Annotated in this window: 50 protein-coding genes and 5 pseudogenes (1 of these 55 running past the window's edge); 23 read left to right on the forward strand and 32 right to left on the reverse strand. The window is 63.0% G+C overall.

Translation table 11 applies throughout. The features are described 5' to 3' along the window. Positions 1-94, forward strand: partial view of a phosphoribosyltransferase gene (locus AWB83_RS04555; RefSeq protein WP_087043044.1) — the 3' end only. The gene continues 557 nt to the left of window position 1, outside the view; only the last 94 of its 651 coding nucleotides appear in the window; the start codon falls outside the window, past its left edge; it ends in the stop codon at positions 92-94. On the opposite strand, the gene mdeB is transcribed toward AWB83_RS04555, so the two are convergent. After that, positions 91-2,805: an alpha-ketoglutarate dehydrogenase gene (mdeB, locus tag AWB83_RS04560; RefSeq protein WP_087043045.1), complete on the reverse strand. Its 2,715-nt coding sequence runs from the start codon at positions 2,803-2,805 to the stop codon at positions 91-93. The genes AWB83_RS04555 and mdeB overlap by 4 nt on opposite strands. 140 nt (positions 2,806-2,945) lie before the next feature. On the opposite strand from mdeB, the gene AWB83_RS04565 reads away from it, so the two are divergent. The 3 genes from AWB83_RS04565 to AWB83_RS04575 all read left to right on the forward strand — a co-directional run bounded on the left by AWB83_RS04565 (position 2,946) and on the right by AWB83_RS04575 (position 4,695). Beyond that, positions 2,946-3,476, forward strand: coding sequence for an Lrp/AsnC family transcriptional regulator (locus AWB83_RS04565; RefSeq protein WP_087043046.1), 531 nt, complete (start codon positions 2,946-2,948; stop codon positions 3,474-3,476). A 159-nt stretch (positions 3,477-3,635) separates the two neighbouring features. Beyond that, complete coding sequence (locus AWB83_RS04570) at positions 3,636-4,448, forward strand: mechanosensitive ion channel family protein (protein WP_087043047.1); 813 nt, start codon at positions 3,636-3,638, stop codon at positions 4,446-4,448. An 82-nt stretch (positions 4,449-4,530) separates the two neighbouring features. Further along, entirely contained in the window at positions 4,531-4,695 is a 165-nt protein-coding gene (locus AWB83_RS04575) for an FmdB family zinc ribbon protein (RefSeq protein ID WP_087043048.1), read from the forward strand. A 15-nt stretch (positions 4,696-4,710) separates the two neighbouring features. Here the strand turns inward: AWB83_RS04575 and AWB83_RS04580 are convergent, their stop codons facing one another. The 5 genes from AWB83_RS04580 to AWB83_RS35970 form a co-directional block, all read right to left on the reverse strand. Then, positions 4,711-5,613, reverse strand: a complete 903-nt coding sequence (locus tag AWB83_RS04580) for a LysR family transcriptional regulator (protein ID WP_087043049.1) — start codon at positions 5,611-5,613, stop codon at positions 4,711-4,713. 170 nt (positions 5,614-5,783) lie between these two features. Further along, positions 5,784-6,467, reverse strand: a complete 684-nt coding sequence (locus AWB83_RS04585; protein WP_087043050.1) for a methyltransferase family protein — start codon at positions 6,465-6,467, stop codon at positions 5,784-5,786. 16 nt (positions 6,468-6,483) lie between these two features. Then, positions 6,484-7,248 (reverse strand): ParA family protein, encoded by a 765-nt coding sequence (locus tag AWB83_RS04590; RefSeq protein WP_087043160.1) that lies wholly within the window; start codon positions 7,246-7,248, stop codon positions 6,484-6,486. Between the two features lie 246 nt (positions 7,249-7,494). Further along, entirely contained in the window at positions 7,495-8,004 is a 510-nt protein-coding gene (locus tag AWB83_RS04595) for a DUF1269 domain-containing protein (protein WP_087043051.1), read from the reverse strand. Between the two features lie 59 nt (positions 8,005-8,063). Then, positions 8,064-8,297, reverse strand: a complete 234-nt coding sequence (locus tag AWB83_RS35970; protein ID WP_143750011.1) for a hypothetical protein — start codon at positions 8,295-8,297, stop codon at positions 8,064-8,066. Positions 8,298-8,455: 158 nt separating this feature from the next. On the opposite strand from AWB83_RS35970, the gene AWB83_RS04605 reads away from it, so the two are divergent. From AWB83_RS04605 to AWB83_RS04615, 3 genes are read left to right on the forward strand one after another with little or no spacing between them, the layout of a single operon-like run. After that, positions 8,456-9,754, forward strand: a complete 1,299-nt coding sequence (locus AWB83_RS04605) for an L-fuconate dehydratase (protein WP_087043161.1) — start codon at positions 8,456-8,458, stop codon at positions 9,752-9,754. Continuing rightward, positions 9,742-10,617 carry an ATP adenylyltransferase family protein gene (locus AWB83_RS04610; RefSeq protein ID WP_087043053.1) on the forward strand — a complete coding sequence of 292 codons (876 nt, stop codon included), beginning with the start codon at positions 9,742-9,744 and terminating at the stop codon, positions 10,615-10,617. Before AWB83_RS04605 ends, AWB83_RS04610 begins: the two co-directional genes overlap by 13 nt. Before the next feature lie 54 nt (positions 10,618-10,671). After that, positions 10,672-11,700, forward strand: a complete 1,029-nt coding sequence (locus AWB83_RS04615) for a S1C family serine protease (protein WP_087043054.1) — start codon at positions 10,672-10,674, stop codon at positions 11,698-11,700. A 50-nt stretch (positions 11,701-11,750) separates the two neighbouring features. Here the strand turns inward: AWB83_RS04615 and AWB83_RS04620 are convergent, their stop codons facing one another. Further along, positions 11,751-12,041, reverse strand: a complete 291-nt coding sequence (locus tag AWB83_RS04620) for a hypothetical protein (RefSeq protein ID WP_087043055.1) — start codon at positions 12,039-12,041, stop codon at positions 11,751-11,753. A 273-nt stretch (positions 12,042-12,314) separates the two neighbouring features. Here AWB83_RS04620 and AWB83_RS36415 point away from each other — a divergent pair, with 273 nt between their 5' ends. Continuing rightward, entirely contained in the window at positions 12,315-12,488 is a 174-nt protein-coding gene (locus AWB83_RS36415) for a hypothetical protein (protein ID WP_159463011.1), read from the forward strand. Between the two features lie 58 nt (positions 12,489-12,546). On the opposite strand, the gene AWB83_RS04625 is transcribed toward AWB83_RS36415, so the two are convergent. Beyond that, on the reverse strand, positions 12,547-12,921 hold the full coding sequence (locus AWB83_RS04625) for a hypothetical protein (RefSeq protein ID WP_244197569.1): 375 nt from the start codon (positions 12,919-12,921) through the stop codon (positions 12,547-12,549). Between the two features lie 265 nt (positions 12,922-13,186). On the opposite strand from AWB83_RS04625, the gene AWB83_RS04630 reads away from it, so the two are divergent. Further along, positions 13,187-13,621 carry a hypothetical protein gene (locus AWB83_RS04630; protein ID WP_087043056.1) on the forward strand — a complete coding sequence of 145 codons (435 nt, stop codon included), beginning with the start codon at positions 13,187-13,189 and terminating at the stop codon, positions 13,619-13,621. Positions 13,622-13,630: 9 nt separating this feature from the next. On the opposite strand, the gene AWB83_RS04635 is transcribed toward AWB83_RS04630, so the two are convergent. Next, the gene (locus AWB83_RS04635; protein WP_087043057.1) at positions 13,631-13,846 is read right to left on the reverse strand and encodes a hypothetical protein; all 216 of its coding nucleotides are present in this window, start codon (positions 13,844-13,846) and stop codon (positions 13,631-13,633) included. Positions 13,847-14,249: 403 nt separating this feature from the next. Here AWB83_RS04635 and AWB83_RS04640 point away from each other — a divergent pair, with 403 nt between their 5' ends. Next, the gene (locus AWB83_RS04640) at positions 14,250-15,176 is read left to right on the forward strand and encodes a DMT family transporter (RefSeq protein WP_087043058.1); all 927 of its coding nucleotides are present in this window, start codon (positions 14,250-14,252) and stop codon (positions 15,174-15,176) included. Positions 15,177-15,205: 29 nt separating this feature from the next. Here AWB83_RS04640 and AWB83_RS04645 read toward each other — a convergent pair whose 3' ends face one another. After that, positions 15,206-15,421, reverse strand: a complete 216-nt coding sequence (locus AWB83_RS04645) for a helix-turn-helix domain-containing protein (RefSeq protein WP_087043059.1) — start codon at positions 15,419-15,421, stop codon at positions 15,206-15,208. 627 nt (positions 15,422-16,048) lie between these two features. On the opposite strand from AWB83_RS04645, the gene phaP reads away from it, so the two are divergent. Continuing rightward, a complete protein-coding gene (gene phaP / locus AWB83_RS04650) occupies positions 16,049-16,615 on the forward strand; it encodes a TIGR01841 family phasin (protein ID WP_244197570.1) in 567 nt (188 codons plus the stop codon). Positions 16,616-16,683: 68 nt separating this feature from the next. Here the strand turns inward: phaP and AWB83_RS04655 are convergent, their stop codons facing one another. The 4 genes from AWB83_RS04655 to AWB83_RS37510 are packed head-to-tail and all read right to left on the reverse strand — an operon-like array spanning position 16,684 to position 19,166. Further along, positions 16,684-17,052 carry a DOPA 4,5-dioxygenase family protein gene (locus AWB83_RS04655; RefSeq protein ID WP_087043061.1) on the reverse strand — a complete coding sequence of 123 codons (369 nt, stop codon included), beginning with the start codon at positions 17,050-17,052 and terminating at the stop codon, positions 16,684-16,686. A 40-nt stretch (positions 17,053-17,092) separates the two neighbouring features. Continuing rightward, on the reverse strand, positions 17,093-17,452 hold the full coding sequence (locus tag AWB83_RS04660; protein WP_087043062.1) for a hypothetical protein: 360 nt from the start codon (positions 17,450-17,452) through the stop codon (positions 17,093-17,095). Continuing rightward, entirely contained in the window at positions 17,452-19,041 is a 1,590-nt protein-coding gene (locus AWB83_RS04665; protein WP_208636699.1) for an FAD-binding oxidoreductase, read from the reverse strand. The genes AWB83_RS04660 and AWB83_RS04665 overlap by 1 nt, the downstream gene beginning before the upstream one ends. Beyond that, a complete protein-coding gene (locus AWB83_RS37510; RefSeq protein WP_279629073.1) occupies positions 19,038-19,166 on the reverse strand; it encodes a hypothetical protein in 129 nt (42 codons plus the stop codon). The genes AWB83_RS04665 and AWB83_RS37510 overlap by 4 nt, the downstream gene beginning before the upstream one ends. A 172-nt stretch (positions 19,167-19,338) precedes the next feature. On the opposite strand from AWB83_RS37510, the gene AWB83_RS04675 reads away from it, so the two are divergent. From AWB83_RS04675 to AWB83_RS04690, 4 genes are all read left to right on the forward strand, one after another. Then, positions 19,339-20,748, forward strand: a complete 1,410-nt coding sequence (locus AWB83_RS04675; RefSeq protein WP_087043064.1) for an aminotransferase-like domain-containing protein — start codon at positions 19,339-19,341, stop codon at positions 20,746-20,748. 42 nt (positions 20,749-20,790) lie between these two features. Then, the gene (locus AWB83_RS04680; RefSeq protein WP_087043065.1) at positions 20,791-23,103 is read left to right on the forward strand and encodes an ATP-dependent DNA helicase; all 2,313 of its coding nucleotides are present in this window, start codon (positions 20,791-20,793) and stop codon (positions 23,101-23,103) included. A 107-nt stretch (positions 23,104-23,210) separates the two neighbouring features. Then, on the forward strand, positions 23,211-23,705 hold the full coding sequence (locus AWB83_RS04685; RefSeq protein ID WP_087043066.1) for a hemerythrin domain-containing protein: 495 nt from the start codon (positions 23,211-23,213) through the stop codon (positions 23,703-23,705). 98 nt (positions 23,706-23,803) lie between these two features. After that, positions 23,804-24,550, forward strand: a complete 747-nt coding sequence (locus tag AWB83_RS04690; protein WP_087043067.1) for a 2OG-Fe(II) oxygenase — start codon at positions 23,804-23,806, stop codon at positions 24,548-24,550. A gap of 59 nt (positions 24,551-24,609) precedes the next feature. Here AWB83_RS04690 and ribA read toward each other — a convergent pair whose 3' ends face one another. From ribA to AWB83_RS04720, 5 genes and pseudogenes are all read right to left on the reverse strand, one after another. Continuing rightward, positions 24,610-25,278 (reverse strand): GTP cyclohydrolase II, encoded by a 669-nt coding sequence (gene ribA / locus AWB83_RS04695; protein WP_087043068.1) that lies wholly within the window; start codon positions 25,276-25,278, stop codon positions 24,610-24,612. Between the two features lie 200 nt (positions 25,279-25,478). Next, a complete protein-coding gene (locus AWB83_RS04700; RefSeq protein WP_244197571.1) occupies positions 25,479-25,691 on the reverse strand; it encodes an NAD(P)-binding domain-containing protein in 213 nt (70 codons plus the stop codon). Between the two features lie 775 nt (positions 25,692-26,466). Continuing rightward, positions 26,467-27,225 (reverse strand): annotated as a pseudogene (locus AWB83_RS04710) (recombinase family protein); the annotation flags it as partial. A gap of 302 nt (positions 27,226-27,527) precedes the next feature. Continuing rightward, entirely contained in the window at positions 27,528-27,812 is a 285-nt protein-coding gene (locus AWB83_RS04715; RefSeq protein WP_143750012.1) for a hypothetical protein, read from the reverse strand. Between the two features lie 267 nt (positions 27,813-28,079). Further along, positions 28,080-28,568, reverse strand: a pseudogene (locus tag AWB83_RS04720) (tyrosine-type recombinase/integrase); the annotation flags it as partial. A gap of 673 nt (positions 28,569-29,241) precedes the next feature. Between AWB83_RS04720 and AWB83_RS04725 the strand changes: the two are divergent. Continuing rightward, the gene (locus AWB83_RS04725) at positions 29,242-29,553 is read left to right on the forward strand and encodes a DUF4148 domain-containing protein (RefSeq protein WP_087043071.1); all 312 of its coding nucleotides are present in this window, start codon (positions 29,242-29,244) and stop codon (positions 29,551-29,553) included. A gap of 127 nt (positions 29,554-29,680) precedes the next feature. Here AWB83_RS04725 and AWB83_RS04730 read toward each other — a convergent pair whose 3' ends face one another. The 4 genes from AWB83_RS04730 to AWB83_RS04745 all read right to left on the reverse strand — a co-directional run bounded on the left by AWB83_RS04730 (position 29,681) and on the right by AWB83_RS04745 (position 36,978). Continuing rightward, positions 29,681-30,676: a 2-hydroxyacid dehydrogenase gene (locus AWB83_RS04730; protein ID WP_087043072.1), complete on the reverse strand. Its 996-nt coding sequence runs from the start codon at positions 30,674-30,676 to the stop codon at positions 29,681-29,683. 41 nt (positions 30,677-30,717) lie between these two features. Then, a complete protein-coding gene (locus AWB83_RS04735; protein ID WP_087043073.1) occupies positions 30,718-32,307 on the reverse strand; it encodes an aspartate:alanine exchanger family transporter in 1,590 nt (529 codons plus the stop codon). A 92-nt stretch (positions 32,308-32,399) separates the two neighbouring features. After that, positions 32,400-34,496 carry a glycogen debranching protein gene (locus AWB83_RS04740; RefSeq protein WP_374729086.1) on the reverse strand — a complete coding sequence of 699 codons (2,097 nt, stop codon included), beginning with the start codon at positions 34,494-34,496 and terminating at the stop codon, positions 32,400-32,402. Beyond that, positions 34,480-36,978: a glycogen/starch/alpha-glucan phosphorylase gene (locus AWB83_RS04745; protein WP_087043075.1), complete on the reverse strand. Its 2,499-nt coding sequence runs from the start codon at positions 36,976-36,978 to the stop codon at positions 34,480-34,482. Before AWB83_RS04745 ends, AWB83_RS04740 begins: the two co-directional genes overlap by 17 nt. 1,205 nt (positions 36,979-38,183) lie before the next feature. Here AWB83_RS04745 and AWB83_RS04750 point away from each other — a divergent pair. The 3 genes from AWB83_RS04750 to AWB83_RS04760 all read left to right on the forward strand — a co-directional run bounded on the left by AWB83_RS04750 (position 38,184) and on the right by AWB83_RS04760 (position 43,382). Then, positions 38,184-40,580, forward strand: coding sequence for a phosphoketolase family protein (locus tag AWB83_RS04750; protein WP_087043076.1), 2,397 nt, complete (start codon positions 38,184-38,186; stop codon positions 40,578-40,580). Between the two features lie 160 nt (positions 40,581-40,740). Then, entirely contained in the window at positions 40,741-42,444 is a 1,704-nt protein-coding gene (locus tag AWB83_RS04755; RefSeq protein WP_087043077.1) for a DUF3300 domain-containing protein, read from the forward strand. A gap of 11 nt (positions 42,445-42,455) precedes the next feature. Further along, positions 42,456-43,382 carry a DUF2950 domain-containing protein gene (locus AWB83_RS04760; RefSeq protein ID WP_087043078.1) on the forward strand — a complete coding sequence of 309 codons (927 nt, stop codon included), beginning with the start codon at positions 42,456-42,458 and terminating at the stop codon, positions 43,380-43,382. A gap of 171 nt (positions 43,383-43,553) precedes the next feature. On the opposite strand, the pseudogene AWB83_RS37060 reads toward AWB83_RS04760, so the two are convergent. Continuing rightward, positions 43,554-44,065, reverse strand: a pseudogene (locus AWB83_RS37060) (porin); the annotation flags it as partial. A gap of 250 nt (positions 44,066-44,315) precedes the next feature. Next, positions 44,316-44,720: a helix-turn-helix domain-containing protein gene (locus tag AWB83_RS04770; RefSeq protein ID WP_087043079.1), complete on the reverse strand. Its 405-nt coding sequence runs from the start codon at positions 44,718-44,720 to the stop codon at positions 44,316-44,318. A gap of 720 nt (positions 44,721-45,440) precedes the next feature. Here AWB83_RS04770 and AWB83_RS04775 point away from each other — a divergent pair. Both AWB83_RS04775 and AWB83_RS04780 read left to right on the forward strand, forming a co-directional pair. After that, positions 45,441-45,908 carry a hypothetical protein gene (locus AWB83_RS04775; protein ID WP_087043080.1) on the forward strand — a complete coding sequence of 156 codons (468 nt, stop codon included), beginning with the start codon at positions 45,441-45,443 and terminating at the stop codon, positions 45,906-45,908. Positions 45,909-46,021: 113 nt separating this feature from the next. Then, positions 46,022-46,976, forward strand: a pseudogene (locus tag AWB83_RS04780) (SulP family inorganic anion transporter); the annotation flags it as partial. Here the strand turns inward: AWB83_RS04780 and AWB83_RS04785 are convergent. From AWB83_RS04785 to AWB83_RS04810, 6 genes are all read right to left on the reverse strand, one after another. After that, a complete protein-coding gene (locus tag AWB83_RS04785; protein ID WP_087043081.1) occupies positions 46,920-48,014 on the reverse strand; it encodes a DUF2955 domain-containing protein in 1,095 nt (364 codons plus the stop codon). The pseudogene AWB83_RS04780 and the gene AWB83_RS04785 sit on opposite strands and share 57 nt — an antisense overlap. 8 nt (positions 48,015-48,022) lie before the next feature. Next, entirely contained in the window at positions 48,023-49,150 is a 1,128-nt protein-coding gene (locus AWB83_RS04790; protein ID WP_087043082.1) for an HlyD family secretion protein, read from the reverse strand. Continuing rightward, positions 49,147-50,655, reverse strand: a complete 1,509-nt coding sequence (locus AWB83_RS04795; RefSeq protein ID WP_244197572.1) for an efflux transporter outer membrane subunit — start codon at positions 50,653-50,655, stop codon at positions 49,147-49,149. The genes AWB83_RS04790 and AWB83_RS04795 overlap by 4 nt, the downstream gene beginning before the upstream one ends. Before the next feature lie 88 nt (positions 50,656-50,743). Beyond that, the gene (locus AWB83_RS04800; protein WP_087043083.1) at positions 50,744-51,844 is read right to left on the reverse strand and encodes an AI-2E family transporter; all 1,101 of its coding nucleotides are present in this window, start codon (positions 51,842-51,844) and stop codon (positions 50,744-50,746) included. Positions 51,845-51,913: 69 nt separating this feature from the next. Next, positions 51,914-53,086, reverse strand: coding sequence for a monovalent cation:proton antiporter-2 (CPA2) family protein (locus tag AWB83_RS04805; RefSeq protein WP_087043084.1), 1,173 nt, complete (start codon positions 53,084-53,086; stop codon positions 51,914-51,916). Between the two features lie 34 nt (positions 53,087-53,120). Next, the gene (locus tag AWB83_RS04810) at positions 53,121-53,504 is read right to left on the reverse strand and encodes a hypothetical protein (protein WP_087043085.1); all 384 of its coding nucleotides are present in this window, start codon (positions 53,502-53,504) and stop codon (positions 53,121-53,123) included. A gap of 380 nt (positions 53,505-53,884) precedes the next feature. Between AWB83_RS04810 and AWB83_RS04815 the strand changes: the two genes are divergently transcribed. Then, the gene (locus tag AWB83_RS04815) at positions 53,885-54,475 is read left to right on the forward strand and encodes a BPSL1445 family SYLF domain-containing lipoprotein (protein WP_087043165.1); all 591 of its coding nucleotides are present in this window, start codon (positions 53,885-53,887) and stop codon (positions 54,473-54,475) included. Positions 54,476-54,714: 239 nt separating this feature from the next. Here the strand turns inward: AWB83_RS04815 and AWB83_RS04825 are convergent. Beyond that, a pseudogene (locus AWB83_RS04825) lies at positions 54,715-55,301 on the reverse strand (IS5 family transposase); the annotation flags it as partial. Between the two features lie 446 nt (positions 55,302-55,747). Here AWB83_RS04825 and AWB83_RS04830 point away from each other — a divergent pair. Continuing rightward, the gene (locus tag AWB83_RS04830; protein ID WP_087043087.1) at positions 55,748-56,656 is read left to right on the forward strand and encodes a hypothetical protein; all 909 of its coding nucleotides are present in this window, start codon (positions 55,748-55,750) and stop codon (positions 56,654-56,656) included. Positions 56,657-56,863 lie beyond the last annotated feature (207 nt).

A 56,863-nucleotide genomic window follows, 5' to 3' on the forward strand; every position in this document is an offset into this window, starting at 1 on the left:
CTACTTCGGCGTCGGCCAGTTCTATCTCGACTTCGATCAGACCAGCGACGACGAAGTGCGCGAGCTGCTCGACACAGCGCGCAGGAATGCCTAGCGCGACCAGGGCGCGTCGCCCGGCTCCTGCGTCCTGCCGTATTTCCCGCGCGCCGCCTTGAGCACCGTCTTGTCGATGACGCCTTCATCAACGAGCGATTTCAGCGCCGCGATGACGATCGACACGCGATCCACTTCGAAGAACTCGCGCAACGACTGACGCGTATCGCTGCGCCCGAACCCATCGGTGCCGAGCGTGACATAGCGACGCGGCACGTATGCGCGAATCAGTTCCGGCACCGCGCGCACGTAATCCGTCGCGGCGATCACGGGACCGCGTGATTCCTCCAGCGCGCGCGTGACGAACGGCGTCGGCGCATCGTCGTCGCTCAGACGTGCGAGCCGCTCGGATGCCGCGCCATCGCGATGCAACTCCGTATAGCTCGTCACGCTCCATACGGCGGCATCGATGTTCCAGTCGTTCTTCAGCATCGCGCGCGCGGCGATCGCTTCGTTGAGGATCGCGCCCGAGCCGAGCAGTTGCACTTGCGCATCGTCACCGGATGCATCGCCGATGCGATAGATGCCGCGCAGAATGCCCTCGCGCGTTTGCGCATCCAGTGAGCCATTCGGCGCAGACGGCTGCGCGTAGTTCTCGTTGGTCACGGTGACGTAGTAGAACACGTCGTTCTGGCGCTCGAGCATCTCCTGCATGCCTTCATCGACGATCGCCGCGACCTCGTATGCGAACGCGGGATCGTAAGCGCGGCAGTTCGGAATCGTCGATGCGACGAGATGGCTCGTGCCGTCCTGGTGCTGCAAGCCCTCGCCGCCGAGCGTCGTGCGCCCCGACGTCGCGCCGATGAGAAAACCGCGCGAGCGTTGATCGGCCGCCGCGAAAATCAGATCGCCGATGCGCTGGAAGCCGAACATCGAATAGTAGATATAGAACGGCAGCATCGGCAGGTCGTGCACGCTGTAGGACGTCGCCGCCGCGATCCACGAAGACACCGCGCCCGCCTCCGAAATGCCTTCTTCCAGAATCTGTCCGCGCGTGTCCTCCCGGTAATAGAGCATCGAGCCCATGTCCTCCGGCTCGTATAACTGGCCGAGCGGCGAGTAGATGCCCACTTGCCTGAAGAGATTGGCCATGCCGAAGGTGCGCGCCTCGTCCGCGACCACGGGCACGACCCGGGATCCGAGCGTCGCGTCCTTCAGCAGGCTGCCGAGCATGCGCACGAAGGCCATAGTCGTGGACATCTCCTTGCCGGATGCATCCAGCGCGAACTGGCCCCACGTGGTCAGCGCGGGCGGCGTGATGCCTTGCGATGCCTTCGCGCGACGGCGCGGCAGATAGCCGCCCAGCGCCGCACGGCGTTCGTGGAGATAGCGCATCTCGGGCGCGTCGTCGGCGGGTTTGCAGAACTTCAGCTGCTCGACGTCTTCATCCGACAGCGGTAGGCGGAAGCGATCGCGGAACGCCTTGAGATCGTCGAGATCGAGCTTTTTCTGCTGATGCGTCGTCATGCGGCCCTGACCCGCCGTGCCCATGCCGAAGCCCTTCATCGTCTTGGCGAGGATCACGGTCGGCTGGCCCTTGTGCGCGAGCGCCTTCGCATAGGCCGCATGCAGCTTGCGCACGTCGTGGCCGCCACGGCGCAGGCGGTCGATGTCTTCATCCGACATGTGCGCCACGAGCGCGGCCAGCTCAGGATTCTGGCCGAAGAAGCGTTCGCGGTTGTAGCGGCCGTCGTTGGCCGAGAAGGTCTGGAACTGCCCGTCGACGGTATGCGCGAACGCGCGCAGCAAGGCATTGGCGTGGTCGCGCGCAAACAGTGCGTCCCAGTCCGAGCCCCACAGCACCTTGATGACGTTCCAGCCCGCCCCCGTAAATTGCGCTTCCAGTTCGTCGACGATGCGCCCGTTGCTGCGCACGGGGCCATCCAGCCGCTGCAGATTGCAGTTGATGACGAACACCAGGTTGTCGAGCTGCTCGCGCGCCGCGAGCGACAACGCGCCGATCGACTCGGGCTCGTCCATCTCGCCGTCGCCGAAGAAGCCCCACACCTTGCGGCCTTCCGTGCGCAGCAGATTGCGGTTCTGCAGATAGCGCATGAAGCGCGCCTGATAAATCGAGTTGATCGGGCCGATGCCCATCGAACCCGTCGGGAATTGCCAGAAGTCGGGCATCAGCCACGGATGCGGATACGAGCACAAGCCCGGCCCCGCGATCTCGCGACGATAGTGGCGCAGATGCTCCTCATCGAGAAAACCTTCGAGAAACGCGCGCGCGTACACGCCCGGCGACGAATGCGGCTGAAAGTAGACGATATCACCGCCGTTATTCGCATCGGCCGCGCGAAAGAAATGATTGAAGCCGACCTCGAACAGATCCGCCGCCGACGCATAGCTCGCGATATGGCCGCCCAGTTCGCCGTAGGCGCGGTTCGCGCGCACGACCATCGCGAGCGCGTTCCAGCGCAACACGGCAGCGAGCCTTTCCTCGATGTCGAGATTGCCCGGATAAGGCGGCTGCTGCGCGAGGGGAATCGTGTTCGCGTAAGGCGTCGCGCGCGCCCGCGCCGATTCGACGCCCACCGAGAGCGCGTGCTCGGCGAGCCGGTCGAAGAGATACTGTGCCCGCTCGCGGCCGACGTGCGCGACGACTCCATCGAGCGCCTCCAGCCATTCGGCGGTTTCGCCGGGGTCGACGTCCTCCCGTCCCTTGGCAATGGAAAGAAGCTGGCTGGTTCCGCTCGATAAATCCGTCATGGCGCGACTCCGTTCTGGCTTATGGGATGTGTTCAAGCATATCCACGGATGCGCAGAATGTGCGTCTCATTTGGCTCTTTTCGCGCTTTGCGATAGTGTATTTATTCTTTGAAAATGCCCCAATCCGGAATCTTTCGACTATGACGGCAAACGCCAAGCAGCGCCTCGACCGCACCGACATCGGCATCCTCAACCAGTTGCAGCAAAACGCGCGCATTACCAACTCGGAGCTCGCGCGCGCCGTGAATCTCTCTCCGACGCCCTGCTTCAATCGCGTGCGGGCCCTGGAAAAAGCCGGACTTTTCAAGCAGCACGTCACCTTGCTCAATCCGGAAGCGCTCGGCTTGAGCATCAACGTCTTCATTCAGGTCAGTCTGGAAAAGCAGATCAAGGATGCGCTCGCGCGTTTCGAGCAGGCGATCAGCGAGCGCCCCGAAGTGATGGAGTGTTATCTGATGACGGGAGACGCCGACTATCTGTTGCGCGTCGTGCTGCCCGATGTGGCCGCGCTCGAGCGCTTCATCCTGGAACGGCTCACGACCCTGCCCGGCGTCTCCAACATCCGCTCGAGCTTCGCGTTGAAGCAGGTGCGCTACAAGACCGCGCTGCCCTTGCCCGCATCCGGCCTCACCCTGCCCGACCCGAACGCCGACGGGGCCGAATGGACATGATCGTTTCGCCAATGCGGTCGACCCTTCCGGTCAAGTCAAACATGGGTGTAAATCTTGCGATGATGCGCCGCGTCGCCTATAACTCGTGTGGCCCCATGCGGCATGTTTTCCCGGCTTAACGTGTTCCTTTGAGCGAAGTGCCACGCGAGCGAGAAAGACATGAACCTCGATACCGTACGTGTTTTCATCATGACCCGCGGCGTCGACTTCGCGATCATGGTGATCGGCGCGATCGCGTTATGGATCATCGGGCGCTGGCTCATCAATCTCGTCACCGGCGCGATGCGCAGGCTCCTTGCGCGCAACGGCCGCGTCGATCCGACGCTTGCGCACTATCTCGGCTCGATCGTCGGCGTCATTCTCAATCTGCTGCTCGTCCTCGCGATTCTGCAGATCTTTGGCGTTCAGACCACATCCTTCGCCGCGCTGCTCGCCGGTCTCGGTCTCGCCATCGGCACCGCGTGGGGCGGGCTGCTCGCGCATTTCGCGGCCGGCGTGTTCATGCAGGTGCTGCGCCCCTTCAAGGTGGGCGACTTCGTGACGGCGGGCGGGGTAACCGGCACGGTCACCGAAGTGGGCCTCTTCGGCACGACCATCACGACGCCCGACAACGTCGCGGCCATCATCGGCAACAACAAGATCTTCTCCGACACCATCTGGAACTTCAGCATGCTGCCGCATCGGCGCGTCGAGCTGACGGCGAAGATCGCGAACGGCGTCGATCCGCTCGACGCCATCGCGCGGCTGAAGGATGCCGTCGCGAAGATACCGAACGTCGCGACGAGCCCGCCGCCGGATGTCGAAGTGCTGTCATTCACGCCCGAAGGGCCGCTTCTGTGCGTGCGGCCTTACACCAATACCAACGATTACTGGCAGGTCTACTTCGACACCAACCGCGCGATCATCGAAACCTTCAAGGAAGCCGGCTATCCGACGCCGGAAACGCCGGTCGTGCGCCGCGTGGCAGCCTGACGTCCCTGCACGATCGCTGAACTAGAATGGGTGAAGCCGGCGCGTCTCGCGCCGGATCAACGGTCGCGCTCGGGAGGATGCCATGCCGACTTATCAGTACCGTTGCCAGGATTGCGGCGAGACTTTCGAGCATGCGGAGCACATCGCCGAGCATGCGACGGCGCAGCTCAAATGCCCCAAATGCGGCAGCGAAAAGGTTGCGCACGCACCGGCGCCGTTCGTCGCGAAGACATCGAAGAAGAGCTGATCGCCCGCGCGCGGCTCAGGCCGCGCGAAACCTGACCTCGTGCGGTGGCAGGCCGCCCAGGCGCGACGCGATGTGGTCGATGAACGCGCGCAGGCGCGGTGCTTCGTGACGGCTCGGCGGCCACAGGATCTGGAACGTTCCTTCCGTTCTCGTATGCGCGCCGAGCACCGCGCGCAGCAGGCCGCCTTCCATCGCGCTCTTCGCGACGAAATCCGGCACGCACGCGAGGCCCAGGCCGGAGATGCACGCAGCGAGCACCGCTTCCATGTCGTTGAACGTGAGCGCCGCGTGCGGATCGATGGCGAAGGTGTGATCGTCGCGCGCAAAGCGCCAGGGCTCGGGACGGCCGCTCACCGGGGAACGGAAGCGGATGCACGCGTGACCTTCGAGATCCTCGGGCGTCGCGGGTTCGCCATGTCCTGCGAAGTACGCGGGCGAACCCACCACGACCGGCCCGTATTGCGCGAGCGGGCGGGCGAGCAATTGCGAATCGGCGAGGCGTCCCGTGCGGATCACGGCGTCGTAGCCTTCCTGCGTGACGTCGACGAGGCGGTCGCTGAAATCGATATCCAGTTCGATGTCGGGATAGCGCCGCCTGAACTCCGGAACGAGCGGCAACAGCAGACGGCTGCCGAGCGACGGCGCGCTGATGCGCAATCGGCCGCGCGGCGACGATGTCGAATGGAACAAGTCGTTTTCCGCGTCTTCCAGATCAGCGAGCATGCGCTTGCAACGGGCAAAGAAGCGCGCGCCTTCGTGCGTGAGGCCGATTCTGCGCGTCGTGCGGTTGAGCAGCTGCACGCCGAGCTTCGCTTCGAGCCGCATCACGCTCTTGCCCACCGCCGACGCCGACAGCCCGAGCGAGCGCCCCGCCGCCACGAAACTGCCCGTCTCCGCCGCGCGCACGAACGCGACCATGCCGGAGAGGCTTTCGGTAGTTGGGGATCCATGCGCTACATGCGGCGGCTGGGAGGGAGCGGTCGTCATAGGCGTCATCCGGCGAGAACGGGAGGCGCGAGGGAATGCGCCCGTCTTCTGCATGAACGTCCGGGCAGCGGTTTTATTCCCGATCGTCATGCAGCAAGCGGTTACCAGACGAACGGCACGAGGCGGTAACGCACGCGTTGCGCGTATTCGGCATAGCCTTCCAGGTGCGCGATGAGCTCGCGCTCTTCCATCTCCGTGCGCCAGACGAGCCCTGCGAGCAGCAGCGCCGAAGCGGCGAGCCCCCACCACGAGCCGAGCACGAGCGCGCTCGCGGGGATCATGATGCCGGCGGCGGCATAGAGCGGATGACGCACGACCGCATACGGCCCGCTCGATACGACGTGATGCCCGCGCTCCTTCTGTATCTTCACGACGGGCGCGAGAAACGTGTTCTCGAGAAACACGCGCGCGACCAGCCAGAACGACACGGCGACGAGCGCGGAGCCGACCGATGCGAGCCAGAGCGGCATGACGGACCAGCGGAAGCGTACGGCGTCGAGGCCCATCAGCGCGAGCCACGCGCACCAGAGCACGCCCATCACGACGAGGAAGACCTTGTCCCAGAACGGCTGATCCGGCTGCATCGGCGAGCGCATGCGTTCGGCGAGCAGCGCGGGATCGCGTCGGGCGATGAGCACGGTGACCGCGCCGCCGCCGCCGAACATCAGGATCATCCACGCCCAGCCCGCGCCCCATTCCAGCGTGCCGGCCGAGCCGAACAGCAGCGCGACGAACACGACGGCTTCGACGATGATTGCGATTGCAACTTTCGACGTGACCGACATGGCGGGACGTGGCGCGTCAGCCGTTCAGTTCCTCGTGCAGCGCCAGATACTCCTGCGCGAGCTTGTGACGCGGTTCGAGGTAGATGATCGGGCGGGCGTGCTGATGGCTCTCGCGGATTTTGACGGAGAGTGACAGATGCGAGTTGAGCACGGGCAGATCCTCGCCGCGCAGTTCATCGACGAGTTGCTGCGGCAGGCTCGCGCGCGGCTGAAACTGGTTGATGACGATGCCCTCGACGCTCAGATCGGGATTGTGATCGTGGCGGATTTCCTGGACGTTATCGAGCACGGAATAGAGGGCGCGGCGCGAGAAGTCGTCGCAATCGAAGGGGATGAGGCAGCGCTCGACTGCGATCAGCGCGGAGCGCGTGAAGAAGTTGAGCGCGGGTGGCGTGTCGATATAGACGGCGTCGTAGTTGTCCAGGTTTTTCAGCGCGTCGCGCAGCTTGTAGATCTTGTAGCGCGATTCGAGCTTGCTTTGCAGCGCCTCCAGATTCGGATGCGACGGCACGATGTCGAGATTTTCGAACGGCGTCGAATGAATGAAGGTCTCGAACGCGGGCTCGCGAAAGCTGTAGCTCAGTGCGGATTCGAAGAAACTCGCGAGATTCGGCTGCGCATCGCGGGCTTTGGCGCCGAGCAGATACTGGCTCGCGTTGCCTTGCGGATCGAGGTCGATGACGAGCGTGCGCAGGCCGCGGGAGGCGCTGATCGCGGCAAGATTGCAGACGATGGTGGACTTGCCCACGCCACCTTTTTGATTGAAGACCACTCGGCGCATCGGCTTATTCATTCCTCGGTTTTTGAACGGTCGTTTTTTTAAGCTTTCCGCTTGGTTGATCGGGGCTTGGGGTGTGATCTTAGCGCATCAAAATGATGTGGATTTTTTGTGGGGTTTTTTGTGGGGTGGGGAGCTTGTTTTCGTGTCGGTCTATTAGCGTTGCCCCTGTGCGGGGCAGTGCTAATAGACCACAAAGAAATCAGGATTCCACGAAAGAACAAGCAAGCAAACGACCCAAAACCACAATCAAGGAAAAGCAGGAATAGTAGGATCGACCCCTTCGACATCCGCCTCAGGATGATGCCCCTTGACCAGCACTTCGATCTCCTCGACCCGATCCTTCGGCACATCGACCATCATCAGCAACTCGCCCTCTTCGATGGCATGCTCGAAGCGCCGCAGGCGCGTGTTCGGAATCCCCACGCCGATCATCGTCGCGGCCCAGGCGCCGAATCCCATGCTCGCGAGCGTCATGCAGACCACCGCCCCGCCGGCAATCGTCAACCCCGCCGGCGGAAACGCCATCGCCACCAGCCCGGCGAGCGCACCCGTCACGCCACCGGCAGCCGTACCGCGCGCGAGCGCCGGCAACAGATCCGTGCGTTGAACCAGCGTGGCTTGCGGCAAATCCTCAAGCGGCTCATGAGGCCGCGCGAGCACATGAATATGCCGCCATTCGATCCGCTTCAAAAGCAGTTCGTCGATGATCCCTCTTGCGCTCGCCACGTCGGGCAGCAGGAAATAGATGCGCCTCATGTCGCACCTCCACATCGGATCTTCATAAATCCAATATAGACGACCCGGACAGGAACGCTTCAGCGCGCCCGCAAAGGCTTACGTTTGTCAGACAGCCCACCGCTCCCATCGAAGAAATAGATGCGCTCGCATACGGCAATCTTGTCGATCATCATGCCGGATTCCATCGCCCGATTGACGATCGCCACGCGCGACGCCTGCGCGACCGCGTCGATGGGACTGCCGCGCGCCGAACCCTGCGAGGCAATACGCGATAAGGATCGGCGGCAGGCCGCTTTCGTCGATGTCTCCACGCCGCCCTTGATTTCGCACTAACATGCTAGCGTGCCTGGAGGCAAAACCCGCATTGTCAATGTCATGAGCCCGGCGCATCGCAGCGCGTCGGAACTGCGCAAAAGCCTCCGTGAAAACCCTTTACGAAGCCGTCACGCCACCTTTCGAGGAGATGAACATGACTACCATCACGAAGCTCTCCGTGCGCGATATCCGCTTTCCCACCTCACGTTCGCTCGACGGCTCCGATGCAATGAACGCCGCGCCCGATTACTCCGCGGCCTACGTGATACTCGAAACCGATGCGCCGGGGCTCGCCGGTCATGGCCTCACGTTCACGATCGGGCGCGGCACCGAAGTCGTCGTCGCGGCGGTGGAGGCGCTCGCGCCGCTCGTCGTCGGCAGGAAGATCGAGGACATCGCCGCGGACATGGGCGGCTTCTGGCGCGCCTTCACGTCCGACAGTCAGTTGCGCTGGATCGGTCCGGAAAAAGGCGTCATCCATCTCGCAACCGCGGCCGTGGTCAACGCCGTGTGGGATCTGTGGGCGAAGTTCGAGAAGAAGCCCGTGTGGAAGCTGCTCGCCGACATGAGCCCGGAAGAGCTCGTGCGCTGCCTCGACTTCCGCTATGTGACCGACGCCATCACGCCGTCCGAAGCGCTTGCGTTGCTGAAGCGTCTCGAAGCCACGCGCGGCGAGCGCGAAAAGGAAATGCTCGCGCAGGGCTTTCCCGCCTACACGACATCGGCAGGCTGGCTCGGCTACGACGACGACAAGATCCGCCGCCTCGCGCGCGAAGGCGTCGCTCAGGGGTGGACGCACTTCAAGCAGAAGGTCGGCGGCAACCTGGAGGAAGACATCCGCCGCGCGCGCATTCTGCGCGAGGAAATCGGCCCAGACCGCAAGCTGATGATGGACGCGAACCAGGTCTGGGAAGTCGATGAAGCCATCGCGAACATGCGCCGTCTCGCGGAGTTCGATCCGTGGTGGATCGAAGAGCCGACGAGCCCCGACGACGTGCTCGGCCACGCAGCCATCCGCAAGCGTCTCGCGCCGATGATCGGCGTCGCAACCGGCGAGCATTGCCAGAACCGCGTGATCTTCAAGCAATTGCTGCAGGCCGGAGCGATCGACTTCTGCCAGATCGACAGCTGTCGTCTCGGCGGATTGAACGAAGTGCTCGTCGTCGTGCTGATGGCCGCGAAGTTCGGCGTGCCGGTCTGCCCGCATGCGGGCGGTGTGGGCTTGTGCGAATACGTGCAGCATATTTCGCTGTTCGACTACATCTGCGTGTCGGGGTCGCTTGAGAATCGCGTGCTCGAATATGTCGATCATCTCCACGAGCACTTTCTCGATCCGGTGGTCATCAGGAACGGGCGCTACATGCCGCCGCAAGCGCCCGGCTACAGCATCGAGATGCATGCCGCATCGCTCGCTCGATTCGAGTTCGGCAAAGGAGAAGCATGGCGCGCATGAATGCCCCGTCATGGCAGGACGTGGTGACGCAGACCGAGCACGCGCTTGCGTGCGGCGCGCTGCGTTCCTTCGACACCGTGCAGAGCGTGATCGAAGACGGCGGCGTGCGCTTTCTCGTGCGGCAGGCAGCGAACCTCGCGCGCAAGGAAGAGGCGTCGAAGCTCGCGGAAAAATCGGCGGCGGACGCGGCAAGCGCCTGGCGCGACCCGTTCTCGCCGTGCGAGGCGTCATTGCGTGTCGGCGATATCGGCGAGCGGCACTTTCTGCTGCTCAACAAGTTCAATGTGTTCGCGCATCATCTGCTCATCGTGACGACGGACTTCGAGCCGCAGGAGTCCCTCATCGACGAGGACGATTTCGCCGCGCTCTTCGCCTGCCTCGATCGCTTCGACGGTCTCGGTTTCTACAACGGCGGCGCAGTCGCCGGATCGAGCCAGCCACACAAGCATCTGCAGATGGTGCCGCTGCCGCTCGAAGGCCATGCGCTGCCGGTCGCGCCGTTCATCGAAGCCGCGCGCACGAGCGGCGTCTTCCGGGCGCCGCAGCTTGCATTCACGCACGCGGCGGCCTGGCTCGGCGGCGATGACGCGGCACACGTGCATGCAACCTATCTGCGACTGTTGAAAGCGATCGGCGTGCAGCCGCTCGACGTCGCGGGCGTCGCGCACCAAAGCGCGCCTTACAACCTGCTCGTCACGCGCCGCTGGATGCTCGCGGTGCCGCGCGGCGTGTCGCATGTCGAAGGCGTCGCCGTGAATGCGCTCGGCTTCGCGGGCTCGCTGTTCGTGCGCGACGGCGCCCAGCGCCGCGTCGTCGAAACGCGCGGGCCGATGAAACTGCTTGCAGATGCAACTATCTCTTGAAATCGGCCGCGGCGACCCGCATGTCGGCTTCCAGATCTCTGGAGTCAAATCAACATGGGAAGCCGGCCTCAATTCATCGACGATCTTGCGCGCGGGCCGCAAGACGCCGCGCCCTCCGCCCCGCTCGACGACACCGCCCTGCTCGACGCCTATTCGCGCACGATCATCGGCGCGCTCGAGCGCGTGCAGCAGGCGGTGGTTTTCATCTCGGTCGAACGCCAGCTCGCCGACCAGCGCGGCGCGCGCCGCAATGCCGGCGGCACGGGCTCGGGTTTCATCTTCACGCCCGACGGCTATCTGCTGACCAATAGCCACGTCGTGCACGGGGCGACGCATATCGTCGTCACGCTCGCGGACGGCACGCGTTTCGACGCCGATCTCGTCGGCGACGATCCCGCGAGCGACCTCGCGGTACTGCGCATCGGCTCGCCGGAGCCGTTGCCGCATGTCGAACTCGGCGAATCCGGCGGCCTGCGCGTCGGGCAGATCGCGATCGCGGTCGGCAATCCGCTCGGGCTCGCGCAGACCGTCACGACGGGCGTCGTGTCCGCGCTCGGCCGCTCGTTGCGCTCGACGTCGGGCCGCATGATCTACGACGTCATTCAGACCGATGCGGCGCTCAACCCCGGCAACTCGGGCGGGCCGCTCATCAATTCGGCGGGGCAAGTGATCGGCGTGAACACGGCGATCATCGCGGGAGCGCAGGCAATCTCCTTCGCCACCGCGATCGACACCGCGAAGTGGGTCATCATGCAGATCTTCGCGTACGGCCGCGTGCGGCGTGCGTATATCGGCGTCGCGGGCACGACCACGCCGATATCGCGGCGCGTGCAGCGCTTTTTCGAGCTCGCTTCGGCGAGCGGCGTGCACGTGATGGAGATCGTGAAAGACAGCCCCGCCGCGCTCGGCGGGCTCAGGGTGGGCGATCGCATCGTCGCGGTGGATGGCATCGCCGTCGACAGCGTAGACGGCTTGCAGCGCACGCTGGATGCATCGCGCATCGATCGGCCGGTGAAGATCGCGGTGCTGCGCGGCACGCAGAAGGTTGATGTCGAAGTGACGCCTGTGGAGCAGGCGGGCTGACGTCGCGGCGGCGCACGTCCGACATGCGCCGCCACTCACGCCGATTCACTTCATTTTCTGCTGCCGGTCTCCTCCGCAGCCTCTCCCGCGTCCCCCGTGACTCGTTCAGACGCATCGCCGAAAACCTGCGCCAGGCGTTCGCGCAGCGCGGCGGCATCGCGCCGCAGCAACTCGTTCGCCGTCGCGCCCATCAATGCATCGATGCGCCGCTTCCAGTACTCGGGCCGCATGACCGGATGGCGCGTCGGCGCGCGGCGCTCGCGCGTCGCGGCGCGCTCGAGTTCGGAAATCATCCGTCCTATGTGCGCGAGTTCTTCCTGCGCATGCTGATCGGCGCTCACAGGGTTCGTCCCCTTTACCCGCGTTGCGGTTCCATGCGGGTTCCTCTCTGCTAAACGACACAGCCGCAAGGTTTATTCCAAATTGAAAGCGCGCGCGCAAGTCAAGGCCCGCCGCATTGCGCAATCGGAAAGTATCCTGGCGGCTGTGTGCGCTAGCAGCCGGTAGCGCCCCGGCCGCTACGGCTTAATGCAAAAGCAGAAGGCAGCGCGCGCACGGGTCGCCCCGGCGAACGATCTGCCGTGTCGGGGGAAGGTCCTGGAAAAAGGATTGCCATGCACACGCACAAGAAAAACCAGACGGCTTCTCGCCGCCAGGCGTTCCGTTGTACTGGCCAGCAACTCGATGCGATTCTGCGTTTCGCCGAAGAGCGCGGGCTCGATCATCAGCCGCTGCATTGGGTCGTCGCCGAGTTCTGGCGATATCACGCGCAGGTGAAAGCGGCCTGAGCGTTTCATTCTTTTCGTTCGCCCGGCACGGCGCTTTTGCAGAATGACGCCGACGGTGTCATTGACCCGACAGCACGCGCTCCTTGAGCACCCAGATCGCGGTGGGCACCGCGTAATAGCCGCTGAGGTTGCCGGTGACGAGCTTGCCCGTCAACTGGATGCGCGCGTTCTCGGTCGGCGTGGCGTCGATGATCTGCACCGCCGACACATTCGATTGCTGCCGCGCGCCTTGCCCCGTGCTTGCGCTCAGCACGCAGACCGGGCTCGTCAGCGACAACACCCAGACCGGCTTCGTCGCCGCCTCCGCGTCGTGCGGCGCCTGTCGCGTGGCCGTGCCCTCGAGCGTGACCACGTCGCCATCGCTGTAGCACGGCGCAGCCTTCGCCGAACCCGCCACCAGCACGAACAACAAAGCGTAGGCCTTCGAAATCATTCGAACCTCGCCGGAAGACGCATCGGGGTGACGCGCGATTGTCGGAAAGAGAAGCTAAGTCACTTTAGGCGATAGGCGTTGGGGTCGCAACCCGGTGAAGCGCCCATCGACAGCGGACAAGGGCTTTCAAAACCGTCATGCGGGAACGCCCGTTGCTGCGCTTCATCTGAAGATTGGAACAGCATGAAAACGGATAAGGACTGCGCACACCATGGCATCAGTTGCGCGGTTCGCGAACCGAAGCGGACCGACAGAGGGGGCGACGATGAATCAGGTCATAGTTGGCGTGTTTGGCTCTTATCGGGACGGACACGAGGCATTACGGGCGCTGCAGCTCGCCGGCTTGCGGCGCGACGATGCGCATCTCTACATGGCGGGACGCGACGAGACCGACATCGACGCACTCCTTCCGCCCGCTCACGACGAGGACGACGCCGAATATGTCGCGCACGGCGAGCACCAGGGCGTGATCGCGCGCAATCGCTTCGTGCCGGACGAGCCGATGCGCGAGCCTGCACCGAGATCCCACGCGACCAACGACGACGCCACGCCGCAGCGCACCTTGCTGGTCATTCGCTTGACCGACGAGATCAAGGCCGCCGCCGTGGGCGAGGTGCTGCACGAACACGGCGCGATCGCGGTGAAGGACCCAAGCGGCCATTGGCGCTTCTCGCCGTACAAGAACGCAGCGCGCGTCTGAACGCGATTGTCAGTGCATGCCCCGGTGCGGCTTTCCCGGTTGCTGTCGCTCGTCGCCCGCTGAGCTGCCCCCGCGCTCGCCGTCGTCCTGCTCTTCCTCCGGCGAATCCTCGTGCGCCAGATCGCGCGCCGCCTGCGCTGCGGCTGCCGCCCGCAAGCGCCGGCAATGCGCGGAATGCCGGAACGTCGCCAGCATGCGCACGACTTCGCGTGTCCTCGTTCTCATCGTTGCCTCCTCTCGAAGCAGTTGAGAAACTACTTTAAGTGTAGGCGGCGAAGCGGCGATGGCAAGGGTTTCGAGTGAAACAATCATCTTCCGCGAGCATTCAGGCGCGCAAGGGTGTTTGCGGCGCCGCATTCACGTCCGCGCATCCCGCTGCACACGTCTAACGTGCAATTGGACGAACCGTCTAGTTCATTTTTCATCGCGTGACCGGAGCACAACACGAACGAAAAGAACTTTACTGTCGCCTTGCCACGAGCCGGTGATGCCCGGAGAATCGAAGCAACGGCCTGAAAGACCGTTTCTTCATGAAGGCCGTCAGCAGAAACGCCCGGCGCCATGCCATCGAAACCAATCGAACGAATGGACGCGTTTCCGCGCCGGGCGGCAAACCCACGGAAACTCGATGGCAACCTTAGAGGGCAAGGCGCGATACCGGACTGATACCGATAACACCGGGGCCGGCATTGCCATCATGGTCCTGACGACGGCCACCTTCGCGGCAAGCGATTCTACGGTCAAGCTGATCGGCGCGGCGGTCCCTTTACTGGCGCTCCTCTGGGTGCGCTATCTGTTTCAGATGATCGTGCTGGGCGTCTGGCAAGTGCGGCGCGGCGCGTTCGGCCTCTTCCGCACGGACAGCGTGAAGCTGCAGGTCGTGCGCGCGGTGCTGCTGCTCACGAATTCGGCCTGCACCTTCGCGGGCCTGCGTCACCTGCCGCTGCCGGTGACGACCTCGCTCGCGATGCTCGCGCCGCTCATCTCCACGCTGCTGGCCGCGCTCCTGCTGAAAGACGACGTTCCCCGCAGCAAATGGGCGATGGTCGTGCTCGGCTTCATCGGCATGCTGCTCGTCGTGCGGCCGGGCGGCAGCCAGTTCAGCTGGACGGTCGTCTACCCGATCGGCGCGGCCACGACTTTCGCGTGCTTCCAGGTCGTGTCGAGCCATCTATCGCGCGTCGACGACGCGATCACCACCAACTTCCTGACCGCTCTCGTCGCAACCATCATCCTGTGCGTGCTCGTGTGGATGGACCAAGCGGAAACCTTGCCGGCGATCGCACAAGTGCGGGCGGGAAGCTGGCTGCTCGTCGCGTTCATGGCGACCATGGCGACCATCGGGCAACTGCTGATGCTGCAGGCATTGCGGCGCGCGCCGCTCTCCGTCCTCACGCCCTTCGCCTATGGACAACTGGCGTTCGCAGCCTTCTTCAGCTGGCTGCTGTTCGGTCAGGTGCCGGACACGTGGATGGCCATCGGCATGTGCGTGATCGCCGCGAGCGGCATCGGCACCGTGCTGCTGCACGGACGCAAGCCGGCTTCGGCGCAATAGCCGACGCGGCCTGCGCCGTTCGACAGCGATCAGTTGGCGGCCGGAGCGTGCTGCGCCTGGCCCGTACACAGCCAGTGCACGTCGAGATCGAGCGCCTTGGCGATGCGGTTGAATGCGGACAGCGGCGGCACCGTGATGCCGCGGCGCCAGAACTGCACGTCGTGCTCGCTCACGTCGAGCCAGCCGGCCGCTCTTGCGGAACTGACGTTTGCCTTCTGCAGGGCCCGGTCGAGTCGTGCGGCCATCGCGCGCCGCAGGGCATTGTCTTCGTGACTACGTTCAAGGTGGCCAAGGGTTCGGGAATGTCGCCCCATTTTCTTCAAGTCTCTCGATTTATATTTTTGCCGTTCAGCGCCGGCTAATTCGCGCGAGGGTAAATCGTACCCAGTTCCGATGACCAGGCAGTGACAGAAATACCGGGAAACAGTCACTCCGAATTACGAACCGTCGCGCGTGTTGCAGTGCGAGATTCTTCCAATTGGCGCATCAATGCGTCAAGTGGGGAAACAACGCATTCGGCAAGCTTTGACCTAGGTGTTTACGCGAAGGACAGCGGATTTACGTACCGGTCCGACCTCAGGCGAAGGCCCATTCACCATGAATGCTTCGTGGGCATTCTTACGTCTGCTGAAATATTGTTCAAATAAAATGATCGTACGAATCAGGCGATTTACGATCGAATCACTCGCTCTTTAATAAGCCTGCTTATTTACTGATTTCTTCGCCGATATTTTTGACGAATCGCAGCATGGTTTAAAGTCAAGCGGGGAAAACGTAATTGACACTTCACGCACTTTCCTTAAAATAGTTCGTTCGCTGCACTGCACAAATTCATCGGGTAATCAATTGGCAACTTCCACATGGAGTCGAGCATGAGCAGTCTTGCGCCGGAAAATGTACTTGCATCACAAAAGGCGGGCGTCGACACGACCTTCGGTTTCGCCGCACAAGCCGTCGAAGGCTTCGAGAAGCTGATCGATCTGAACGTGCGCACGCTCAGGACGGTACTCGACGAGCATCAGGCGCTCGTCGCCAGGTCGCTCTCCGTGCGCGATCCGCAGGAATTCCTTGCGCTTCAGAACCAGCATCTGCAGGACAGCGCGCAACGCGTGCAGGCTTATTGGACGAACGTCTACGAGATCGCTTCGGGCGTGCGTGGCGGCTGCATGGAAGCGGTGCAGGACCAGATCGAGAAATCGCAGCGCAATGTGCACGCGTTCGTCGAAAGCCTGGCGAGCAATGCGCCCGTCGGCAGCGAAGCCGTCGTGACCGCGTGGAAATCCGCGATCGACGTCGCGACGGAATCCGCCAACTCGGCGTACGAAGCCGCGAAGAGGGCCGCGCGTCAGGTGGTCGAGGCCGCGCAGAACGACGCCGTTGTCGCAAGCCGCACTGCCGTGCGTGCCGCGTCGCCGAAAACGGCAAGCGCGAAGAAGTAAGCCGGCGGGTTGCGGCAGCGGAGGAAGGCGGACGCGGTCCGCCTTTTTATGCTTCGGCTCCAGGCGATTCAGCCGCCCAGCGTCTTCAGCGAGAGTTCATGCGAGCGGCCGATCCACACCGCCGAGTCGCGATGGTCGCGCAGCGCGTCGCCGGTGTTGGGGTGCATGAAGACGTCGAGCGCGCCGTGGTTGAGCGTCAGCCATTCGAGCATCGGCGCGAGCAACTCGCCGCCGAAGCCCAGTTGAAACGACCACTTCGGATGCGGTCCGACCGGCCGTTCGTGAAAGCGGCCCAGCCGCAGCGCGCCGCCCTGCAGTTCGTCCGCGAACCGGTCTTCGATGACGAGCCGCAATTGCCAGGCCGCGTCGCGGTTCTCGGCATCGAAATAGGCGTGGGCATGCCAGTCCGTGATCGTGCGTGTGTCCTTGGCGTCCATCGTTCAGGCCGCGTGCGGCGTTATCCGGAAACGCCTCATTTTAGCGTTCCAGCGTCCAGAGCACCGCGTGCTCGTCGAGCATGCGCCGGGTCGCGCGCATGCCGATGCCCGCGGCCAGTTGCGTCAGCACGAACGCATCGGCGCAGCGTGTCAGGCCGCCCACTCCTCGCGACGACATCGCCTCCAGCGACAATCGCTCGAACCACAGCCAGCCCGCATCGCCGGAGAGCAAGGCGATGCGCGAGCCGCTCAGCCGCGCGCGCCGGATCAGGACGCCGCTCTGCGGAAGTTCTTCGTCGATGACCCAGGTTCGCGTCGGTGCCGCAGCGCCGCCGAACCCGGTGCACACGAGTCCGGATGCGCAAGTCGCGATGAGAAACGCGCGCCGCGACGTGCTCATCACCCCTCCCCTTCGAAGCGCTTTGGCCAGATCCCCTGCTTGCCCGGCGACAGAATGCCGTTCGGATCGAGCGATGTCTTGATCGCGTTCGACAACCGCATCAGCGCATGATCGTTGAAGTCGTATTGCGCGGCGGCGAGATCCATGAACGACAGATGGGTTCGATATTGCCCATAACCGGCCGCGCCCGCATCACGGATCAGGGCTTCGATCAGCGCGCCGGCATCGCGCGCCTGTTTCGGATCGTCGCGGTCGAAGATCGCCGCGAAGATGTGATGCATCGCGCGCTCGCCCGCCGTGAAGCCGCCGTAGTAATCGAAACCGTATTGCGCGGCGCGCTCGCGCACCATGCGGACCTGCTTCACGGCGTCGCGTCCGACCGTCGGGCAGATCGGCGAGAAATCGATGTGCGCGCCCGAGCCGCCGCGCCAGTTGAGCAGGTTGAACGCCTCGAGCCCCGGAATGCCGACCTGGGCGCGATCGCCGCCGCCCGTCGGTTCCACGGCGCCGTCGCGATACGGCATCTCGAACAGCGTCGCGCCCGCGATCTCCGTGAAACGCGCGTGCGCGATGTCGCGCCGCGCCTTCACGAGCGACGGCGGTCCGTACAGACAGAAGCGCAGGTTCCAGCGCCCGATGCCGATCTTGCGCGCCATCGCGTCGACGGCTTCGTCGGGCATGGCGCCGTCGCCGTCGTACCACTGCCTGCGCGTCGAGACGCCCGCCGCCCAGCGCACCGCGCTCTCGATCACGGCATGGCTCTGGATCGTGCCATCCATCCTGAGCGGGCGCAGCGTGTCCACGACGCGCTCGAGATCGTCCTCGCGCGCGAACGCGTAGCGGCAGATCATGTAGCCCTCGGGCGCGGGCATGAGCCAGATGCCGAGCTTCGTGACCACGCCGAAGCTCGACTGCATGAACAGGCCGTCATATGACGGCCCGAAGCCGCCCTTGAACACCTGCCATGCGCGGCTCGCGGACATCGCGCCCATGCCGGTGCGCACGACATCGCCGTTGGCCAGCACCACTTCCATGCCGCACTGACGGTCCGCGTGGTCGCCGTAAGGCGTCGTGCCGTAGCCGCGCTCGAGCGTGTTGCCGACGACGCTGCCCCACCCTGCGGCAGGCGGATCGACCCAGAAGCGCCGCGGCGTGCCGAGCGCGCGATGCAGGTCGTAGTAAGTGACGCCCGGCTCGACGAGCGCATAGCCCAGGGTCTCGTCGATTTCGATGATGCGATTCATGCGCCGCAGGTCGAGCACGACGCATCCGCGCATGCGCGGCGCCGCGCCGCCGTAGGCGAAGTTGCGGCCGGTGGAGACGGTCCAGAGCGGCACGCGATGGCGATTGGCGACGGCGAGCGCCGCGCGCACGCCATCGACGTCCTTCGGCAACACGACGGCGGACGGCGCGTGCGCGATCGCATCGCCGGGTGCGAACGGATCGAGATATGAAGCGGGGTCGGCCGGCAGCACGGCATCGCTGCCGAGCGCCGCCGCGAATGCCGCGAGCGCCGCGCGAAACGCCGCCGCCGAGAGGCCTGGCGGCAGCGGCGCGGCGTTTTGACTGGCTGGCGTGGCCCGGGTCAATATCCGCCGCTGCTGCCGCTGCTGGAATTCGTGCCGGACGACGACGTGCCGCCGTCGGTCTGACAACCGGCCAGCAAGCCGGCGAGCAGTGCGAGCATGACTGTTGCAATTCTGGCGAGCTTCATGAAATACCTCCGAAAGGAACGATCGAGCCAGGCGCGGCGATGAAGCCGCTTCTTCATTAAACGCGCAGGGGCACGCCGATATTCCCGCCGTTCGCGTCCATTTCGACGACAGCCCTGTGAGACAATTTCGCGCCGCGCCGGCCCGTGCGCGGTATTTCATTCACCTCACGCGATGAAGCGCTACCAAGCCCTTGCCGACACGATGGCCGCCGAGATTCGCGCGGGCAGGCTGCCCGTCGGCGCGCGGCTGCCTTCGGTGCGGCATCTGACGACGCAATACGGCGTCGGCCAGTCGACGGTCTTTCGCGCGTACTACCTGCTCGAGGAATGGGGGCTTATCCGCGCGCGTGAACGCTCCGGCTATTACGTCGCGCCGGGAGCGAGGCTCTCGACGCAAGCGGCCCCGCCCGCGCCGCTCGCCGCCCCCGCGCCCATCGACGTGAGCAGTCTCGTCTTCTCCGTGCTCGATGCGGTCAGGCGTCCCGATGTCGCGCCGCTCGGCTCGGCGTTTCCGTCGCCGAAGCTGTTTCCGCTGCCGCGTCTTGCGAAGTCGCTCGGGCACGCGGCGCGCATGCTCGATCCGTGGAGCACGGTCGTCGACATGCCGCCGGGCAACGAGCAGTTGCGGCGGCAGATCGCGCTGCGCTACATCGGCATGGGTATCGCGCAGCCGATGGAAGAGCTCATCGTGACGAACGGCGCGATGGAAGCGCTCACGCTCGGTCTCATGGCCGTGACGAAGCCGGGCGACGTCGTCGCGATCGAGTCGCCGTGTTTCTATGCGGCGTTGCAGGCGGTCGAGCATCTGGGCCTGCGCGCGGTCGAGATTCCCGTCGATCCGCGGGACGGGCTCGATCTCGACGTGCTCGCCGAGGCGCTCGACAGGCATCCGTTGCGCGCGTGCTGGTTCATGACGAACTTCCAGAATCCGACCGGCGCGACGCTTTCCGTCGAGAAAAAGCGCGCGCTCGTCGAGCTGCTCGCGAAGCACGACGTCCCGCTCATCGAAGACGATGTCTACGGCGAGCTGCATTTCGCGCAGGATCGCCCGCCGCCCGCGAAAGCCTTCGACACGAAGGGGCTCGTCCTGCATTGCGCGTCGCTGTCGAAGACGCTCGCGCCGGGCTACCGGCTCGGCTGGGTCGCGGCGGGCCGCTTCGCCCATCAGATCCGGCGCCTCAAGCTGATGACGACCCTCTCGACCAGCATTCCGATTCAGGCGGGCATCGCGGATTATCTCCAGCACGGCGGCTTCGACAAGCATCTGCGCAAGCTGCGCGGTGAGCTGCTCACGCAACGCGGCGCGATGGAAGCGGCCATCGCGCGCTGGCTGCCGCCGGATGTGTCCTTCGTGCGCCCGGACGGCGGCTATTTCCTGTGGCTGAAGCTGGCCGGGCACGTCGATGCGATGCAGTTGCATCGGCGCGCGCTCGAGCACGGCATCAACGTGACGCCGGGACCGATCTTCTCGGCGCGTCATGCGTATGGGAACTACGTGCGCATCAATTTCGGCCATCCGTGGTCGGCGCAAATCGAAAGCGCGATGAAAACGCTCGGCGACCTGTTGCGGGCGCCGGCGTAGCGCGCGCTCTGACGCCGGTATCCGCGTGCTAGACTACTGTACATGCATACAGTATCCGAGCCCGCCTACACCGTCGCCGTGCGCGCGCTGTGCGAGTTCACCGCGAAGCAAGGCGATCTCGATCTGCGTTTCACGCCCACGCCGAGCGCGCAGGAAGGCGTCGCGGGCCACGTCACCGTCATGGGCCGGCGGCCGGCGGGGTATCTGAAGGAAATCTCCCTCTCCGAAGAACACGGTCCGCTGCGCGTGCGCGGACGCGCCGACGGCTACGATCCCGCGCTCAACCGGCTCGAAGAGATCAAGACGTATCGCGGCAGGCTCGACTGCATGCCGCAGAACCATCGGCATCTGCACTGGGCGCAGGCGCGCGTGTACGGGCATCTGATGTGCCGCAAGCTCGGTCTCGCCGGGATCGAGATCGCGCTCGTGTATTTCGATATTGCCGATCAGACCGAGAGCGTACTCGTCGAAACGCACACGGCAAGCGCCCTCGCCGCGCACTTCGAGGACCACTGCGAGCGCTTCATCGCGTGGGCGCGGCAGGAGCTGAAGCACGGCGCCGCGCGCGACGCCGCCCTCGCCGCGCTCGCGTTTCCTCACGCGGATTTCCGCCCCGGGCAGCGCGCGCTCGCCGAAGCGGTCTATCGCTCGGCGGTGTCGGGGCGCTGTCTCGCCGCGCAGGCGCCGACGGGCATCGGCAAGACGGTCGGCACGCTCTTTCCGCTGCTGAAGGCGTGGCCCGGGCAGCGGCTCGACAGGATCTTCTTTCTGACGGCGAAAAGCGCCGGACGGCAGCTCGCGCTCGATGCGCTGACCACGCTCGCCGCGCAGCCCTTGCGCGTCGTCGAGCTGGTCGCGCGCGACAAGGCTTGCGAATATCCCGACCGCGCGTGTCACGGGGAATCGTGTCCGCTCGCGCGCGGCTTCTACGATCGCCTCCCCGCCGCGCGCGCCGCCGCACTCGAACGCGCGCAACTCGATCGCGCGTCGATCGCGGACGTCGCGCGGGCGCACGAAGTCTGTCCGTACTATCTGAGCCAGGAACTGTCGCGCTGGAGCGATGTGATCGTCGGCGATTACAACTACTACTTCGATTCGAGCGCGATGCTCTTCGCGCTCGCCGAAGCGAACCGCTGGCGCGTTGCGGTGCTCGTCGACGAAGCGCACAACCTCGTCGAACGGGCGCGCGGCATGTACTCCGCGACGCTCGATCAGGCCGCCTTCGACGCGATGCGCCGCGGCGCGCCTCCTTCGCTCAGGAGGACGCTCGGCCGCGTCGCGCGAAGCTGGAACGACATGGCGCGCGAGCAGGACGAGACAGGCGCCGAATACATGACCTACCCGGAACCGCCCGCGCGCCTTCTGACCGCGCTCGGCCAAGCCGTCTCGCAAATGACGGAAATGCTCGGCGAGCAGCCCGACGTGTTCACGCCCGAAACCTTGCGCTTCTATTTCGATGCCGTGCATTTCACGCGCATCGCGGAGCGTTTCGGTTCGCACTCGATCTTCGACATCACGCTCGGCGGCGCGGGTTCCAGTGTGAAGAAGCGCCGCGCCGCGCTGTGCCTGCGCAACGTGGTCCCCGCGCCGCATCTCGCGCCGCGTTTGGCTCGCGCCCACAGCGTCGCGCTGTTTTCCGCGACGCTCACGCCCGCGCACTTCTACGCCGATACGCTCGGGCTGCCGGAATCGAGCGTGCGCATCGACGTGGAGTCGCCGTTCAGCGCCGAGCAGCTCGACGTGCGCGCGATCGCCGACGTCTCCACGCGCTATCGCGACCGTGAAGGCTCGGTGGCGCGCATCGCCGATCTGATCGCCGCGCAGTTCTTCCGCGCCGAAGGCAATTACCTGAGTTTTTCGAGCAGCTTCGAGTATCTCGAGCAGGTCGCGGCGGCGCTCGCGGCGCGCCATCCGTCGATTCCGTGCTGGCAGCAGTCGCGCGCGATGAGCGAGGCGGCGCAACGCGAGTTCCTCGCGCGCTTCGTGCCGGACGGGCGCGGCGTCGGCTTCGCGGTGCTGGGCGGCGCGTTCGGCGAGGCGGTCGATCTGCCCGGCACGCGGCTCATCGGCGCGTTCGTCGCGACGCTGGGCCTGCCGCCGCTGAACCCCGTCAACCAGCAGATGAAAGCCTGCATGCACGAGGCATTCGGCGAAGGCTACGCCTACGCGTATCTTTTTCCCGGCGTGCAGAAAGTGGTGCAGGCGGCCGGGCGCGTGATCCGCGGACCGCTCGATCGCGGCGTGCTCTATCTGATCGACGACCGCTTCACCCGCGCCGAGGTGCGGCGCCTCCTGCCCGCGTGGTGGCGGATCAAGGTGCTGCGCCAGCGCGATTCATCGAGCGCCGGCGTGTGACCGCGCGCGCGGCCGATGCGCTCGCGGGCACCCGGCTTGCTGCTCTTTGGCACCTTCGGGAAAAACTTGTCCCCGCCGGGCCGAAGAGCCCTCACTGGAGAATCCACATGTCCACCGCTCAAACTTCGCGGCAACCGGATGCGCTCGACATCCTGGAAGCCGATCACCGCGCCGTCGAGCAGCTTTTCGATGCCTTCGACCGCGCGCCGCACGACGATCTGGAGCGCAAGGCCACGCTCGTTCAGCGCGCCTGCGAGCTCCTTTCGATTCATTCGATCGTCGAGGAAGAGCTGCTTTATCCGGCTGCCCGCCAGGCGCTCGGCGGCGCGAAGGTGATCGACGTCGACGAGGCCTATGTCGAGCATTTTCTCGTCAAGACGCTGATCGAAAAGTTCGCGAACCTGAAAGCCGGCGACGCGGGCTTCGACGCGACCTTCACAGTCCTGAAGGAGAACGTGACGCATCACGTCGAGGAAGAGGAATCGACGCTGTTTCCGGAAGTGCGCAAGACGGGCGTCGATCTCATGACGCTCGGCCGCAAGATCGAAGCACGCAAGGAAGCGCTGCAGAAGCGCATCACCGACGTGGCGATGGCGCACTGACGCGGCTTCGTCCGGAATTGCGCAGCAAGACCCGGAGTGCGTGCGGCGCGCGTGCGGCGCACACTGCACGCAGACTCACGCACATCCGGAGAATCAAGATGAAAGTGCTCGAACGGGCGGCCATGCCCGGGACCGCCGTTCCGCTCGGCGAACGCGTCGACGCGCTGGACTGGGCCGACCTCGAAGCGCAACTCGACGGTTACGGCTCGGCCACGGCGCCAGGCCTCCTTTCCCTCGACGAATGCGAGGCGCTCGCGAACCTCTACGAGCGCGACGCGCTCTTTCGCAGCCGCGTGGTGATGGAGCGGCACGGCTTCGGGCGCGGCGAATACAAGTACTTCGCCTACCCTCTGCCTGATCCCATCGCCGACGTGCGGCGCGCGGCGTACCCGCGTCTCGTGCCGATCGCCAATCGCTGGAACGAGGTGATGCGCATCGAGACGCGCTATCCGCGGGAGCATGCGGCGTTCATCGAACGATGCCACCGCGCGGAACAGGCGCGCCCGACGCCGCTTCTCCTGCGCTACGTACCCGGCGATTTCAACTGCCTGCATCAGGATCTGTACGGCGAGCACGTCTTCCCGATTCAGATGGCGATTCTGCTTTCGGCGCCCGGCCGCGATTTCACGGGCGGCGAGTTCGTCATGACGGAACAGCGTCCGCGCATGCAGTCGCGCGCGGAGGTCGTGCCGCTCGCGCAAGGCGATGCGGTGTTCTTCGCCGTGCATCACCGTCCGGTGCAAGGCACGCGCGGGCCGTATCGCGTGAACATGCGGCATGGCGTGAGCCGCCTGCGTTCAGGGCGGCGGCATATGCTCGGTGTGATCTTCCACGACGCGCGCTGAGCGGCCGCTGAGGCCGCGCGACGCGTCCAGTGGAGACGCGTGCCTGACGCGCGGGACGGTTATTCGTTCTCGTCGAAGTAATGACCGAAGCGAGCCTGCTTGGTCTTGATGTAGCGCTCGTTTTCCTCGCGCATCGGAATGGCGAGCGCGACGCGTTCGCATACGGGGATGTCGTGCTTGAGCAGCGTGTCGAACTTCGACGGATTGTTGCTCATCAGGCGCACCGACTTCACGTTCATCGCGCGCAGGATCGCGGCGGCGGAGTCGTACTCGCGGGCGTCGTCGGGAAGGCCGAGATGCAGGTTCGCATCGACCGTATCGAGCCCCTGCTCCTGCAGCGCGTACGCGCGGATCTTGTTCGCGAGCCCGATGCCGCGCCCTTCATGCCCGCGCAGATACAAAAGAATGCCGCGATTCTCGGCGGCGATATAGCGCAGCGCCAGATCGAGCTGCTCGCCGCAGTCGCAGCGGTAGGAGCCGAACACGTCGCCCGTCACGCATTCGGAATGCAGCCGGGTCAGGACCGATTCTCCGTCGCTCACGTCGCCCATGACGAAGGTGATGTGCTCGACGTCCGTATGCTTCACGCGGTAGACGTAGGAATCGAAAGTGCCGTACCGAGTCGGGATGGTAGCGGTCGCCACGAGCTCGACGTCCGCGCACTCGGCGCATTCGCCGAAGCGGTGTTGCGGGGTCTGCACGTCCTGCGGGGGAGAAGCGGTTTTCATAGGTCAATCAGCGAGTCCACGACGCCGGACGGCGGCGCGATCGATCGCGTTTCTACGCGTCCGGCAGCGCCAGCCCGGGATGTCATGTTAAAGCCCATCGGGAAAGTTTGCAGATTGTCGCACGGCGCGCGCATGTTCCCGCGCTTATCCGTACGGGCGTTCCGCGTTTCGAAGCCCGACCCTCGCTGCGCGGCACGGCCTCAGGCCGGATTCTCGAACGTGTCCGGGCTCTTGTCCGTGGCGCGCCACTCCGGCTTGCGCACCGGATCGGCCTTCTGCAGCGCGGCGCGCACGCCGGCGGCGTCGAAATCGCCCGTATAGACGGGCGTGGCCGGCTGCTGACGCCAGGAATCGTCGATCCCGCCCGCATCGACGGGATCGAAGCCGATTTCGTCGACGAGCTTCATGACCACGGCTTTCGCCTTCGCGTCGTCGCCCGCGACCGGCAGCGCGATGCGCCCGGCCGCCCCCGCCGGCTTGCCGCGATTGCGCAGGTGATCCGCATAGATGTTGGTCTATATACCTCCAATTGTTACACGAAACCTTGTCTCCTTTCCTCGAAATCGGCATAGTGGGTCGAGCAGCAGCCTTTTCTTAAAGGCGAGTAGCCAAGGACGGCGATGACCAAAGCGAGTAACGCAGCATTGGAGCGCTGGAGAACTATGGACGTATCCGACATCGTTCGCGTACTAGCGCCCTGTGCCGTGATGGACGCCACATTCGTGCCTTTGAAGGCAAAAAACTCCAAACGTTGGCATGTCGCTGTCGGAAATCGTCATTTCGAGCTCATAGCGACAGGTTCGCGTTTCTTCGACACTCGGTCCCATACCGGTGGCGCCGGCGCCGTGGATTTAGCGATGCACATTTCCTCTACGACTTTCTTAGTTTCGTAGCCGCGAACGCGTTGGATTGGAAACTTGCGCCCGGCACCCGGCCACCTCGGTGCAGCCGAACTGTATCGCGACTGGTCGATTAACGAATGCGGACTGAAGAGGAGCACAGTCAATCATCGACTGCGTACGATTCGCCGCTTCTACGACTGGTGCCTGGCCCAAGAACTTATCGACCGAATCCCCTATCACACCATTTTGATTGGCCGAGCACGACCGCCCTTGTTCCTCCCGAACACCAGTGTTTCGGGCAGCACTGTAGAAACAGCTCACTTTATGCTGCACGAGCTCCGGCGATCCACACACGGTCTAGATCAGTCCGGACATTCATCGAGTTCAACCTTGTCGCGATTTGACCTTCCGACAGCGATTCCTCGATGAACCACTGGTAGATCAAGCGAACAATTCCAGTTTCGCTTTCGGGGCCTGGCATCAAGATCACTCGGTCGGTTTGCAAGCTCTTTCGCTCACCGCGTCCCAGTTCCGACTTGACCAGCCCGCTCTGGTCAAGAAGCACTCTTCTCAGGCCGAAACCCGCAGGCCCCCCTTGTCGGAACCCCAGTTCGATCAATCTGCACTGCCCTGCGAAGACTTTGGTCGACAACTCCCGACTGTACTCCCCCGCCATGGCCCGTTTGACACCTTTGACGATGGTGGAGACAGGAGACCCATCGTTCTCGAACTGTTCCGCACAGTAGACGACATTGATCCCTGCACGCCTGCATACGTACTCGTAGCAGGCACTCTCGTCTGCATCTTGGAAACGTCCCCAGCGGCTAACGTCATATACCAAAATCACTTGGAAATCGACGATCTGCCCTTCGACATCGTGGATGAGCCGCTGAAGTGCCACGCGTCCGTCTAGTCGAAGACCGCTCTTCCCTTCGTCGGCGTAGGTTGAAACGATAGTGAGCCCATGCAGATTGGCGTATTTCCGAATCTTTGAGCGCTGGTTCTCCGTGGAGTATTGTTGGTGTTCTGTCGACATACGAACATACTCGGCAGTTCGTGTCGCGGAGCCGCCTTCGCACACCGTGGATTCAAGATCGCCTGCCATTCTTGCCGCCAGTCCGATAACCTGGTTCGTTTGTGCCGTACAGTACCTCCGGCGCATGCCGCCAATCGGCGCTCAACGGAACGGAAGCGCTTCGCGTCGGAATCAGAGTAGCAGCGCGTAACGTCACGCGGCACGAATCATCTATTTGCAAACATTCTGAAAAAGCGCGTCCGTGGCTCTCAGTACCGTGAGGTGGACGATCCACGCGTTCATCTTTGCGTGCAGCGAGTTAGCGACCGCGGTCAGTATGTACGTTCCCGAGCTCAGAGGGGACTCGTGCGGGCAGACGTTCATCTTTGCATTCACCCGTCGGTCATATGTCCGCTTCTTCTGTTGCTCACGATTGCGATCAACGTACTCTGGGTGATTTTTGCGATAAGACCTCCAGTAATCAGGATTCCGCGCTCGCCCATCAGCGCTGGCGCGAAGTTGATTTTGTCGATAGTCGACGTCAGACCGCAATCGCTCGCGTTGCCAGAGCTTTCGGTGCATGCGCTGGCATTCCTCATTGGGACAGAACCGCTGATTGAGGGATTGCGGCCGCACCTTGAATCGTCTTTTGCAACTTGCGCAGCGATGGAAGACATCCATTTTTTTCTCCCAGCGGCAGACTCGGCGGATTTGACTTTGGGCGCATGAACTGGCTATGCGTTTAGCGGCGGAATGGATGCGTTACTCCCGACCCGCATAGATTACGGCATTGTAATTTGGGGAATTGTAGCGTTCGGTTCACCTGCGCCTTTACGGTTGAGGTCTTGCTTGGGTGTTGTTACCTCATATCGGCGATACCTGAGTGCGAGCGATGATCTTATCTTTCTGGTGCCGACAAGCGCACGCTCGCCGGAAACCGGCGATCACACTTCGGTTTGCTCAGCCGTTTCGAGTGCATCGTCTACCTCGATCCCAAGGTATCGCACGGTGCTTTCAATTTTTGTATGACCCAACAGTAATTGCACCGCGCGCAAGTTCTTGGTGCGTCGATAGATCAACGACGCTTTCGTTCGACGCATGGTGTGCGTACCGTACGCGGTGTCATCGAGTCCAATCGACGCGACCCAGCGATGAACGATGCGCGCACACTGGCGCGTCGACACGTGTGCTGAGGCGTGCAGTCGACTTGGGAACAAATAGTCGGCAGGCTCCAATCCCCGCGCCGAAATCCAAGCCGAGACACTTTGACGAGTCTGCTCTGTGATTTCGAACTGCACTGGTCGATGCGTTTTCTGCTGCATGAAAGTCGCGCGACCTACGACATGCCCTCCCATGTAGACGTCCTGCACCTGCAGGCGCGTCAGATCGCACGCTCGAAGCTTACTGTCGATCGCGAGATCGAACATCGCCAAACAGTTCTGATTTTTCTGGTTTACCGGAGGGTTTGCTGAACGGGATGGAACGTCAAAAGTTGCGGTGGCATTCGAGTGTGACGACAAAACGGGTAGGACCTGGGACTCACCAAACCTGAAAAGTTGTCTGAGCCTAAAAAGCTCGCGGAGTGAATGAGGCGTGAGTCAGCGGATTTCATATGGGCCCGCAGCGAACAAGGCTGCAACAAGGCCGGATGTAGAGCTGCAGCCCATCCTGTTTTTTCGAAGACGCGAAAGTCCAGCGCAAAGGGGGGCGTTCATGTAGACAACTTTATTTCGCGTCCAACAGATCCATGCTGAGTATGGCTCTCCACGCTATGCGGGTGCTCCAAAGTCCCCAGTTGACCACTTTATAGTCGCAAGGGTGACATCTTTAATGCGTTCTACGATAGGTGATGACCTCGTTCTCGACCCTCCTCCTCCGACCGCGGTCCCCGGGGTTGGCTAAAATGCGCCGCTTCTCGGACGCCCTGCATCCGGTGATGCATAATTCTCTTTGGGCAAACGCGATGATCATTCGAGGCGTTGGCGCCTGACTTTCTTCGCCTTGGAACAGCGCACCTCCCTGGTCTGGAGTAAGGCAAAATAGGCGAAGAAGTTCCGCGACGGGCGCGGCGCTGCGTTGCGCCGATCGGACGCATGGAGGTGCGCTATGGAAACGCTTACGAAGAGCTGCTCGACGCTTGCTGCGGTGGGGTTTCTTCTGGCTGGCTATGCCGCCGCTGGAGTACCACACAGCGGGCCACATCTGACTGCGACCGAGTGCCGTGACCTGGCCGCGACGAAAAGCAACGCGCCTCGGACGAGGTCACAACACCGAAGCGAGATCTCGGCGCTGAGCAAAGCCGGCTACAACCCATCGCCATGGCACGACGATCCGAACTACCCAGCGGATCTCCACGCGGCGCAGCGACGGGTCGACCATTGGTTCGAGACGGAGTGCAAGCCGTCGCTATCCAAGTGAAAAGGCGCGGTACCGGCGCGCAGCAACCGCCCCTCGCGAAGCACAGGACGCCGCTCGGAAGCGCAGATCAATGCGACGCTACACGCCATTGGACAACGCTTTCAGGGGCGGCGCGACTGCTGGGCCCCTACCCAACCTTCACTTCGTTCTCGAGCGGCTGATTTGCCTCAAATGCCGTGACGCTCCTGAGTGTTGTCTCGCAAATAGTCGTCAGCGCTTCGCGCGTTAAATACGCCTGATGCCCTGTCACAATGACATTAGGGAAAGAGACGAGCCGCTGGAAGATGTCATCGGTGATGATTTCGCTCGACAGATCGCGGAAGAAAAGACTCGCCTCCTGCTCGTAAACATCGATCGCGAGCCCGCCCAATCGACCGCTCTTCAATGCCTCGATGACAGCTTCCGTGTCGACCAGCCCGCCGCGACTCGTATTAACAAGTAGCGCGCCTGGCTTCGCACGTTGAAGTGTCTGTGAATTGATGATGTGGTGGGTCTGCGGTGTCAGCGGACAATGCAGTGAGATGATGTCGGCCTTTTCACCAATCTCACCAGGTGCCGCGTAACGGACGCCCAGCGCTTCGAATTGAGGCGACGGAAAAGGATCGTATCCTATAACGCGGCAGCCGAAGCCGATCATGATTCTTGCGAAAACGCAGCCGATCTTGCCGGTGCCCACCACAGCCACCGTCTTGCCGCAGAGATCAAAACCGATTAGACCATCGAGAGAGAAGTTTGAGTCGCGCGTGCGGTTGTAGGCACGATGGACCTTGCGGTTGATCGCCAGCAACAGCGCAACGGCATGTTCCGCCACCGAGTTCGGCGAGTAATTCACGACACGCACGACCTTGATGCCGAGCCTTGCGGCCGCTTCGATATCGACGTTATTAAAGCCCGTGCAGCGCAGCGCGACGAGACGCGTGCCGCCTTTGTGCAGCGCTTCGAGCACCTCGGCATCCGCCTTGTCATTGACGAACACGCACACGGCGCCGTGGCCCGCCGCCAGCTCCACAGTGGACGTGTCGAGGGACACGTCGACGTACTTGAGCATGTGATTTTCTGCCTTGTTCGCTTCCTCAAGATACTGCCGCTCGTAAGGCGTCGAACTGAAGATCGCAACTTCCATGATGTGCTCCTTTTTTACTCGGTGCCCGACTTGACGAGAAACTAGCCTGCGCCAAGCGATATCGCCATCTGAACGAACAGCACTTTTACGATAGTCATCGACGGGAAGATCATCGCGTACATGATGTCGGGCTGATCGGTCGGCGCGACGCGATTGGCGAATGCGAGGATCGCCGGATTGCCGGTCGCGCCGCAGATCACGCCGACCGACGTATCGAAGGGAAGCCTGAAGATCCACAGGCAGCACACGGCCGTAACGCCCACCAGAACCAGCAGAGTGATCGCGCCGTATAGCAGCAGAAGGGGCCCGGCCGTCGCCACGGTCGCGACGAACTTCGGCCCGCAGGAAATGCCGACTTGCGCGAGGAAGATCGTGAGGCCGAGGTTGCGCAGCACGAGATTCGCCGACAGCGGCATCACCCAGACGAACGGCCCGTTGCGCCGCGCTTTGCCGAGGCACAGCGCGACCAGCAGCAACGCGGCGAGTCCCAGGCTGAACGCGCCTAGGCCGGGAACCGGCAGCGGAATCGCACCGACAAGCAAGCCCAAGGCCGCCCCGATGCCGAGGCAGATGAAGCTCAGATCGGCCGTGCCCTTGATCGAATCGCCGAAGAACGTGCGCATCGTCGCCTGATGCACGCGATTGACCAGCAGGCCGACGCGGTCGCCCGCTTCGAGGATCAGATCGGGCGTCGAGAGCATGTCGGCGTCGCCGCGGCGCACGTGCGCGATCGAGCAGTTGGCGCCCTCGGGAAAACGGATGTCGCCGAGCGCCATGCCGACGACCGACGGATTAGACACGAACACGCGCATGTAGTCGAGGTCTTCACGATCACTCGCCATGCGCCCCGGCTGCAACTCGCCGCACAGCGCGGTGGCTTCGTCGAGCAGGCGGCGGTCGGTGGCCGTCGCGAGGAGCACATCGTCGGCGCGCAGCGTGAAATCGGCCGAGGGCAACCGATTTTGGTGCGCGCGGCGCACCGCGGCAATCGCCACGCCGGAGGGAAGGCGGCTCGCGAGCTGCGATATGTTCAGGCCGAACAGATTTTCGTTTCTCAGCGCGATTTCAGCCGTTTCCAGCATCTTCGCGGCCGGCTTCTGAATCTTCACCTTGAGCGCAACATTCAGCACATACACGAACAGGATCGGTCCGGCCACGCCGAATGGATACGTGACGCTGTAAGCCACCGCGGCATCGTTGTTTTTCATCGATGCGATCGCGACCTGCAGGCTCGCCGTACTTGTCCCGCTGCCCGCGAACATGCCGAGCGAATCGGCGAGCTTAATGCCGAAGCGTATGAAGGCACACGCGACGAGGCCCGAAGCGATCACGCCAATGCATGCGGCCGCGTTCGCCTTCATGCCGTCGCGGCTCGTGAGCCCGCGAAAAAACTGCGCGCCGTATTGAATGCCGATGCCGTATAGAAAGAGCAGCAGCCCGAGCGTGCCGAGCAACGCCGGGGGCGCGGACTTCGGCGCAAATGCACCGATCGCGAGCCCGACGAACAGAACCGCGCCGGAACCGAGCGCCACGCCTTTAATGTTGATCTCGCCGATCAGATAACCCAGCGCGATCGTCAGGAAGAGCGCGAACAGCGACTGATTCTCTAGGAACGTTCTGACTGCATCCATGCCTTCTCCTGTGGATGGACGATACAACTCAGCAATCGCAACACAAACATTGAATGCGCTTTGCGACGCATAGGCGAGCACCCCGTGCCCATTCAGCGCAATTCGAGCACAACGACGCTGCGCCCCCCGACACGGCATGCGTCGCATTCGATCGCCGCCGTTTCGCCATCCGGAACAATGTCCATGGGCGGTTCGGCCGACGTATCCACGACACGCCGCCAGCTTCGTTCGTCGAGGACGGGCAGCGCGACATCACGCGCGTCGTCGTGCATGTTGAAGACGATGTGCAGCATCAGCTCGCCCGCCGCCTGTCCCGCGAGTGTGAACGCCACGAGGCGCGCGCCCGGGTCATGCCACGCGGGCGCGTCGAGCCGTTCGCCGTGCCATGCGATATCGGGCTGCGTTTGCCCGTTCGCGGGTCGTCCCGTCAGAAAGCGCCGGCGGCGCAGGCTCGAGTGACGCTTGCGCAGCGCAATCATCTCGCGCACGAAGCGCAGCATGGCGCCGGCGTTGTCGGAAAGCTGCCAGTCGATCCACGAAAGCGCATTGTCCTGACAGAAAGCGTTGTTGTTGCCGCGCTGGCTGCGCAGGATTTCGTCACCGGCGAGCAGCATCGGCACGCCCTGGCTCAGAAGCAGGATCGCCATGAAGTTGCGCGCCTGTCGAAGCCGCAGACCGCTGATCGCCGGGTCGTCGGTGGTGCCTTCCGCGCCGCAGTTCCACGACAGATTGTCGTTGCTGCCGTCGCGATTGTCCTCGCCGTTCGCCTCGTTGTGCTTGGCCTCGTAGCTGACGAGGTCGTTCAGCGTGAAGCCGTCGTGACAGGTCACGAAGTTGATGCTGTTGGCAGGCAACCGGCCATCGCTCTGATAAAGGTCCGCGCTGCCCGCGATGCACGTGCACACCTCCCCGACGATGCCCGGATCGCCGCGCACGAAACGCCGGATCACATCGCGGTAACGCCCGTTCCATTCGGCCCACGCCATGCCGGGAAACGAGCCGACATGATAGAGGCCGCCTGCATCCCAAGCTTCCGCGATCAGCGGCACGCGCGCGAGCACCGGCGAAGCCTCCATCGCCCATGGTAAAGGCGGCGTGCGCAACAACTCGCCGTTCTCGCCGCGCACGAACACGCTCGCGAGATCGAAGCGGAAACCGTCGACGTCCAGCTCGCGAACCCAGTATTCGAGGCAGCGCAGGATAAACGCCGACACCAGCGGATGATTGCAATTGAGCGTGTTGCCGCACCCGGTGTAGTCGCGGTAATGTCGCGCGTCGTTCGCATCTATCTGATAGAAAACCTCGTTGGCGAAGACCTTGAAATGAATCACCGGTCCGTTATCGCCCGCCTCCGACGTGTGATTGAACACGACATCGAGCAACACGCGAATGCCCGCCTCGTGAAGTGCGTCGACGAATGCGCGGAACTCCTGCGGCGCGCGCGCGGGCTCCACGCAATAGCGCGGATGCGGGCTATAAAAGCTGTGCGTGCTGTAGCCCCAGTAGTTGCACAGGCCACGCGCCGCGGCGGAGGCGGGAATGTCCTGTTCGTCGAAGGCCATCACCGGCAGCAGTTCGACGTGCGTGACGCCGAGCGCCTTCAGATAAGGAATTTTCTCGATGAGACCCGCGAACGTGCCGGGATGACGCACGCCGCTCGACGGATGCCGCGTAAACCCACCGACGTGCAGCTCGTAGATGATCGCGTCGTCGAGCGTGCGGACCTCAACGTCGTCGTCGGGCCGGCCGAGCGGCTCCGTGACGATGCCCCGAAGGGATGCGTGCCCCGCCGCATGCGCGTCGGCGGCATGCTGACGATCATAGAAGCGGTCGCTCACGCCGCGCGCCTGCGGATCGATCAGTTCCTTGCGGCTCGCGGCCTCGTCGTTCATCTGCGGCACGCCGAGTGGCCCGTATGCGCGCCATGTATAGCACGTACGCAGCGGCAGGTCCTCGACGAATACATGCCAGAAGAAAAACGTGCGGTTCGCGTCGCCCAACAGCGCGATGACTTGAAACGGCTCTGCACTTTCTTCCGATGCGTACAGCAGAAGTTCGACGCGCGTCGCGCGCCGGCAGAACGCGCAGAAGTTGACGCCGCCCGGCACGACCGTCGCGCCGATCGGAAAGCGCGAGCCGGGCTGCGTGCGATAGATCCTTTGCGCGTGCGCTTCAGGACTGAGCAAGATCGATCCTCACCGGATGCGTCGTCCAGATGCGCTCGCAATATTCGCGGATCGCGCGATCCGACGAGAACTTGCCCGAGCGTGCCGAATTCATGATCGACATGCGCGTCCATTGCCGCGCATCGCGCCATGCTTCGCTCACGCGGTCCTGACACGCGACGTAATCGGCGAAATCGGCAAGCACGAGGAAGGGATCGTGTTGCAGCAGGTTATCGACGAGCGGACGGAACATCTCCTTGTCGCCGCGCGAGAAGCGGCCTTGTGCGATCTGATCGAGCGCATCGCGCAACTCATCGTTGCCCTGCGCGTATTCCGCAGGCCGATATCCCGCGCGCTTCAACTCGTCCACTTGCTGCGCGGTCAGGCCGAAGAGGAAAAAGTTCTCCGCGCCCGCTTCCTCGCGAATCTCCACGTTCGCGCCATCCAGCGTGCCGATCGTCAATGCGCCGTTGATCATGAATTTCATGTTGCCCGTGCCGGACGCTTCCTTGCCCGCCGTCGAGATCTGCTCGGACAGGTCCGCGGCGGGATAGATCCAGTGCCCGTTCTTCACGTTGAAGTCGGGATAAAACACCACTTTCATCCGGCCTTTGAGGCTTGCATCGTTGTTCACGACTTCCGCAATGCCGTTGATCAGGCGAATGATGAGCTTCGCCATCGCATAACCCGGCGCGGCCTTTCCGCCGAAGATGAAGCAGCGCGGCGCCGTATCGAGATCGGGATTGCGGCACAGGCGCCGATAGAGACTGATGATGTAGAGCGCGTTCAAATGCTGACGCTTGTATTCGTGGATGCGCTTCACCTGGATGTCGAAGAGCGCGCCCGGATCGACGTCGATGCCGGTCGAATTCCTGATGCGCGCCGCGAGCGCAGTCTTGTTGTCGCGCCGGATTGCCCGCCATGCGTCCTGGAAGGCGGTGTCGTCGGCGTGGGCCGCAAGCGCGTCGAGCCGTGCGAGATCGGTGCGCCAGCCGTCGCCGATCGTCTTGTCGAGAAGGCGCGCGAGCCGCGAATTGCTCAGCATCAGAAAGCGGCGCGGTGTGACGCCGTTCGTCACGTTAAGGAAATGCTCCGGGAACATCGCGGCGAAATCGCGCAGCACGGTCTGCTTCAACAGGTCCGAATGCAGCGCCGCCACGCCGTTGACCGCATGACTGCCGACGGTCGCGAGATTCGCCATGCGCACTTTTCTGTCGCCGGTTTCGTCGATGAGCGACATGCGCTTGACGCGCTCATCGTCGCCGGGATACTGGCGGCGCACGTCATCGAGGAAGCGGCGATTGATTTCGTAGATGATTTCGAGCGGGCGCGGCAACAGGCTCTGAAAGAGCGGCAGGCCCCATGTTTCTAGCGCCTCGGGCAAGAGCGTGTGATTCGTATAGGCGAAGGTGCGCCGCGTGATGTCCCACGCCGCATCCCATGAAAGAAGGCGCTCGTCGATGAGCAGGCGCATCAGCTCCGCCACTGCGACCGAAGGATGCGTATCGTTGAGCTGCGCCGCGAAAAGGTCCGCGAACTGGTCGATCGACGTGCCCTTCGCGTCCATCATGCGCAGCATGTCCTGAAGCGAGCAGGAGACGAAGAAATACTGCTGCGCGAGACGCAGTCGCTTGCCGGCCTCGGGTTCATCGTTCGGATAGAGCACTTTCGAGAGCGTCTCCGAGACGACCTTTTCTTCGACGGCCTCGTAGTATTCGCCCGCATTGAAGTCCTGAAAGTCGAAGGACTCGACCGCTTCGCTCTTCCACAAGCGCAGGATGTTGCAGCTATCGACGCGATAACCCTGCATCGGCATGTCGCATGCGACGCCCTTTACCTGCCGCCTCGGAATCCAGCGCACGCGCAGCCGGCCATCGGCATCCGTTTCGCTTTCCGTATGTCCGGCGAAAGAAACGTAGAAGCTGACATCGGGGCGCACGATTTCCCACGGATTGCCCTTTTGAAGCCACTTGTCGGTAGTTTCCACCTGCCAGCCGTCGCGGATCTCTTGGTCGAAGATGCCGAACTCGTAGCGTATGCCATAACCGATCGCGGGAATCTGCAGCGTCGCGAGTGAGTCCAAATAGCACGCCGCCAGCCGTCCGAGGCCGCCGTTGCCGAGCCCCGGCTCTTCTTCGATGGCAAGCAGGCTGTCGAGATCGTGGCCGAGCGCGCGCATCGCTTCGCGCGCTTCGGCTTCCATGTCGAGATTGAGCAGGTTATTGCCGAGTTGCGGGCCAATCAGGAATTCCGCCGACAGATAGCAGGCGACCTTGACGTCCTTCGCCGCATAAACCTTCGTCGACGCGGCCCAGCGCGCGAGCATGCGATCCCGCACGCTGTACGCGAGCGCCATATACCAGTCCTGCTGCGTCGCGATGTCGGGATAGCGCGCCTGACGGCAGATCAGATTACTAAGCACGGCGTCTTCGAATGCGGACTCCGTCGCTTGGCCGGACGCGGCTCTAGCCTTCGCGTCAAAATCGACTGCATTGACGTCGCTCATAGTCGCTCCAATCGCGTTCGACTGCCAGATGGAGCAAGAGATACGTTAATTCTTCCGGTATTACAAGCAGCACAAACGCCCGGATGCACATCTATGACATGTGAGCTCCCGCTGCGGGAGCCTTGGGAATGAGCACTGCCGTCTGCTGCCCAAGCCGGCATCCCCGTCGCCCACGCCGCTAGCGAGGACAGAATGCGGACCGCAAGGCCAGAGGCTGCAATGGAGTGCCGCGCATGGAAGGCCGGGCTGCCCTGCCCAAAAGCCAACATGCGACTGCACGTGTTGGTGAGGGATCCGGCCCTCGTCAACGGTGCCTAGCTGAAGGCGCTCGGCGCAGCGGGCGCCTTCCGATGGGCAATGGCATGCACGCGATTTACAGGCCGCGGTCGCACTACATGGAGGCGTACATGCAGAGTTACCTAAAGACCGGCGGGCAGCGACGCTGATTTTTCAACCGCAGGCGCGCCGGCTGTGTCTAAACCGCCGATTCAAGATACGCCGCCGTGATCCCGAACAATGCGGACGCTCAGAATCCGTGCCAGGCAGAGAACGTCATCCTCTTCTCGCGGTCGTGGGTGACACTAAGCTCGGATGCGCGTAAAAAGTGCCACTCTTCATCCTGGTTCGAGAAAACGACTCGCGGACCTTCTTGACTTGGGGCTGTATAGAGCGACGGTGTCTGCGGATACTGCGGGGTTGACTGCCGGAGACCGTATGCAGGACTCCATCCTGGACCCGATACCTCAAATGTCGATAGATTCGCGACTCTCTGTGATCGAATGCAGACAACCGCTGGGCGCGCTTCAAGAGAAGTTTCGCCAACATTCACATACTAGCCAGTTCGAGTTCTTCGCGACAGGTTGCGCAAACAATCGTAGAAAGGCGTAGGCGGTCTTCGCACCACGTCGTGCCGCAAACCGTTTCGGGATCACGCGGTGGATTCCGGCGAAAGCGCGGGCGCAACCCTTTCGGAAACTTCCTGAGCCGAACGCCTTTCAGACGACGCCTAAGTACGATATCGCGTTCCAAACTTGAATTTCAAGCGAGTCCATAGTATCGACTGACTATGAAGACGCGGCTCAATGCGCCGGGCATCACGAGCGTCGCTCAGTGATGCAAAGCCAAACAGCGATTTGCGCTGGGAGGCCGCCTGAATCAGGCGACACGCTTTTACGATGTACTTTCGATGGAAAGGAGACGTCGTTATGAGCAAGGATTCCAGCGCCGAACCGCCCCGAGCAGCCGCGCTCGCGGGCGACGACTTACGTCTGATTGATGCATGGTGGCGCGCCTGCAACTATCTTTCGGCGGGCATGATCTTTCTCGTCGACAATCCGCTTCTACGCGAGCCGCTGAAATCAGAGCACGTGAAGCATCGCCTGCTCGGGCACTGGGGCGCGAGCCCCGCGTTGTCGTTCGTGTGGGCGCATTTGAACCGCGTCATCAAGCGCGACGATATCGACGTGATCTTCATGGCGGGCCCGGGCCACGGCGCACCCGGCGTGCTAGGTCCGGCGTATCTTGAAGGAACGTATTCGGAGGTGTATCCGGACAAGAGCGAAGATGTCGAAGGCCTGCAGAAGTTCTTCAAACAATTTTCGTTTCCCGGGCATATCGGTTCGCACGTGACGCCCGAAACGCCGGGATCGATTCACGAAGGCGGCGAGCTCGGCTACAGCCTGTCGCACGCGTATGGCGCGGCGCTCGACAACCCCGACTTGATTGTCGCGTGCGTGGTCGGCGACGGCGAAGCCGAAACCGGACCGCTCGCCACGGCATGGCATTCGAACAAGTTCATTAATCCCGCCCGCGACGGCGCCGTGCTGCCGATCCTGAATCTCAACGGCTACAAGATCGCCAATCCGACAATTCTCGCCCGCATCAGCCATGCGGAATTGGAAGCGTTGTTCGTCGGCTATGGGTATCGGCCGTACTTTGTTGAGGGATCCGAGCACGAAGAGATGCATCGGAAGATGGCTGAAACGCTCGATGCCGCCATCGCCGAGATTCACGCGATCCAAGACAAGGCGCGCAACGAGAAGGAAACCGAACGGCCGCGCTGGCCGATGATCGTGTTGCGCACGCCCAAGGGCTGGACCGGCCCGAAGGAGATCAACGGACATAAGGTGGAAGGTTCATGGCGCTCGCATCAGGTGCCGTTCTCAGACGTGCATACCAACCCCGCGAATCTCGCGATCCTCGAGAGCTGGATGCAAAGCTACAGGCCCAACGAACTGTTCGACCAGACTGGCCGGCTGCGTGAAGAGATCCGCGCGCTCGCACCCACCGGAACGCGGCGCATGAGTGCGAGCCCGCACGCCAACGGCGGCGTGCTGCGCAAGCATCTCAAGCTGCCCGATTTTCGCGACTATGCTGTCGATGTCGGACAGGCGGGCAAGATCCAGCACGAGAACACCCGTCCGCTCGGCGCGTTCCTGCGTGACGTCATGCGCTGCAACATGAATACCTTCCGCGTGTTCGGTCCCGACGAAACGGCTTCGAACCGCCTGCAGGCAATCTACGAAGTCAGCAAGAAGGTCTGGATGGCCGACCTGCTGCCCGAGGACGAGGACGGCGGCGAACTGTCTCGCGACGGCCGCGTGATGGAGATGCTTTCCGAGCACACGCTGCTGGGCTGGCTCGAAGGTTATCTGCTATCTGGAAGGCATGGCTTCTTCCACACCTACGAAGCCTTCGCGCATGTGATCGACTCGATGTTCAACCAGCACGCGAAATGGCTCGATATCTGCAAGAACCATGTGCCGTGGCGCGCGTCGGTTTCGTCGCAGAACATTCTGCTCTCGTCCACGGTATGGCGGCAGGACCATAATGGCTTCTCGCATCAGGATCCGGGCTTTATCGATCTCGTCACGAACAAGAGCCCATCGGTCACGCGCGTGTATCTTCCGCCCGACGCCAACACGCTGCTCGTCGTTGCCGACCAGTGCCTGCGCTCGAGCGATTGCATCAACGTGATTGTCGCGGACAAACAGAAGCACCTGCAGTTCACGACGATCGATGAAGCGATCGTGCACTGCGCGAAAGGCATGGGCGTGTGGCGTCGCGCGAGCAACGATGAAAACGACGAACCCGACGTGGTGATGGCCTCATGCGGCGACGTCGCGACGCAGGAAGCGCTGGCCGCGACCGCCATCCTGCGCGAGCGTTTGCCGGAGCTCAAGCTGCGCTTCGTGAACGTGGTCGACCTGTTCAAGATGCAACCCAACACCGAACATCCGCATGGCTCCAGTGTGCGCAATTTCGAAAGCCTGTTCACGCTCGACAAGCCCGTGATTTTTAATTTTCACGGTTATCCGTGGCTGATTCACCGGCTCGCTTACCGCTTCCGCAATCATGAAAATCTGCATGTGCGCGGCTATAAGGAGAAGGGCAACATCAACACGCCCCTCGAACTCGCGATCCTCAATCAGGTTGACCGTTTCAATCTCGTGATCGACGTGATCGACCGCGTGCCGCGTCTGCGCGACCGGACCGCGCATTTGAGAGAGGACATGAAGAACGCGATCATCATGCACCTTGATTACGCGCATACGCATGGTACGGACAAGCCTGAGATTTCCGAATGGGTCTGGCCATTCTGAATGCGCCGCATACATAACCTTTCGGAGCGTGACGATGCGGCGCCCGCTCAACGACCTGCACGGCGCGCAACCGTGCTGTCGCTTCGCCGTCAGGGCTGTAAGGAGAGCCCGTTGCGACGCTTCAACGATCGATTTGCCGCCGAACCGGAGGAATGAGGGAATGGCCATCGCGACAAGTATCGTGCGACTACTGAGCGTCGGCTTCGGCTTCGGCGTCGTCGTTTTGGCGGGCTGTCAAAAGCAGGAAAGCCAGCCCGCACAGACCCAGCCGGCATCGGCGGCCGGACCCGCTTCCGCTCCCGCATCGGCGGCAACCGCGCCGCTTCCTCCACTCCCCGCGTCGGCAGTCGCGTCGGCGCCCGCGTCGGCAGCCGAGCCGGTTGCACAGCCCCAAGCCCAGCAATACCCGCCCGAGGAACTCGAGGCGCTGGTGGCACCGATCGCGCTCTATCCGGATTCGCTGCTGTCGCAGGTGCTGATGGCGTCCACGTATCCGCTCGAAGTCGTGCACGCGGCGCGCTGGGTCAAGGACCATCCCAACCTGAAGGGCGAAGCCGCAGTGAAGGCGGTTCAGGACCAGTCGTGGGATGTCAGCGTCAAGTCGCTGGTGGCGTTCCCTCAGGTGCTCAAGCCGATGAACGACAAGCTCGACTGGACCCAGCGGCTCGGCGACGCGTTCCTTGCCCAGGAGAAGGACGTGCTTGCCGCCGTGCAGCGGCTCCGGATTCGCGCGCAACAGGCGGGACACCTGAACTCGAACCCGCAGCAGAAGGTGATCGTCGAAGCGCCTCCCGCCGGCGGCCAGCCCGCGCAGCCTGCTCAGGGCGGTCAGGCGGTCCAGGCGCCTCAGACCATCGTGCGCATCGAGCCCGCCGATCCGCAGGTCATCTATGTGCCCTCCTACAGCCCGACGGTCGTCTATGGCGGCTGGAGCGCACCGGCCTATCCGCCGACTTACTGGCCGCCGTATCCGGCGTACTATCCCGGCGCCGCGCTCGCGAGCGGCTTCGCATGGGGCCTCGGGATCGCCGCCGCCGGAGCCATCTTCGGCGGCTGCAACTGGAACAACGGCGACGTGAACATCAACGTAAACAAGGCGACGAACATCGATCGCAACTTCGACCGCACCAAGGTCGAAGGCGGCAGGTGGCAGCACGATGCGCGGCATCGCCAGGGCGTCGCTTACCGCGACAACGCGACCCGCGACAAGTATTCCCGGGGCGTACAGGGCGCCGACGCCCGCCGCGATTATCGCGGGCGCACGGGCGGCGCGCAGGAGCGGGCCGGCGTGACCGATCGTGCGGCGGGCAATGCGGGCGCCGCGAATCGCGCAGACCGCACGAACAATGCGAACGTCGCCAACCGGGCCGGCGCGGGCAATCGGGCCAACACGTCCGATCGCGGGGCGGCAGCGGGCAACCGCGCGCAGACGCCCAACCGCAACGCCGCGGCAGGCAACCGCGCGCAGACATCGAATCGAAGCGCCGAGGCTGGCAATCGCGCGCAGACGGCGAATCGAAGCGCCGAGGCTGGCAATCGCGCGCAGACGGCGAATCGAAGCGCCGAGGCTGGCAATCGCGCCCAAGCGTCCGACAGAAGCGCCGCAGCCGGCAATCGCGCGCAGACCACGCCGAACCGTGGCGGCACGGCGGGCGCGCAGGGCAATTTCGGCGGCGGCGGCGGCGGATACTCGGGCGGCGGCCGCGACACCGCGTTCCAGGGCGTGGGCGGCGGTGGCGGCGCAGCGCAACGCGATCACAACCGCGGGCGATCCAGCGTTCAATCGTCGAGCTTCAACCGTCCGAGCGGCGGAGGCGCCCGCGGCGGCGGTGGCGGCGGCGCTCGTGGCGGCGGCCGGCGCTAAGGAGAACGACCATGAACGGACTTCCGCCTGTCAGCCGTGCCTTCGCCAGATGGCGATCGTCGCTGGCGCTCGTGCTGGCGCTCGGCCTCGCGCCGCTCCCGGCCATGAGCGCGCAGTCGTTCTTCCCGTCTCCCGATGCGGCGATGGACGCCTTTGGAACGGCCGTCGCCAACAATGACGAGGGCGAGCTGAAGGCATTGCTCGGCGCCGATTTCCGGCAGGTGATTCCACCGGCCGGCGCCGAGCTCCGCGAGAAGTTTCTGAGCGAGTGGCAGGCGTTCCACTCGGTCGAGGCGAACGGCAGCGAGCATGCCCAGATCGCGGTCGGCAAGGACGGCTGGACGCTTCCCATTCCGCTCGTGAAGACGGCGCAAGGCTGGCACTTCGACATGCGCGCAGGCGCCGACGAAATGCGCCTGCGCCGCATCGGGCGCAACGAACTCGCTGTGATCCAGACGATGCTCGCGATCTACGATGCGCAGCGCGATTACGCCTCGGCGTATCGCGACGGCGCCAACGTCTATGTCTACGCGGACCGGTTCACGAGCACGCCCGGCAAGCACGACGGACTGTACTGGCGGACCGGCCCCGGCGAGGATCCGAGTCCGCTCGGGCCGGCGTTCATGAGCGCGGGCGCGCGCAACGCGGCGCAGAGCGGCTACTACGGCTATCACTACAAGCTGCTTCGCGCGCAGGGGTCGCATGCGCCGGGCGGTGCATACGATTACATGGTCAACGGGCGCCTCTTCGGCGGCTTCGCCGTCGTTGCATGGCCGGCCGATTACGGCGACACGGGCATCAAGACCTTCATGGTCAGCCACGATGGCCAGGTCTACGAGCGCGACCTGGGTCCGGATACCGCGAACAAGGTGAAGGAGATGACGAAGTTCGATCCGGGCCCAGGCTGGGACAAGGTGTCAGAGCAGACGCTGCCGTGAAAGCAAGTTAATGTGCAAGCGACGACTCAGACGACAAAACAGTTCATCGAGGATGGATGGCCGCTTCTTCGGCTTCTTCAGTTTGAGTCAGCCACTCGCCGGCACCTGACGTTCGCGGACCGCCCGAAACCGTGAATGCACTGGGCGTCGGCGAATTCATGGGCGTTGGGTTCAGAACCGGTGACGTAAGCCAACGGTCGCCTCAATCTGGTTTTTCGTTGATGCAGGCGAACTCGCACCGTTGATCCAAGCAACACCCGAGGGCGAATTGCTGCTGGTGCTCACACTTTGCCACGTGCTTTGGATATAAACGTCTGTGCGTTTTGAGAAGCTATCGTCCGCTAGCGCGCTCACCTGATTCCAGTGCGGAGCGCCGCTACCGACGTTTTCTCCGGCGCGGGAATATGTATAGGCCGCGGCCAGCATTACGGCCGGTGTCAGCGCGTAACGCAGGTTTGTGTTGAGTTGGAGTACCGGCCGAGTTGTTCAGGTGCAAATAACCAGCGCCGAAGTTGAGCGGCCCCCACATGTATGACATGCCGAAGCTGTAAGCCCGATTGTTCGCGAAGCCACCTGCTTGGTTCGAGAAACCGTACAAGGCACCTAACTTGAACCGCTGCAAAATCCGGACTCCGGTACTTCACCGAGTTGTTAATTTGTAACGAGTCATTCAGATCGTCGACGCCGAGTGTTCAGTAATCCAATCTAAATTTATGAGACGCATTGGCGAAGCTCCGCGATCGAATTTTCAGCGCAGGGGACTATCGCGTATGCATAGACCGCCTGCAATGACCTGCAGCATTATTTGACTTCTCTGAGCCGTTTGCAATACTAGAAGGCGGCGCGTTTAGCAGTGCGCGCGCTACCTTGCGTCGTTTATGTTCGCCCGTCTGCACGACGGGCGTTTTCTCGGCTTGTTGATCGAACTTCCGTCTATCTCCGCGACTTTGACAGCACATGTCCTAGTCCCAGGTTTGTCGCTAACTGCCAAATGTAGACGCGCGAGAATCGGACGCCAAACCTCTGCTCAATCAACATCCTCACTCGCGCGTTCGTCCAGACATCACTCTCAAAACCGTAATTCTTGGCGGATTCTCGGAGCGCGCCCTCAAGCCACGTCATCCCTTCCTTGCCAAGAACGGATCCCCGTCCACCGACACTGAGGCAGTTCAACGCTGCGATGCCTCCTGCCCGAAAAAGCGCGCGGTATCGTCGAACAGTTGGCCGCGACAAGCCGAGCGCGCCCACTACTTCCTGATCGGAGGCGCCCTGCTCGAACATGCGAACGGCCTCAATCCGTCGGATCACTGTGGGCCTCTCGCTGGATTTCTTCCGCATCGAGCGCTCCCTAGTCGAGGACTCGAATCGCCGCTCACTACTGCTTTAAGGCGTGGGATGTCCTCTTCGATCGAGGGATGAGACTAGTTAATGCGGAAAACCAATGCCATTACGTCCAAGAGCTAGAGGGATACGTCGGTTGACGCAATAAGTCAAACAGCGACGGTGCGGATGCTATCCGGGCGACGATGTATTTCGTCCTACTACTATTTAAATAGGCACAGAATTTCGTTTCATTTGAGCGCTCACAAAAAACTTTGCGGAAGCGGAAAGCGTTTGCTAGCATTTAATCAATCTGTATGGCTGACCGTGCTACCTACGCTCGCTTCCCAGCGAGCTACCGTTCGCCATTTGGTCTCCGGTGAGAGGCGCCCGCCGCGTTGTACAAGACTACGGGCAGGCCATATGAGCAACTCGTATGCGAGCTAACCTACGGCGCGTGAGTTTGCAAATCCGCGAGCAATACGAGTGCGTCTCAGTATGCCAGTTTGACCACAGCTTCCGATATTAATCGAGCGCGCTTCATGTGGTGACGCGTTGCTTCGCGGTGCTTTATAAATCATGCAATCCTAATCAAACTACCCTGTTTATAAAAAGGCAATCAATTTATGATTTCAGCGGCCTTCTTTTTTGAATCGCGCATGACTAACATTGCCGGCCGAGTAGGGTCAAGACGATCTACGCTCCAGCGTCTATAGATTATCGTTCGAGGAGGATTTCATGAATGCACAAGTTATTGCGAGCCTGGTCGCCATGCTGCGAGCAGCCGCGGCGTCGCGCACACTGGTTCCGTACAAGCGGCTACATGCAAAGTTTGATGAATGCATTCCTCTGGCACTCCGATATGACGCGTTGGAAAAAGCCGCATCGACACTGGCCGACCTTAAGACATTGGATTATGGCGTTTTGCTGACGTTAAACAACGGTCTTCCGGGTGACGATTTCTTTATGCGTGTCAAGCGTTTTCGGAGGGACGAGTATGAGGCTGTTATGGGCTACAGTTCGACCGGACGATCAATAATCAAGAGACGAATGATCGCGCTTCCTGAGCGCGAGCGAGTGTTCGAACATGCGTTGACGAACAACGTCAAGACGCCACCTTCTTTCGCCAAGGTTCACGACCAAAGTGCCTGCCACACTCCTCGTGCGAATATCCAAGATGTGACGCTTCGGCGACAGGCCTTTTGAGCGAGCGTCAACTTAAGGGCTTTCCTGTACGAAACACTGCCAATCAGTCCTTGCACCCGCGTACGCGTGGCGACATCGCGCGCGGGTGGCTGCGCCACGTGCCGGGCGTGGCCATGCTCAGGAGCTATCGCGCGGGCTGGCTAAGAAACGATATCGTCGCCGGTCTCGTGCTGACGACGATGCTCGTGCCGGTCGGCGTCGCGTATGCCGAGGCGTCAGGCGTGCCCGGTGTGTGCGGCCTGTACGCGACCATCGTCCCGCTGCTCGCCTACGCGATCTTCGGTCCGAGCCGCATTCTCGTGCTCGGCCCCGATTCGGCGCTCGCCGCGCCCGTGCTCGCGGTCGTCGTGCCGAGCGCATCGGACCCTTCGCGCGCGATCCGCCGTGGCGGGCATGATGGCGATCGTCTCCGGTGTCGTCTGCGTGGTGTTCGGGCTGCTGAAGCTCGGCTTTGTCACGGAGCTGCTGTCGAAGCCGATCCGCTACGGCTATATGAACGGCATCGCGCTGACGGTGCTCATCAGCGAGCTGCCGAAACTCTTCGCGATTTCCCTCGAAGATCAGGGACCGCTCCGCGACATGGTCAACCTGGTCAAACCCGTCGCGGCCGGGCAGTCGAACTGGTACAGCTTCGCCGTCGGGGCGGGCAGTCTCGTGCTCATCCTGCTGCTCAAGCGCTTCGACAAGGTCCCCGGCATCCTGATCGCCGTCGTGCTGGCGACGCTTTGTGTAAGCGTGCTTCAGCTCGACCGCGCCGGCGTCAAAGTGCTTGGAACGATTCTGCAAGGACTGCCCGCGTTCTCGCTACCTTGGGCGAGCGGCGTGGATATCGTCAGGATTGTGCTCGGCGGCTGCGCGGTCGCGCTGATTTCCTTCGCGGACACGAGCGTGCTCTCGCGTACTTTCGGCGCGCGCTCCAACATGCGCGTCGATCGAAATCAGGAAATGATAGGGCTCGGCGTCGCCAATCTCGCGACCGACCTCTTCCAGGGCTTTCCGATCAGCAGCAGTTCATCGCGCACGCCCGTCGCCGAAGCGGCCGGCGCGAGAACGCAGGTGACCGGCATCACGCTCCCCGTCGGATGCGGCAGGCGGGGCGCGATCGAGCGGCCCGTCGAAGATCATCAGCATCGCCCACGCGTACAGCGTGACCGCGATGAACAGCCCCATGCGCACGGCGAACGCTGTGTAGACGTCCTTGCCCGCCGCGCTGTCCTGAACGGACTGGCCGAGCAGGATGATCATCGTGACGAGGCTGTTCACCCAGAAGCCCGGCGAGTGCCGCGTCGGATCGAGGCCATATAGCCTGCGCCCGATCAGCAACCCGAGCAGCAGCATCCAGAGGAAGAACATCCACAGGTGCGCGAAGAGCCTCAGCGCAAACCAGAAGGCGATCGCGAGCAGCCCGCCCAGCAGCGTGGAGCCGATGAGTTCCCGCGCGGCCGTGCGCGCCGTCGCGGTGCAGCTCTGTCTGCCCAGGCTCACGGACTTCATGATGATCGGCATAAAGCTCGCCGGGTCCGTCATCGCAAGCAGATACGCCGGCATGACCACGAGCGCCGCGCGAAGCGCGATGCGCATGGCGTCTTCAGCGGACATGACCCGCGCGGCAGGCTGTGGACGCGCGCCGGGGGCTTCGGGAAGCAGCCAGTGCGTCAGTGCTGCAACGAGCACGGCGAGCAGCAGACCCTTCACCAGCGCGCCGACGACCGTGACGGCCACCTGGAAGTCCGCCACGCCCGCGGCGGAGATCATCGTGACCCCCGCCACCAGAAAGGTCGCGACGAGATTGTTTCCGCCACGCATTCCGTAGCGAAACGCGAGGACGAGCAGCAGCCCGACGAGCATCACGCCGGCGAACGCGTAGTGCCTGAGCAGCGGAACGAGCAGGAGTCCGGTGCTCGTGGTCAGCATCACGATCAGCGCGAGCATCAGGCCGGCCCTGAACGACAGCGGCCGGCTCTGCGTCGCGAGCAGGAACACGGCGAAGACCGGCGCGATCACCGGAATCGACAGATCGAGCGCGAAGCTCGCCGCGAGGCAGAGCGCCGTCCCGGCGGCCATGCGCATCGTACGTCGGCCGAGAAGCCGGAGCCTGTTTTCCATGAACGTGTTCAGTAGACGTAGGAGACCCAGCTCATCACGCAAAAAAACACGCGGCCGAGCGGATTGAGCGGATTGCCGTCGCTCGGAAACGCCATCACCTTGGCCTGCCCGCCTGCGCGCATATTGTTCAGACGCGCCCGTTCACCCTGATCGAACTCGACGATCACCGGAAAGCGTTGCGCCGGACGCAGCCAGTCGCGGCTGTTCTGCACGGTGGGAAGACTGCCAGGCGGCGTGCTCTGCCCCACGCTCACGCCGAACCCGATGCTGCGAATCCTTCCCTTGAAGACTTCCCCCGGCAGCGCATCCAGCGCGATAGCCACGGGCGTGCCGGGCGTGAGATGGCCGAGATTGTTCTCGGTCATGTCCGCGCTGATCCAAACATCGCGGATCGCGATCAGCGTCATCACCGCCTTGCCCGCCGCCGCGAACTGGCCGACTTCGGTGCCGAGATCGGTGATGATGCCGCCCGTGCGCGCCTTGATGCGCGTATTGGCCAGATCGAGTTCGGCCTTTTCGAGCGCGGCGGCGGCACTGCGCAACTGCGCGTTCTCCGCTTCGACGCCGCCCTGCTGTTCTCGCGCGCGCTCGACTTCCGCGCGCGCCGCGACAACCTGGCTTTGCGCCTGCTCATACGTCGCGCGCGCCACTTCGAGGCGCCGCAGCGAGATCGTGCCCTCGTCCTCGCGGTAGAGCCTTTCGAGCCGTTCGCTGTCCTGCCGCGCCTTCACCTCGTTCGCGATGGCCGCACGCAACGAGGCACGCGCCGAATCGATGCCGGCCGTACTCGCGCCGATCTGGCGGCGCATGGTTTCGAGATCCGCCCGCGCGCGGTCGGCGGCGATGCGATACGGCTCGCCGTCGACCTCGAAGAGCACGTCGCCCGCGTTGACCTCCTGGTTGTCGTGCACCAAGACGCGCGTCACCCGGCCCGACACTTCGGCGGCGACGGGCACCACATAGGCCTGCACGCGCGCCTGTTGCGTATAAGGCGTGAAGCGGTCGGCCAGCAGATACCAGATCAGGCTCACGACGATCACGCCGACGACCCACTTCACCGCCCTGCGCGACGGGTCGGCCGCCGGCGACGGTTGCGGCGGCGGTGCGGCTTCGGGCGGCTCGGACGTTTCGCTCACCGGGACGCTCCTTCGGAGGGGAAAGCCGCGGCGGACGGCACGCTCGCATCGTCCAGCAGGTCGCCCCAGTCGGTGCGTTGTTGCATCTGCCGGCGCGTCGCCGCATCGATGAGCGGCTGGCGCGTATTCCAGCCGCCGCCCAGCGCCTTGTAGAGCGCGATCAGGCTGGACACCGCGTTGCGCCGGTTGACGACATACGCGTCCTGCTGCGCAAACAGCGCGCGCTGCGCATCGAGCACGCGCTGGAAGTCCGAATACCCTTCCCGATAGATGGTGTTGGCGAGCGTCAGCGAACGCCGCGCGGCGCCTTGCGCGTCGTTCAGGATGGTGTCGCGCCGCAATGCGGCGGTCAGCGCGGTGGCGGCGTCATCGGCCTCGCGCGCCGCCTCGCGCACCGTGTTCTGGTAGGCCACGGTCAGCTGCTGCAGGCGGGCGTCCTGAACGCGCACGTTGTTCGTGATCCTGCCGTGATCGAAGACGTTCCAGACGACACTGGGGCCGGCGGCCACGGCCAGCGTATTCGGCGACCCGGTGAGCGAGCTCGCGCTCCAAACGAGCGTGCCGAGCAGCGACACGGACGGATAGAAATCGGCCTCGGCGAAACCGATGAGCGCCGACTGCGCGGCCATCTGATATTCGGCGGCGCGCACGTCGGGGCGGCGCAGCAGCAGGTCGGCGGGCACGTCCTGCAGCACGGCGCGGTCCACGAGCGGAATCACGCCCACCTTGCCCGACGATTCGTCGAGCTCTGGCAGCGGGCCGGGCGGACGCCCCAGCAGCATCGACAGCGCGTGCCGCGCGAGCACGATCTGGCTCTCGAGATCCGGGATGCTGCTCAGCGTACCGAGATACTGCGTCCTCGCTTGCTGCAGATCCAGTTCGTCCGTCTCGCCGGCCTTGAAGAGCTTTTGCGCGATGTCGAAGCTGCGCTTTTGCAGCTGTGCATTCTCGCGTGCGATGCGCAGACGCGCTTCGGCCGTGCGCAGCGAGAAATACGTATCAGCGACCTGGGCGTGCAGCAGGATCAGCGCGGCGTCGCGGTTCGCCTGGGCGGCGAAGAATGCCGCGTCGGCCGACTCGATCGCGCGGGCGAAGCGCCCCCAGAAGTCGAGCTCCCATCCGACGACGAAGCCCGCGCCATATTGCAGGTACGCGCCCGAGCGGGTATTGAATCCATCCGAGCGCTTGCGCGCCGAGGCGAGCACTTCGGCACTCGCCTGTTGCACCTGAGGGTAGCGTCCCGCGAGTGCGATGCCGAGCTGCGCGCGCGCCTCGATCACGCGCAGGCCGGCGATCTGCAGATCGCCGTTGCCGGCGTCCGCCGCTGCGATCAGACGCCCGACGCTCTCGTCGCCGAAGACCTCCCACCATTGCCGGACATCGGGCTGCGCCGTCTGCCGGGTGACCTGATCGATCGTCGCGCTGGTCCAGTGCTCGCTCCAGCCTTCGTGTTGCGGCTGAAAGTCGGGGCCGACGCGCATGCAGCCGCTCAGGTATCCGCTCATGCATCCGGCGATGCAGACGCGGAGCAGGAGTGCAGTTCCATGGGCGCGCATCGAAGGCGGCGGCATGAGGTCGTCCGCGCGGCGTGCTTCAGGGCTGCTCGGGGTTTTGCACGGGCTCCGCTTCCGGCTGGTCTCTCACCCACCGCCAGAACAGCTTGTACGCCACCGCAAGCATCACGGGTCCGATGAACAGACCAATCACCCCGCCCGTCACCATGCCGCCAAGCGCGCCGATCAGCACGACCGGCATCGGCACCGCGACGCCGCGCCCGAGCAGCAGCGGCTTGAGCACGTTATCGGCCAGACCGGCGACGAAGACATAGACCGAGAAGATGATCGTCGCCGTGCTCACGCCCTTGGTCACGATCACGAAGATGATGACGGGCACCGTGATCAACGTGGCCGGCAACTGCATGATCCCGATGAGCAACACGGCAAGCGCGAGCAGCCCCGCGGCGGGAATCCCCATGATGATGAACGCGACCCCGATCAGCAGCATCTGGATGAACGCGATCCCGACCACGCCCTGCGCCACGGCGCGGATCGTGGCGGTGCACAGATCGGCGATCTGCTGCCCGTTCTCGGGTCCGGAGATGCGGGATGCGATCTGCACCGCGCTGTGATAGCCCTTTTCTCCGTGAGCCATGAAAATGCCCGCGACGATCAGCGCGAGAAAGAATACGAGCAGCCCCGCACCGAGACCGGTGACCGTGCCGAGCAGCGCGAGACCGGCTTCCTTGAGCTGGGGTGCGAACCGCTGCGCGAGCCCCGTCAGATCGGTGGACGCCTGCGCCCAGAAGTCGAACAGCCGTCGACCCACCAGCGGCCACGCGGCCACCGATTCCGCGGGCGGCGGAATATTAAAGCTGCCGCTCCGGAAGACGGCCATCGCCCGCTCGATCGAATTGGCGACCGCGACACCGAGCAGATAAGTCGGAACGAGGATGACGACGAAGGCCACGAGGATGATCAGTGTGGCGATCAGGCCGTCCTTGCCCGGAAGCGAGCCGCGCAGTCGAGCCTGAATCGGATACAGCGTGATCGCCAGAATCAGCGCCCAGACCATCAGATCGAGGAACGGGACGAAGACCCGGAAGCAGAAGACGGCCAGAACAGCGACGAGCCCGGCGCGAATAAGAACGTCGAGCAGTTCTCTGGAAAGCGTGCGTTCGGTAATCGACGATAGCATTCCTGCCTCCTCGTAACCAATCTCAAAGAGCCTGGCGAGCGATGTCGCGCCTACGGCTCGAAAAAACAATCAGTTCGTTCCCGACAGCCCGTGCACGCCGAAAAGCCGGCGATGCACGAGCAGCAACAGAGGCGTCGATACCATCGAGAGCGCGACGACGAGCGTCACCAGCGACGCCTGGCGCTGATCGATCACGCGCGCAGCCAGCGAAGCGGCCATCACCACGAACGCAAACTCGCCGCCCTGCGAAAGCAGAATCGCGAAGTAGATGCGCTGCGGGGCCGGAACCTGGAAGCGGTTCGCCAGAAACCCCTGCGCGATCGCCTTGATGCTGACGAGTGCCACGACGAGCACCGCGACCCGTAAGGGCTCGCGCGTCAGCACGCTAAAATCCATCGACATGCCCACCGCGATGAAGAACAGGCCGAGAAGCAGCCCCTTGAACGGCGCCATGTCGACCTCCACCTCGTGGCGATAATCCGAATCGGCGAGCAGCACGCCCGCGATGAACGCGCCGAGCGACATCGAAAGATGAACGCTTTGCATCAGTAAAGCGATGCCGATGATCCAGAGCAATGCGAACGCCGTGAAGATTTCCGGAACGCCGGTGCTTCTGATCAGACGCAGCACAATGTGCAGCAGATAGCGGCCTGCCAGCGCGATCGCGCCGAGCATAGCGAGCGCCTTGAGCGCCACGAGCCAGCCGGGCTCCGCCGCAGGCATGGGCACGCTAGGGCCGAGCAGCGGCAGCAGCGCGATCAGTGGAATGGCCGCCATGTCTTGAAAAAGCAGAATTCCGAATCCGGCACGGCCGGTCGGCGTGTCCATCAGCTTGCGCTCTTGAAGCTCGAACATCACCATTGCCGTCGATGACAGTGAGAGCGCGAGTCCACCCGTCAGTGCTATTCGCCAGGGCAATCCCAAGACCACAAAAATGCACAGCAAGGCCGCAGTGCAGACGGCCATCTGCATGGCGCCGTAGCCGAAGATTGTGCGGCGCATCGCCCAGAGCGCGTCGATACGCATCTCCAGTCCAATCACGAACATCATCAATACGATGCCTAGCTCCGAAAAGTGCAGGATCGCGTCGACGCCGGTGACGAGTTCGAGCGCCCACGGACCGATCAAGACCCCTGCCAGGAGATAGCCGAGCACTGCGCCAAAGCCCAAGCGGACCGCGACCGGCACGGTGACCAGCGCGGACGCAAGAAAGATCACGACGTCGATCAGCAACTTTGACATGCATCGTCCTCCCTTCCGCCTTGATTTGATCGGACTATTTCGCCGGCTCCGAGGCACCGCAATTCATCGCCGATTCGTTCACGTTCTTCAGCGACACGATCAGCCGGCTTCCCGTATTCGCCGTGATGACGTGCCCATAGCTGACCGTCGGAATGAATTTGATGTCCGGAGACACCGCAACGGGAGGTTTTTGCCCGCCATCGACCGTTAGGTCCAGTTCCACGGTAACCTTGTCGATGGTCACGCCGTAGTTTTGCGTGCGTGTAGCCTCGGCCTGCTTGAAGTCGCAAAGACCCTTAAGGACATTTTCCAGCGCCGTGGGTATGTCGACCGGCTTACCTGGCGGAATGGGCGGCGTGTTGCAGCCCATGACGAAAACTGTTGAAGCTAGCACAGCAAGCGAGACGTGAGCGCGCATGAAACTCCCCAGTCATTGCAAACGGCCGATATCTGCCCTTGACGTGCGTTACCGCGGTTGCGCAGTGACGCACCGCAACACGGCACTGAGTCCGATTGATGTGCACGTCGTACACGAGGGCGGGAGTTCATGACCGCAGCCGCCCGGTTTGTAACATCGATACCTTGAGAATGCGGCGCGCGCAAGAGCGCCGCTCATAGAAGGCTAATCTGCTTGTAATTTCCGGCGTTCTGTCGAAGATGTGGCCAAACGATCGGCAAGTTAGATTTCCTGCCTATCATCGACAGATCGTCTCCGTGCGCCGTTCCAGCTGTGCTATAAATGTGCAGGCAGCTTGCTTGTGCCATCTCGCGTACTCGAATTCCACGATGGAGACAATGATGCAGAGACGGAACTTCATGCTCAAGTCGACCGCCGTTCTTGCGCTGGGAGGTCTTGCGCTTGCCGGTTGCTCCGCCAACAGGAACGCTGGAACCGAGCAGGCTGCGGGCGCCGCTGATCTGCGTCGCTCAATCGACGCGGACGTCGACAGCACGCTGCAGCGTCTCTATGCCACGGTTGGTGGTTCGCGCGAACTGGTCGCAAAGGCGAGCGGCGTGCTCGTGTTTCCGTCCGTGATTCAGGCCGGATTCGTTGTCGGCGCGCAGTATGGCAAAGGCTCGTTGCGCGTTGGTGGTCACACCGTCGGCTATTACAGCACGACTTCGGGCTCGTTCGGTCTACAGGCGGGCGCTCAATCGAAGGCGCTGATCTTCCTATTCATGACACAGGATGCGCTCAGCAAATTCCGTGATTCCGACGGCTGGTCTGCCGGGGCTGACGCCTCCGTGGCGCTCGTTAGGATGGGCGCAAATGGCGCGATCGACACGACCACGGCCACCAAGCCGGTTCAGGCGTTCGTGCTCACCAACGCCGGCCTGATGGCCGATGCTTCGCTACAGGGAACGAAGGTATCGCGCCTGACGGAGTAAGTGCCACGCCGGACTTGTGGTGTTGCGCCCGTATGGCGTGATCCTCGATTGCGCCGCCGTATACTCCTTGACGCCACGCGATACTGAATCTGGCTACGCGCTTCTTCTCTGTTATCGCATTTGCGCGTTCGCCGTCACGGCTGGACGTCGTAGCCTGCTCCGTCGCCGCTGCGGCATTGCGCCTGCGGCTGTTCACAGGTTCCTCAGGGAGGCATATGGAAAACTAGGGCCTGTTCACACTATCCGAGCCCATCGACGACGAGCGCGAAATTGATAAAGGCGAGGAACATGACGTCCAGTTTGTCGAATCGAGAGGAGATACGACGGAAGCCCTTAAGGCGACGAAACAGGCTTTCAACTTCATTTCTGCGCTTGTACATTTCGCGGTCGTATTCCCTGGTGCAAGACGGTTGCTTTTGGGCGGAACAACGGGAATGAAGCCAAGATCGAGCGCGAGTTGTCGCGTCTCGTCGCCTTCGTATGCCTTGTCCATGAGCAGGTGCAGTGGCCGATTAGGCCGTCCAACGCTTTGCAGCAGGGCACGCCCTTCTGGTGCATCACCCGCCTGGCCGGGAGAGAGCGCGAACGTTATTGCTGTTCGAGCATCCGCCGCAACCATATGAATCTTGGTGGTCCATCCACCTCGCGATTTTCCGATTGCTTGAGGTCCTTTTTTTAGAGCCCCGGTGCCATCAGGATGCACCTTTACCATCGTGCTATCCATCGAGACTGCCTCGATCTTGATGCGAACGATCTGCTCGCGCTGCAATTCCGTGAAGACGCGGTCCAGTACACCGGCCTTGGACCAGCGGTTCATTCGCGTGTAGCCAACATTCCCTACCCAGAGATCACCCATCGCAAAGCCCCTGTTGTTCGGCAGCAGTATCTAATGCGCCGTACTCGAAACTTCGGTCGTGTCGGCTACAGCGATTTTCTGGTGCGCCCCCTTCACTCGCGGGGCGACACGGTAAAACGAATATCACATTTCGGCATTCAAAGGCCAGCATTCCCTCGCGAATGTATCGCTCGTTTCCACACACCAGCCCGTCACTTGAATATGATGTGCGCGATGAGCTTGGCGTGCGGCGATCGCTCGGCTACATTCGCTGGGTATGTCCTCTTTGAACCTTTCGAACGCGCTGGGATAGCGGCAGCGCCCGCGTGCTACGTACAACTGTCCGCAAGACGTTCAAATGAACGCCCGACATGCGAAAGTCAATTCCTTACCTGTTCCCTCTGTGTCTGTTCCAGGCTCTCGTCTTTCTTCTGGCAATGGGCCCCGGTTTGGCGCGAGCGCAAGGGGTGCCAGGCCGAGCAGTCGTCGGCACTAATGTGAAGGACTATGCAAACGCAGTCCTTGCAATCATGTCGTACACCACGGTGCCCGACGTCACCACCAGCTCTCTTTCAATCAACAGCGGCACCACCGGCAATTCCGGCTTTGCTCAGTCGCAGCTCGGGGGCGGCTTCACGCTCAGCAGGACGTTTCCGCTCTATCTGGAAGGCACCGTTGCGTATAGCCGCTACGACCCGACCTTCATCGCCTCCGACGGCACCGAGCAACGCCCGGTACCCGCGAAGTGGAACACGGCCAGCACGACGATCGGCGTCGGCTGGGATTTCCGCATTACAGACGAGCTCGCTTTCAGACCGATTTTCAACGGCATGATCGGCCGCGTCGCGAGCGATCTACGTGTCGCACAAACGGTTTTCAACCGCGTCGCCAACACCAATCTTCAGTTCCTCGAAGACGGCGCGCTCAACGCCTACGGTCTCGGCGGCTCGCTGATGCTCGATTGGGAGCATTATCGCGAGCACTATGAAGTCGATGTCGAACTACGCGCAACCGACATCTATCTGCGGAGCTTCGGCAGCTCGTCGGATGCCGTGCAGGGATCGGCGACCGCGCAGCAGTTCAGTCTGTGGGCACGCTGGCGTGCACCGACGGGGCTCTCCGCGCTCGATCGCCCAGTACGCTACGTACTCGAAACCGCGTACTCGCATTACTTCGGCGACAGCGCTGGCGTGCTTGGCTTCAACGATCTGACATCCCTTGGCGTGGGGCTCGAATTAGACAGCAGCCGCTATCCGGTCATCATCACGCGCACGCGCGCGATGGTGCGCTACGTGTTCGGCCACAACGTGCACGGCGTGTCGTTCGGCTTCGCCGTCAGCTTCTGACGTGCGGTGATTGCTTCCGCGGCTGGACTGACCGCTGCGCCACTTGCATGCGTTCACCATCCAAGTCTGCGTCTATCATTTTTGGACAGCCCAGAAGTCGATTCACTACGTGTTTTGCCTGCATGCCACGCGGGTACAAGGCATGACAGTTCTTCGACCAGTATCGCTTCGCCCTTCTTCGTTCCATCTGGTTCTCGTTGCTCGTCA

Origin of the sequence: Caballeronia ptereochthonis (assembly GCF_001545075.1) — a bacterium.
Lineage (GTDB): Bacteria > Pseudomonadota > Gammaproteobacteria > Burkholderiales > Burkholderiaceae > Caballeronia > Caballeronia ptereochthonis.

Coding starts and splice junctions, on each gene's coding strand:
- mdeB (WP_087043045.1), bottom strand. CDS start 2,805: ATGACGGATTTATCGAGCGGAACCAGCCAGCTTCTTTCCATTGCCAAG.
- AWB83_RS04565 (WP_087043046.1), top strand. CDS start 2,946: ATGACGGCAAACGCCAAGCAGCGCCTCGACCGCACCGACATCGGCATC.
- AWB83_RS04570 (WP_087043047.1), top strand. CDS start 3,636: ATGAACCTCGATACCGTACGTGTTTTCATCATGACCCGCGGCGTCGAC.
- AWB83_RS04575 (WP_087043048.1), top strand. CDS start 4,531: ATGCCGACTTATCAGTACCGTTGCCAGGATTGCGGCGAGACTTTCGAG.
- AWB83_RS04580 (WP_087043049.1), bottom strand. CDS start 5,613: ATGGTCGCGTTCGTGCGCGCGGCGGAGACGGGCAGTTTCGTGGCGGCG.
- AWB83_RS04585 (WP_087043050.1), bottom strand. CDS start 6,467: ATGTCGGTCACGTCGAAAGTTGCAATCGCAATCATCGTCGAAGCCGTC.
- AWB83_RS04590 (WP_087043160.1), bottom strand. CDS start 7,248: ATGCGCCGAGTGGTCTTCAATCAAAAAGGTGGCGTGGGCAAGTCCACC.
- AWB83_RS04595 (WP_087043051.1), bottom strand. CDS start 8,004: ATGAGGCGCATCTATTTCCTGCTGCCCGACGTGGCGAGCGCAAGAGGG.
- AWB83_RS04605 (WP_087043161.1), top strand. CDS start 8,456: ATGACTACCATCACGAAGCTCTCCGTGCGCGATATCCGCTTTCCCACC.
- AWB83_RS04610 (WP_087043053.1), top strand. CDS start 9,742: ATGGCGCGCATGAATGCCCCGTCATGGCAGGACGTGGTGACGCAGACC.
- AWB83_RS04615 (WP_087043054.1), top strand. CDS start 10,672: ATGGGAAGCCGGCCTCAATTCATCGACGATCTTGCGCGCGGGCCGCAA.
- AWB83_RS36415 (WP_159463011.1), top strand. CDS start 12,315: ATGCACACGCACAAGAAAAACCAGACGGCTTCTCGCCGCCAGGCGTTC.
- AWB83_RS04625 (WP_244197569.1), bottom strand. CDS start 12,921: ATGATTTCGAAGGCCTACGCTTTGTTGTTCGTGCTGGTGGCGGGTTCG.
- AWB83_RS04630 (WP_087043056.1), top strand. CDS start 13,187: ATGAATCAGGTCATAGTTGGCGTGTTTGGCTCTTATCGGGACGGACAC.
- AWB83_RS04635 (WP_087043057.1), bottom strand. CDS start 13,846: ATGAGAACGAGGACACGCGAAGTCGTGCGCATGCTGGCGACGTTCCGG.
- AWB83_RS04640 (WP_087043058.1), top strand. CDS start 14,250: ATGGCAACCTTAGAGGGCAAGGCGCGATACCGGACTGATACCGATAAC.
- AWB83_RS04645 (WP_087043059.1), bottom strand. CDS start 15,421: ATGGCCGCACGACTCGACCGGGCCCTGCAGAAGGCAAACGTCAGTTCC.
- phaP (WP_244197570.1), top strand. CDS start 16,049: ATGAGCAGTCTTGCGCCGGAAAATGTACTTGCATCACAAAAGGCGGGC.
- AWB83_RS04655 (WP_087043061.1), bottom strand. CDS start 17,052: ATGGACGCCAAGGACACACGCACGATCACGGACTGGCATGCCCACGCC.
- AWB83_RS04660 (WP_087043062.1), bottom strand. CDS start 17,452: ATGAGCACGTCGCGGCGCGCGTTTCTCATCGCGACTTGCGCATCCGGA.
- AWB83_RS37510 (WP_279629073.1), bottom strand. CDS start 19,166: ATGAAGCTCGCCAGAATTGCAACAGTCATGCTCGCACTGCTCGCCGGC.
- AWB83_RS04675 (WP_087043064.1), top strand. CDS start 19,339: ATGAAGCGCTACCAAGCCCTTGCCGACACGATGGCCGCCGAGATTCGC.
- AWB83_RS04680 (WP_087043065.1), top strand. CDS start 20,791: ATGCATACAGTATCCGAGCCCGCCTACACCGTCGCCGTGCGCGCGCTG.
- AWB83_RS04685 (WP_087043066.1), top strand. CDS start 23,211: ATGTCCACCGCTCAAACTTCGCGGCAACCGGATGCGCTCGACATCCTG.
- AWB83_RS04690 (WP_087043067.1), top strand. CDS start 23,804: ATGAAAGTGCTCGAACGGGCGGCCATGCCCGGGACCGCCGTTCCGCTC.
- ribA (WP_087043068.1), bottom strand. CDS start 25,278: ATGAAAACCGCTTCTCCCCCGCAGGACGTGCAGACCCCGCAACACCGC.
- AWB83_RS04715 (WP_143750012.1), bottom strand. CDS start 27,812: ATGTCTTCCATCGCTGCGCAAGTTGCAAAAGACGATTCAAGGTGCGGC.
- AWB83_RS04725 (WP_087043071.1), top strand. CDS start 29,242: ATGGAAACGCTTACGAAGAGCTGCTCGACGCTTGCTGCGGTGGGGTTT.
- AWB83_RS04730 (WP_087043072.1), bottom strand. CDS start 30,676: ATGGAAGTTGCGATCTTCAGTTCGACGCCTTACGAGCGGCAGTATCTT.
- AWB83_RS04735 (WP_087043073.1), bottom strand. CDS start 32,307: ATGGATGCAGTCAGAACGTTCCTAGAGAATCAGTCGCTGTTCGCGCTC.
- AWB83_RS04745 (WP_087043075.1), bottom strand. CDS start 36,978: ATGAGCGACGTCAATGCAGTCGATTTTGACGCGAAGGCTAGAGCCGCG.
- AWB83_RS04750 (WP_087043076.1), top strand. CDS start 38,184: ATGAGCAAGGATTCCAGCGCCGAACCGCCCCGAGCAGCCGCGCTCGCG.
- AWB83_RS04755 (WP_087043077.1), top strand. CDS start 40,741: ATGGCCATCGCGACAAGTATCGTGCGACTACTGAGCGTCGGCTTCGGC.
- AWB83_RS04760 (WP_087043078.1), top strand. CDS start 42,456: ATGAACGGACTTCCGCCTGTCAGCCGTGCCTTCGCCAGATGGCGATCG.
- AWB83_RS04770 (WP_087043079.1), bottom strand. CDS start 44,720: ATGCGGAAGAAATCCAGCGAGAGGCCCACAGTGATCCGACGGATTGAG.
- AWB83_RS04775 (WP_087043080.1), top strand. CDS start 45,441: ATGAATGCACAAGTTATTGCGAGCCTGGTCGCCATGCTGCGAGCAGCC.
- AWB83_RS04785 (WP_087043081.1), bottom strand. CDS start 48,014: ATGGAAAACAGGCTCCGGCTTCTCGGCCGACGTACGATGCGCATGGCC.
- AWB83_RS04795 (WP_244197572.1), bottom strand. CDS start 50,655: ATGAGCGGATACCTGAGCGGCTGCATGCGCGTCGGCCCCGACTTTCAG.
- AWB83_RS04800 (WP_087043083.1), bottom strand. CDS start 51,844: ATGCTATCGTCGATTACCGAACGCACGCTTTCCAGAGAACTGCTCGAC.
- AWB83_RS04805 (WP_087043084.1), bottom strand. CDS start 53,086: ATGTCAAAGTTGCTGATCGACGTCGTGATCTTTCTTGCGTCCGCGCTG.
- AWB83_RS04810 (WP_087043085.1), bottom strand. CDS start 53,504: ATGCGCGCTCACGTCTCGCTTGCTGTGCTAGCTTCAACAGTTTTCGTC.
- AWB83_RS04815 (WP_087043165.1), top strand. CDS start 53,885: ATGCAGAGACGGAACTTCATGCTCAAGTCGACCGCCGTTCTTGCGCTG.
- AWB83_RS04830 (WP_087043087.1), top strand. CDS start 55,748: ATGGGCCCCGGTTTGGCGCGAGCGCAAGGGGTGCCAGGCCGAGCAGTC.